The sequence below is a fragment of the Candidatus Brocadia sapporoensis genome (genome assembly GCF_001753675.2).
GTDB lineage: Bacteria > Planctomycetota > Brocadiia > Brocadiales > Brocadiaceae > Brocadia > Brocadia sapporoensis.
Window position 1 is genome coordinate 1 of the sequence record NZ_MJUW02000117.1, and the last position, 57,671, is coordinate 57,671.

General features: G+C 41.1%; 35 protein-coding genes and 1 other RNA gene (1 of these 36 running past the window's edge). 13 read left to right on the top strand and 23 right to left on the bottom strand.

All coding sequences use genetic code 11. From position 1 onward, the window contains the following. Together BIY37_RS14095 and BIY37_RS14420 are read left to right on the top strand one after the other, a co-directional pair. Positions 1–235, top strand: a 235-nt coding sequence (locus BIY37_RS14095) for a transposase (RefSeq protein ID WP_143299267.1), incomplete at its 5' end; no start/stop codon positions are given. A 70-nt stretch (positions 236–305) separates the two neighbouring features. Then, positions 306–533, top strand: coding sequence for a transposase (locus BIY37_RS14420; RefSeq protein ID WP_420886196.1), 228 nt, complete (start codon positions 306–308; stop codon positions 531–533). A 186-nt stretch (positions 534–719) separates the two neighbouring features. Here the strand turns inward: BIY37_RS14420 and ssrA are convergent. Continuing rightward, positions 720–1,075, bottom strand: a transfer-messenger RNA (tmRNA) gene (gene ssrA, locus BIY37_RS11810). 473 nt (positions 1,076–1,548) lie between these two features. Between ssrA and BIY37_RS11815 the strand changes: the two genes are divergently transcribed. Together BIY37_RS11815 and BIY37_RS11825 are read left to right on the top strand one after the other, a co-directional pair. Beyond that, the gene (locus BIY37_RS11815; protein ID WP_070068048.1) at positions 1,549–1,881 is read left to right on the top strand and encodes a hypothetical protein; all 333 of its coding nucleotides are present in this window, start codon (positions 1,549–1,551) and stop codon (positions 1,879–1,881) included. 434 nt (positions 1,882–2,315) lie between these two features. Then, positions 2,316–3,827: a trypsin-like peptidase domain-containing protein gene (locus BIY37_RS11825; RefSeq protein ID WP_070068050.1), complete on the top strand. Its 1,512-nt coding sequence runs from the start codon at positions 2,316–2,318 to the stop codon at positions 3,825–3,827. 56 nt (positions 3,828–3,883) lie between these two features. Here BIY37_RS11825 and BIY37_RS11830 read toward each other — a convergent pair whose 3' ends face one another. The 4 genes from BIY37_RS11830 to BIY37_RS11845 all read right to left on the bottom strand — a co-directional run bounded on the left by BIY37_RS11830 (position 3,884) and on the right by BIY37_RS11845 (position 11,627). Further along, positions 3,884–4,927 (bottom strand): family 8 glycosyl hydrolase, encoded by a 1,044-nt coding sequence (locus BIY37_RS11830; RefSeq protein WP_179129393.1) that lies wholly within the window; start codon positions 4,925–4,927, stop codon positions 3,884–3,886. 100 nt (positions 4,928–5,027) lie between these two features. Beyond that, on the bottom strand, positions 5,028–8,666 hold the full coding sequence (locus BIY37_RS11835; protein WP_070068052.1) for a tetratricopeptide repeat protein: 3,639 nt from the start codon (positions 8,664–8,666) through the stop codon (positions 5,028–5,030). Positions 8,667–8,926: 260 nt separating this feature from the next. After that, positions 8,927–9,337, bottom strand: coding sequence for a tetratricopeptide repeat protein (locus tag BIY37_RS11840; protein ID WP_143299268.1), 411 nt, complete (start codon positions 9,335–9,337; stop codon positions 8,927–8,929). Between the two features lie 46 nt (positions 9,338–9,383). After that, positions 9,384–11,627, bottom strand: coding sequence for a glycosyltransferase (locus BIY37_RS11845; RefSeq protein WP_070068054.1), 2,244 nt, complete (start codon positions 11,625–11,627; stop codon positions 9,384–9,386). A 156-nt stretch (positions 11,628–11,783) separates the two neighbouring features. Here BIY37_RS11845 and BIY37_RS11850 point away from each other — a divergent pair, with 156 nt between their 5' ends. Together BIY37_RS11850 and BIY37_RS11855 are read left to right on the top strand one after the other, a co-directional pair. Next, complete coding sequence (locus BIY37_RS11850; protein WP_070068055.1) at positions 11,784–12,977, top strand: NAD(P)/FAD-dependent oxidoreductase; 1,194 nt, start codon at positions 11,784–11,786, stop codon at positions 12,975–12,977. Between the two features lie 54 nt (positions 12,978–13,031). Then, entirely contained in the window at positions 13,032–13,805 is a 774-nt protein-coding gene (locus BIY37_RS11855) for an undecaprenyl-diphosphate phosphatase (RefSeq protein WP_070068056.1), read from the top strand. Between the two features lie 31 nt (positions 13,806–13,836). Here the strand turns inward: BIY37_RS11855 and BIY37_RS11860 are convergent, their stop codons facing one another. The 5 genes from BIY37_RS11860 to BIY37_RS11880 all read right to left on the bottom strand — a co-directional run bounded on the left by BIY37_RS11860 (position 13,837) and on the right by BIY37_RS11880 (position 17,721). Then, the gene (locus BIY37_RS11860) at positions 13,837–14,049 is read right to left on the bottom strand and encodes a hypothetical protein (protein ID WP_070068057.1); all 213 of its coding nucleotides are present in this window, start codon (positions 14,047–14,049) and stop codon (positions 13,837–13,839) included. Positions 14,050–14,381: 332 nt separating this feature from the next. Beyond that, a complete protein-coding gene (locus BIY37_RS11865) occupies positions 14,382–14,798 on the bottom strand; it encodes a hypothetical protein (RefSeq protein WP_070068058.1) in 417 nt (138 codons plus the stop codon). Between the two features lie 90 nt (positions 14,799–14,888). Beyond that, positions 14,889–15,914 carry a hypothetical protein gene (locus BIY37_RS11870; RefSeq protein WP_070068059.1) on the bottom strand — a complete coding sequence of 342 codons (1,026 nt, stop codon included), beginning with the start codon at positions 15,912–15,914 and terminating at the stop codon, positions 14,889–14,891. Further along, positions 15,911–16,615 carry an ABC transporter ATP-binding protein gene (locus tag BIY37_RS11875; protein ID WP_230402525.1) on the bottom strand — a complete coding sequence of 235 codons (705 nt, stop codon included), beginning with the start codon at positions 16,613–16,615 and terminating at the stop codon, positions 15,911–15,913. Before BIY37_RS11875 ends, BIY37_RS11870 begins: the two co-directional genes overlap by 4 nt. Further along, positions 16,570–17,721 (bottom strand): ABC transporter permease, encoded by a 1,152-nt coding sequence (locus tag BIY37_RS11880; protein ID WP_070068061.1) that lies wholly within the window; start codon positions 17,719–17,721, stop codon positions 16,570–16,572. Before BIY37_RS11880 ends, BIY37_RS11875 begins: the two co-directional genes overlap by 46 nt. Before the next feature lie 610 nt (positions 17,722–18,331). Here BIY37_RS11880 and BIY37_RS11885 point away from each other — a divergent pair. Next, positions 18,332–19,663 carry a DEAD/DEAH box helicase gene (locus BIY37_RS11885; RefSeq protein ID WP_070068062.1) on the top strand — a complete coding sequence of 444 codons (1,332 nt, stop codon included), beginning with the start codon at positions 18,332–18,334 and terminating at the stop codon, positions 19,661–19,663. A gap of 202 nt (positions 19,664–19,865) precedes the next feature. Here BIY37_RS11885 and BIY37_RS11890 read toward each other — a convergent pair whose 3' ends face one another. Beyond that, the gene (locus tag BIY37_RS11890; protein WP_070068063.1) at positions 19,866–20,177 is read right to left on the bottom strand and encodes a muconolactone Delta-isomerase; all 312 of its coding nucleotides are present in this window, start codon (positions 20,175–20,177) and stop codon (positions 19,866–19,868) included. 262 nt (positions 20,178–20,439) lie between these two features. Further along, positions 20,440–21,183, bottom strand: a complete 744-nt coding sequence (fabG, locus tag BIY37_RS11895; RefSeq protein ID WP_070068064.1) for a 3-oxoacyl-[acyl-carrier-protein] reductase — start codon at positions 21,181–21,183, stop codon at positions 20,440–20,442. Positions 21,184–21,418: 235 nt separating this feature from the next. Here fabG and BIY37_RS13590 point away from each other — a divergent pair, with 235 nt between their 5' ends. Continuing rightward, complete coding sequence (locus BIY37_RS13590; RefSeq protein WP_179129394.1) at positions 21,419–21,586, top strand: hypothetical protein; 168 nt, start codon at positions 21,419–21,421, stop codon at positions 21,584–21,586. A 51-nt stretch (positions 21,587–21,637) separates the two neighbouring features. Here the strand turns inward: BIY37_RS13590 and ribD are convergent, their stop codons facing one another. From ribD to BIY37_RS11940, 8 genes are all read right to left on the bottom strand, one after another. Next, positions 21,638–22,753, bottom strand: a complete 1,116-nt coding sequence (gene ribD, locus BIY37_RS11900) for a bifunctional diaminohydroxyphosphoribosylaminopyrimidine deaminase/5-amino-6-(5-phosphoribosylamino)uracil reductase RibD (RefSeq protein WP_070068065.1) — start codon at positions 22,751–22,753, stop codon at positions 21,638–21,640. 125 nt (positions 22,754–22,878) lie between these two features. Next, the gene (aroA, locus tag BIY37_RS11905) at positions 22,879–24,183 is read right to left on the bottom strand and encodes a 3-phosphoshikimate 1-carboxyvinyltransferase (RefSeq protein ID WP_070068066.1); all 1,305 of its coding nucleotides are present in this window, start codon (positions 24,181–24,183) and stop codon (positions 22,879–22,881) included. 579 nt (positions 24,184–24,762) lie between these two features. Then, positions 24,763–26,133 (bottom strand): DUF4139 domain-containing protein, encoded by a 1,371-nt coding sequence (locus BIY37_RS11910; RefSeq protein WP_070068067.1) that lies wholly within the window; start codon positions 26,131–26,133, stop codon positions 24,763–24,765. Between the two features lie 92 nt (positions 26,134–26,225). After that, positions 26,226–27,506: an AmpG family muropeptide MFS transporter gene (locus BIY37_RS11915; protein ID WP_070068068.1), complete on the bottom strand. Its 1,281-nt coding sequence runs from the start codon at positions 27,504–27,506 to the stop codon at positions 26,226–26,228. 701 nt (positions 27,507–28,207) lie between these two features. Then, complete coding sequence (locus tag BIY37_RS11920; RefSeq protein WP_070068069.1) at positions 28,208–29,719, bottom strand: amino acid permease; 1,512 nt, start codon at positions 29,717–29,719, stop codon at positions 28,208–28,210. Between the two features lie 81 nt (positions 29,720–29,800). Then, positions 29,801–31,030, bottom strand: coding sequence for a bifunctional 3,4-dihydroxy-2-butanone-4-phosphate synthase/GTP cyclohydrolase II (locus BIY37_RS11925; protein ID WP_070068070.1), 1,230 nt, complete (start codon positions 31,028–31,030; stop codon positions 29,801–29,803). A 352-nt stretch (positions 31,031–31,382) separates the two neighbouring features. Next, on the bottom strand, positions 31,383–31,931 hold the full coding sequence (locus BIY37_RS11930) for a CDP-alcohol phosphatidyltransferase family protein (protein WP_070068071.1): 549 nt from the start codon (positions 31,929–31,931) through the stop codon (positions 31,383–31,385). 301 nt (positions 31,932–32,232) lie between these two features. Beyond that, positions 32,233–33,183: a GDP-mannose 4,6-dehydratase gene (locus BIY37_RS11940; protein ID WP_070068073.1), complete on the bottom strand. Its 951-nt coding sequence runs from the start codon at positions 33,181–33,183 to the stop codon at positions 32,233–32,235. Between the two features lie 255 nt (positions 33,184–33,438). Between BIY37_RS11940 and carA the strand changes: the two genes are divergently transcribed. From carA to gcvPB, 5 genes are all read left to right on the top strand, one after another. Then, on the top strand, positions 33,439–34,566 hold the full coding sequence (gene carA / locus BIY37_RS11945; protein WP_070068074.1) for a glutamine-hydrolyzing carbamoyl-phosphate synthase small subunit: 1,128 nt from the start codon (positions 33,439–33,441) through the stop codon (positions 34,564–34,566). Between the two features lie 61 nt (positions 34,567–34,627). Next, positions 34,628–37,900, top strand: a complete 3,273-nt coding sequence (gene carB / locus BIY37_RS11950; protein WP_070068075.1) for a carbamoyl-phosphate synthase large subunit — start codon at positions 34,628–34,630, stop codon at positions 37,898–37,900. A gap of 36 nt (positions 37,901–37,936) precedes the next feature. Further along, complete coding sequence (gene gcvPA / locus BIY37_RS11955; protein WP_070068076.1) at positions 37,937–39,277, top strand: aminomethyl-transferring glycine dehydrogenase subunit GcvPA; 1,341 nt, start codon at positions 37,937–37,939, stop codon at positions 39,275–39,277. A gap of 53 nt (positions 39,278–39,330) precedes the next feature. Continuing rightward, positions 39,331–41,535, top strand: coding sequence for a diguanylate cyclase (locus tag BIY37_RS11960; protein WP_070068077.1), 2,205 nt, complete (start codon positions 39,331–39,333; stop codon positions 41,533–41,535). Between the two features lie 43 nt (positions 41,536–41,578). Further along, entirely contained in the window at positions 41,579–43,102 is a 1,524-nt protein-coding gene (gene gcvPB / locus BIY37_RS11965; protein ID WP_070068078.1) for an aminomethyl-transferring glycine dehydrogenase subunit GcvPB, read from the top strand. Between the two features lie 254 nt (positions 43,103–43,356). Here gcvPB and BIY37_RS11975 read toward each other — a convergent pair whose 3' ends face one another. The 3 genes from BIY37_RS11975 to BIY37_RS11985 form a co-directional block, all read right to left on the bottom strand. After that, positions 43,357–48,006 (bottom strand): glycosyltransferase, encoded by a 4,650-nt coding sequence (locus BIY37_RS11975; protein ID WP_070068080.1) that lies wholly within the window; start codon positions 48,004–48,006, stop codon positions 43,357–43,359. Positions 48,007–48,009: 3 nt separating this feature from the next. After that, positions 48,010–56,181, bottom strand: coding sequence for an FkbM family methyltransferase (locus BIY37_RS11980; RefSeq protein ID WP_070068081.1), 8,172 nt, complete (start codon positions 56,179–56,181; stop codon positions 48,010–48,012). A 792-nt stretch (positions 56,182–56,973) separates the two neighbouring features. Further along, on the bottom strand, positions 56,974–57,671 hold the 3' portion of the coding sequence (locus tag BIY37_RS11985) for a tetratricopeptide repeat protein (RefSeq protein ID WP_070068082.1). Its footprint extends 421 nt past the window's final position; 698 of the gene's 1,119 nt are visible here — the last part of the coding sequence; the start codon falls outside the window, past its right edge — the gene reads right to left on this strand; it ends in the stop codon at positions 56,974–56,976.

Here is a 57,671-nt window from a genome sequence, read left to right on the forward strand (position 1 = left end):
CACTCTCAAGCACATTCCCCATGCTCAAATCATCTACGACAAATTTCATATCCTTCGCCATCTCGGTGACGCTATGGACACAGTCCGTAAACAAGAATATCGTCGTGTAAGTGAGAAAGAACGAATATTTATCAAGGGACAGAAGTATACGCTTCTGTCACACAAAGCCAATTTGGATATAAAGGGCAAGCGGGCATTGAAGCTGCTTTTCAAAGCCAATGGGCTTACCTCTTGAAAGAATCCTTTGGTAATCTCTGGGATTACAAAAGCTCCGGCAACGCCGAAAGATTCTTTACCAACGGGAAATCCCAGCTTCATGGTCAAGGCTTAAACCATTTCACCAATCTGTAAAAATGATTGAACGACACGGGGACAGTATCGTGAGTTACTGTAATTCCAGCAACAAGGTCTCTCCTGGACTGGTTGAAGGTATCAATAACAAAGTCTGTGTTATTCAACGCAGAGCCTATGGTATTAAAGATCGTGAATATCTCAAACTTAAAATACTATCGTCTTTCTTACCAGAATTATGAAAATTTACCCACATAAAACTTAGAAGACCCCGGAAATAAAAAAATGCAAACTTTATTCACTCATTTCCACGATGATACAAAAAGTATATCCTCAACAAAAAAAGCCGTTAAATCCAAAAATGGAATTAACGGCCTTTTGTCATAAAGATCTCTTTTTTACGAAACAAATCAAAAGAAAGATTTATTTGGTGGAGGCGGCGGGAATTGAACCCGCGTCCCTAGACATTTCAGCATAGGCTTCTACGTACATAGTCTATTTTTTAAGTCTCGTCATCCAGAACCCCAATAGACAGGGTTTCCAATGACCAGTTAGGTTAAAGGTTTCATTCAGCCCCCACCTATCAAAAGGACTAAACTAACCTGCTAGTCGTCGTTTCATTAATCTCGCAGGTAAGAATAATGAAACGTGGCTGTTAATTAAGCAGCCAGTGCCATTGGATATTCGGCATTTAAATCATTTTGCCAGGTTTTTAATGAGGCCGCCTGACAACCTCAATACGCCACCTGTACCTCAACTTGTCCGGTCGAATCCTTTCGCCCCCTGTTTTTATAAGATTCTGTCTTTATTATTAATCTTGTCACCAATACAATTTAATTTTACACATTTTTGGAAATTATATCGACTTTTGTATGAAAATGCAATTCATCATTCTATAATTATACGATTGGTTAATTTCACAACGAATTTTGCATAGACTTGTAGGAATTCTGTTATACATGACGATTTATAACAACCTTTTTTTAAATTATTTTTATCATAATTAACAGGACAAATTTAATTTCTGTGTAAAAAAATTATTTGTTATCTGCTAAACGGTATGTCATTTTTTGTAAGATACGAATAACACAATGGTTAAAAAAACGAGATCCTCGTTTTCAAACGAATTGACGCAAAGGCCTAAAAGCAACATTATAATACAAAGTTTTTGTCTTAAGTAGTAATATTTAGGTATAGAAATAGCTTGTTCTACGTTTGCACATTAATTGTTTATAAGGTATTTATAGGAGATGTCTCATGATAAACAATGTAAATCCTAATACATCAAAACTTTTAAACCAGATAAAAAGATTGTCAATACATACAACGAAGAAAGACGAGGATCATACTGATTTCAAACTTGACGTAGTGAATAATACTCATACTACTAAAGAACTGAAAAGAACAAACTTAATAAACTCTATTGAAAGGATAAAAAAAAAAAGTAATATACCTATAGAGCCATTAGGAAATAACAAAATGAAAATTATCGCGAACAATGTTCAAACATCGGAACTGACTAAAATCGTTGATATGCAAAAAAAACATCGGAGAGAGCCCGTCGGATCACTTCTCGATGTTTATTTTTAAAGAAAAAGGGTAGCAAGCTGATTCTCGAAGAAAAGGAGGAAAGCGAAAAACCAGCTTGCTAAAAGGAGAACAATTGTACCCATTAAAACATATAGAACCTAAAAATAGTTCCCGCATCATCAAAAATATTTTTGTTTTTATTTATAATTGAATTATAATTGCAGATATGGTGAGTTGCAAAGTTACACGCGCATTGATATTGACACTTGAGTTTCTTACATGAAGACCTTCAAAAAAGTGCTTTTACTTTTTGGCATTGGTTTGACATATATTATTATGATCTACTTAACTTTTCACGCCGTCACCAATGTATACAAGACAAACAACCCTATATTTGCGAAAAAAGTTGTCATTTTAACGTTCTTTACGAATATATCAATGTTTGCTGTCAGTGGGTATTTAATTTACAAACTGAAAATTCCCGTGGAAAAAAAATGAAACGTTTACGAGGTTTAATTTTTTGGTGGTCGTTCGTTAGCGCCTTATCTCTATTTTATGTTCATTTTGTTTTTGCAACTGGAAATGATGAGATCAGCAGATTAAGACAAGAACTTCTCGATCTCGAAAAGATTACAAAACCACTGATTTTAACCTTTAGAAAAGTCGCAGAACTCGTCAGCCCGTCCGTAGTGAGTTTAAGCACAGAAAAAAAGGAATACCCGGGTAAAAGAAATGAAATAGAACCTTCACCGCCATCTCAAAATTTTCCACCCAAGCATGAACCTCACATCGACAGTATGCCCAAAAAAGGTCTCGGCTCAGGAATTATCATTGACGAACGTGGTTATATTTTAACAAATAACCATGTTATCAGCGGTTTTTCTGAGGATGAAATCTCGGTAGTCACCCACAACGGAGAACAGTATAATCACGTAAAAATCATTGGTATTGATATGAATACAGACCTTGCAGTTATTAAGATAGAGGGTGAAGGTTTTATCCCGATTACCTTTGGCGCTTCTGAAGAAGTTCAGGTGGGTGATTGGGTTATTGCTATAGGCAGCCCTTTCGGATATCAACAAACCGTTTCTACAGGTATAATTAGTGCTAAAGGGAGGACTCATGTTATTCCTTTTGAAATTCCCTTTGTTTATGAAGATTTTTTTCAAACGGACACGGCTATTAATCCCGGCAACAGCGGAGGACCGCTGGTAAATCTTCGAGGTGAGTTAATTGGGGTGAATACGGCTATAGCAACCCGATCAGGCGGATTCCAGGGAGTAGGATTTGCAATCTCTGCCAGTATTGTAAAAGAAACCGTTGAAAACATTATGGCCACAGGGGCTGTGGTGCGAGGGTATCTAGGAGTCGGAACACACGATATTAATACTGAGTTAGCAAAAATACTTGGCCTTAAGGACAAAAAAGAAATTGCCAGCCGATTTGGCTTACCGTCAGAGAAAGGAGCGTTTGTTCTTGAGGTGTGGAGTGATACCCCTGCATCAAAGGCCGGCATCTCCCCTGGTGATGTAATTTTTGAAATAGGTGGAAGAAAAATTGAGAATACTATAGACCTTCAACATGCTATCCGTCGGGCAAAGGTGGATGCGACTGTCATTGTAAGGGTTATGCGTAGCGGTGCCGAAAGTGCACTAGAAGTACTGGTAGAGCGTCAACCCCAGGACTTAGGGGGTAAAACGTATATTGCCATTCGGAAACTCGACGAACCTTCGAAATTTTCTTTAGGTCTGGTAGTCAATGATCTAACTCCTGAAATTGCAAAATCTTTAGGGATCGAGGATGATCAGGGAGTTCTGGTTGTTGATGTAGAAACAGACAGTTCTTCGGACCGAGCAGGTATTCAACCTGGTGACGTAATTACAAAAGTGGGAACAAAAGAGGTTCGATCTGTTTTAGAATTTATGACGCTTATGGAAGAGTTTTTAGAAACAAATAAACCGGTTAGTGTCTTCGTAAAGAATAAGGGTTTTATAACACTTAAATAGAACAGATAAATTTGAATTACATTGTAAATCTTTTTTGCTACGCCCGTTGGTTAAAACTATAGTTTCTTCAAAATCCCTCTTTCCAACGCAAGAGGATAAAATGCCATGCTTTGGCCATAATAGTTTTGAAGAAAAACTTTTTCATTCAGTCGTTTTTTAAAAGAGATTTTTATTGCATCTGATTTATCAACCAATATTTGTGCCATAAAATACAATATCGCATCTGAAGCTAAACCACCGTATGCCACAGACGGCTCTCCTGTATAATAATATGCTGCCTTTATTTCTCCTGTCCGAGAAAATGAGGATTGCAGGAATTGATACATCTTCGCAATAATTCTGTTTCCCTCTTCTGTCTTATACCAGAGTATGTCAAGCCCTATCCGCACGGGAATCCTAACCGACTCCCACCCGTAATCAGCTGATCTGTCTTCGACTTTTAAAATATTTCCATGAACATCTACCATACACCAGTCCGGTATCAAACCGCAACCATTTACTGTATCTAACCGGACACCTGCCTGGCTGAAAAGCCAATAGCTCGTCTCAACTAAATGCAACCAATGGTTGTCTCGCGTCGTTTCATAAAACCGACGGAAAGCTGCAGGATTATAATAAGATGGGTTTTGTATAAGGTACCCATTCGTTTCATTACCCCATAATCCCGGCAGTAAAAAAAGACGATTATCTCCCCCCCGCACCGTCTCATGCCCCATGATGTCGTTGATTATCTGCATAGCTTTTTCGCGATACCCCTGATCATTCCACTGGCGTGAAGCTAGCAATAAAGCAAAGGCATAATCACAATCGGCATCTGATGCTGGCATCCAGTCGTCGACATCCCCATTTTTCCAATGCCAGGCAAGGAGATGGTCTCCATATTTTTTACCCCTGCTCAGGTGGTCCTCTGTCCAATGAAAAATCAAATCAAACGTCTTTTTGTCATTTATAAAAACAGAGGATATCATCGCATAAGCTTGTCCTTCACTTACCGTGTCACATGCATGTTCCGGACGTTGAATGCGTCCGTCAGGAAGAAGAAAGTGTTTTTTGTATGATTTCCACCAGATTTCTAATTGCTTTTCAGCAGGTATTTTCACACCGGAGCAGCCATGAAAGAAGAGGCAAGTGATACCGATAACGAAAACAATCTTATGATAACTCGATAGCATGGAAATTCACATTTAAACAGAGTCCTTTTTAGAGACGAATGTTACAAAACAAAACAGCCTGTTCTTCATCAAAAACCGTTGACCGCACAGGCTTTATTTCAAGTCCTATATTCCATCGTCTCTGATCATCCCATCCAAATTCAAGTTTCGGTTCAGTAAAATCAACACCGCTTGAATCCACACCTTGTTTTACGGCAACCTCATAGTACATTTTTTTGGCGCCGCTGAAATGCTCCTTTCCCAGATAATGTCTCCAAATAACCCCCCCCATATACTTCCGGTAATTATGAGGAGACCAATATTCATCCTTTCGTGAATGCATGTCAAATCCATAGGTTTCTAAGACAATTTTCAGAATTTTAGGATATAACGATAGTTTATAACCGATGGCGGTATAATCCTCGATACCATTATTACCATCATTATACCAATACTTTTTAACCTGACTCAAGATATCAATGCGTTGAGATACATCCCAGGCAAAACGTCCGCCCGTGTAGTAACGTCCCCTGCTATTCTCCAGGGTATTAAAATTTTGCAGGACATCCTTCCGCCCGCCTAATAATGTAACATCAAACATGTCATAAAAACGATAGGCACCGCCAGCCTCAAACTGTGCTGTTTCATGACGCTCCTCGGAATACGTGGACAATTCTCCATTAAGATAGGTTGATATCCCTTTCTCAAAATATTTATTTAACCGTAAGGTGAGATGCTCCGCCGACGAACCACCGTGTTCTGTGAATTTAAATATCGTATGCCCAAGACCCAGAGACAAGTCCATAGCCTCAGAAATCCTTGCGGGAGCATATGCGGCATCCGTTCTGAACATGGTAATCTCATAATTCCCGTAATTATCACCACTACCTTTTTGATGGATATATGATTGTTTCAGCCATACTGACTGCCTGCGTCTCCATTGTTCCGATTCCTGAGCAAACTGTGCGCGATTGTGTTCTGGTGCAGCTACCAGTATTTTATGATATGCTTCTTCTGCCGGTGTACTCAAATTAAGCTGGGAGTACATTTGGCCTAAGTCAAACAACGCTTCGGTGTTTTCAGGATGCCATTCTGTCAGCATGCTATAAAACGATGCTGCAGTCCGTTTTCTTCCTAACCAATTATTCCTTTTTGCCTTCCATTCCACGGGTGTTTCATAATCTTCCGGGTAATCCTCGCAAAGCTTTTTGTAGGCTTCATTTGCCTCACGAAAATGCAATGCCCAGCCATATACCCTTGCTACTTCACGGCGTCGCTCAAAATCGGATGGACGTTCTCTGAGATATTCGTCGTACCACTTTATCGAATCATCATATTCTTGCCTCCAGGCTTTTACCTGTGCCAGCCATCGTATGACCCTCACATCGGTTGGGTCATTCTTTTCAAGCACCAGGAATTGATCACTGGCTAATTCATAATCATTGTGAGTGGCCAGCAATTTCGCATACTGATACCGAAGTCCTGTGTCACTGTGAAACTGTTCAACCGCCTGATATAACCAATCCTTTGCAAATTTATAGTTCTGACTTTGTCTCTCTCTATCGAAATATCCTATTCTTTCTATAATTGCTTGAAAGATGGCAAGATTTTCCTGTTGATTTGTAAGATATTGGCTTATATCTTCATCCGCAATTGCGCGATCACCAGATTGAATGTTTGCAATTGCCATGATCGCTTTGATAGGGATCTTTTGTGCAATATCATCCGGAAACATTGACAATCCGGCCATAAGCGCTGTTTTATCTTTCAACTTAACTATGGTCTCAAAGTATCGTGCTATTTCTTTTTCCGGTAAATTGTGCAATTGAATCTCATTAAATATTCTGTTTGCTTCCTCTGAATTATTCAGATTCAGATAACATTCCACTATACCAAGTTTACACGCCGGGTCTTTTTTGTTTTTATCCAGTTCCATGTATAGCTTTAACGATTGCTGAAAATTACCAGACTTAAACTCAGCCTTCGCCAATTGAGTCCCTACTTCCGGATTTTGGTGCATAGACATCTCATCAGCAATTTTCCATGCGGAAAGTGTCACTTCATCCAGGAGTTGGGGTCTTACCATTTCTGTTTCAACTGTAAGCTCCGATAATAATTTACCCAAATCCCGATTCGCTTTTTCATACGCTTCTAGTTGTCTTTCTGCAGCCAGCAATAAGGCCGTAAGAATTGCCGGACAGACATCTTTTCTACCTATTTTTGCCAACAATTCAATTTCTGCATTGGCTTCTTCATAAAGTCCCAAACGTATTTGAGAAAGAATGCACAACGTCAACACCTTAGACCTATCAACCATTTCTTCACGGGGCAATTTTTGTAAAATGGATGACGTTTTTTCCAGGAGCCTTTCGTCTTTTTCCAGAGCATAACAACATTCCAACTCCAACATTTGCAAACGTAGTCCGATTTCTTTTCCTCCTTCCAGCGTCGGGAGGATTGATAACACATGATCATATCGCCCGGTTAAAGTAAATATTTCAGCTTTTGTGGCCTCAAGAATGGATTTTGATTGAGGAGAGACGGAAATTTGGTTTAGGATTTCAAATCCCTTTCCTGGCATTTCCCGGTAGGCATACAGAATTGCCAGTTTTGCTAACAGGTAAATTTCGGGGACGGGTTTGCTGTAAGACACAATTTTTTCGAGGATATTTGTTGCTGCCGCAAGTTTTCTCTGAGAAAGGAGTTTGTCCACCATCGTTAAGGCAGAAGTTCTCCAGACATCGGATTCTCTGCTGATTGTTTTCCATACATCAATTGCCTTTTCTTCTTTCCCCACGGTTAAGTACGCATCAACTAAAAGGGCGCGGATGTCATCGGTAATTTCAATATGGTTCTTTCCCAGTTGTATAGTATTCAGGAGTAAAGGCCATTTCTTGGCCCATGACAATACTTTAATCAGTTGAGTCCACAGTTCACGATTTTCAGGAAACTGTTGAAGCAGTATTTGATATTTTTCAATTGCTTTGTCGTAATTTCCCGACCATGCATCAACATCTGCGGAAAGTTTTTGCAATTTCAGATCATTTTCTTTATCGGGAACTTTTGCAAGTATTTCCTCTGCTTCTGCATATTTCTTCAAACGTACTAATAGATTGGTTTTGAGAGCCACTACTTCCGTATTTTGTGGATCTTGAAATAAGACCTTCTCACACAATTCAAGGGCTTCTTCAAATCTTTCCAACCCAGCCAAGACCCCGGCTGCTTCCTCGACAACCTTTGAATCTCTCCCGTCATATAATAGCGTCTGCTTATAATACTCTATAGCACGGTCGTTATTCTTATTTTTTATGGCATTTCTGGCTGCACTCAGCAGAAGTTTTTTGGCAAAATCCTTTTGCCCGGGAGCCACACTTCCCATCTTTTGCACTAAAATATTATAATGAAATTCTGCCTTATCACCTTGCCCCTTCTCCTGCAGATAATCAGCAAATTCCAGCTCAACAATATGATCTTCGGGATAATTTATGAGGTAGGTTTCGTACCGCTGAATGGCTTTCTTTGTCCATCCTGCCTTCGCTGCGTTCCGTGCAGCCATCAGTAGGAGTGTTGCGGCATCTTGCTTCTCTTCCTGTGCGGAAACGGGGGCCTTAAGGTTCAAAAAAATCAAAATTCCCGCAATAAAAAACAACCGTATCTTTTTACTTATTTCTGCTTTTTGTATTTTCACAGAATATTACAAGAAGGAGGATTTTCTGATAGTATTTCATAAGGACTGATGTTATCCGTTAAACACTTTTGCTCAGGAAAACATAGAGACCAAGACAAACAGAGCGGGTAGACTACCAGAAACATTTGAGCTTTTCAAGGAATTTGTATAGTTGTTGAATTATTTTGATTATGCTTAAATATGCAAGGAAATGCAAAGAAGATGTTGTCTTCGTATGTTTGCAACAGATAGTTATTTAGAGACGGCTATTTAGAAGAGAATTACCCAGTTTTGTTTCGAAGGAGGATAACAAAATGTTTTTCCGCCTCTCTGTATCTCTGCTGGTTATAAAGTTCTATAGCGAGCCACAACCTTATCCTTTGATTTTCCGGGGTCGTTTTGATTATTTTATCTAAGACTTTTATTGCTTCTTTCCTTTTTTCCGCCTTTGTCAGAATTTTCCCAAGACGATAATATGCATTGACGTCCTGACGGCCTGGTACCTTTTTCATCATAGAATTGTATAGCATCACGACCTGGTCAGAATCAGGCGGCCCGTTACTCTTGTAAAGAGACCGCAGAAGGATCTCACTTTTATAAACCCATTGAAAAAATCCCCATAATATTCCAAAATAGAAGAAAAAGAATGTTGCAATGAACCATTTGCTGCGAATGAGTTTGGTCGAATTCATAGGTAATGTTTCAAACCGATTTGCGTCTTTCTTTGCATAATTTTCTTTAATTATTTCCCGTTGCAACTATTTTCAACCACCTTTCAAGGCTCTCCTTATCATCCTTCCTGACAGACATTGAACAAACATATTCTTGATTGCGGAAAAAGTGAGAAAATTTAATGCCAACGAAATAAGAATTCTCAGCCACAATTTCCCTCATCTGTTTTATCTCACCTTCCACAAAACATTTTCCAAATGGAGTAAAGATCTCCATACTCAGGATCGTGCCCGACTCTAATGGCACGTAACTCGTAAACGAAAGACCCACAACACTAATATCATTTGTAACCGCGGTAAGAAAAGGTTTACCATTATTGTAAATAATGAGAGGAATCGTTATTTTTTTTCTAACATGTTTCCGGAATCGCTCATGATTGCAAAACTTATAAAATATTTTTAAGAATACGGATGATTTTTTCCCAAACTTCTGAAGAAATCTGGGAATGATGGTGTCAAAGCAGTATCTGTTAATCAGATCCATTTCATCTCTGCTTAAATCTTCGAACTTCAGCCCGTAAATAAACATTTTATTGTGAAGGTAATTAGGCATATTACCTTCATGAGCTGTATAAAGAGCGGTGGCATTACATGACAAAATATTTTCGTTCAGGTAGAGAGAAAGCGAGATTTTTTTGTCCATTGGCAAGGGACTGAACGTGACCAAAGAAATACCATGTTCGTTAAGGTCTCTGCTAACTCCTACGTTGCTTATCGAATCGGAAACGGACGGTATTGAATACCGCACCGGAATGGCGCCGACGAATCGGAACTCTTTACGTTTAAAGTACGGCCTTGTTACCAGCTCAATTCCAGATATTGCCAGAAACCCATTCACAAAGCTCCAAAAGATAGCAACACCAATACCCATAAAATCCGGTGATACACCATAATAGAGTTTTAACCACCCCCAAGCTATTCCGCCAAAACAGATAAGACATACAAGAGACTGAGGAATAATTTCCACAAGATTGGCAGATGCCTGCAAACCTTTCCCGGTAACTTTAAACACCGATCTCATTCGTAAAATATTCTTCAAAGCTGCTTTAATGAAGATAAAGAAATTCATCATAAGGTAAGACTCGTCATATCGTATTTTGCCATATCCACGACAGGCGAATTTGAATCCTATGAGAATAACACCAAGGAACATCGCATATCTCCATATGAAACAAAAATCAAATGATCCGATAGGATAACCTCCGGAGAGGAGCATAATGGGCGGCAAAATAAAGTAGATGAGTTTTGGAAAACCTATAAGCCAGCCAAAAATAACGGCAAAAAAACATACTCTCTGAGAAAACGTTAAACCTTTGATAAACAAAGGATTGTTCACAAACAACAACCCGATATTCCCTTCAGCCCAGCGAAGTAACTGGGTGTGGTAGTTTTTCAGATCCTTTGCAGCAAGTCCGTTTGACAGGACCTCATTATGATAAATTCCCTTCCAGCCACGCGAATAAAGCAGGATCGTCGTGTTGATGTCCTCCGTGATGTTTCCCGTAGCAATACCGCCAATATCTTCTAAAGCCTGCCTTCTGAATACGGCAGCACTGCCAGTAAAAAAAGTAGAATTCCAATAATCTCTGCATGGCATCATGAGCTTATAAAAGATATCCTGTTCATTCCAGAACTGCTCTTTTTTCTTATTAATCCTGAATTGAAATGAATCAACATTGTAATAGTTATGAGGGGTTTGAACGAAGGCGACCTTTGGATCCCGAAAATAACCAATCGTTTTGTCGAGAAAATTCGGTTGAGGAACGAAATCAGCATCAAAGATAACAACATAGTCTGCGTTAGTACTGCGAAGCGCATTATTTAAATTCCCAGCCTTGGCATCTTTTCTCTCCTGCCTGGTAATGTATTTACAACCCCAACTTTCAGCAATCTTTGCTAATTCCGGGCGATTCCCATCATCTAAAATATACGTTGTATGTGGGTACCGCATATTAACACAACCAAGTGCCGTTTTACGCAGAATTGAAATATCTTCATTATAGGTAGGAATGTATACATCTACAGATAATCCAAAGTTGGGCGGAGGGGCCTTTCTCGCCGCAGGCTGCCATATTTGAAAGAAAAAGAGAAACAGGGCAAGAAAACCATGCGCTTCTGCATAAAGAAAACTCAGGGAAAGAATCAAAGATTCTGGATTTATCGTATATCGAATACGATAAATAAGATAATAAAGGTACACCCCTAAGGTGATAATAATAGCTGCCTGATATGGTATATGTCGAACTTTCAAACGCTGTTGTTTTCTTTTTAGACGTATTTTCGAACGAACAGTTTATCAATTGTATGAAATTGATAACAATCTACCGTTGTGTTTAATATCTATGCAAATGGAAGTCCTAACTTCTGCAGTAACCTGCAGTGGTGTATTTCTCGAATACCTATAAATATGATAGAAAAATGGTATGTTTTGTTTTATACTCGTAAGCAAATGATCCTTTTATCATTTTTGATGGGGTTATCTTACCGTGCACCGCCCTATCAGGAACTTATAAATTCTGTTCCACAAATTGGGAGACCTTCCGAGTTGACGCTTGAATACGATGTGATAATTGTCGGGGCCGGGCCATCTGGCGCTGCAGCAGCCAGGGGATTGATAAATGGAGGATTGAAAGTCCTCGTGATCGAAAAAAAGAAACTTCCCCGATATAAGATCTGTTCCGGCATTATCTTCAAAAAATCGCAAGAGATCACAAAAAAATATTTTGGTCAAATTCCACATTCCGCGTACGCGGCGCCGAATTTTTTAAAAGGGGTAAGGTTCTGGGATAATAATGAATATTTTACTGACTGGCCGTTTAGTAAAGATGGCAATGGTGCACCCAACATATGGCGATCCGAATATGATTACTGGCTTATTAAAAATTCCGGGGCGGAGGTTTTGGATTGCTGGAATGTAACGGGATTTACAGATTCAAACCATCATGTATCCCTGGAATGTTATCACACAAACAGAAATGAAAAGAAAGAAATAAAATGTAAATACTTAATAAGCGCTGAAGGCAGCCAATCGTTAATCAGGAGCAGACTAGATCCACCGTTTGAAAAAAGCCTAAAATGGTTTATCGCATATCAGAATTATTATGAAGGTTATTCCGATATAGACCCCTATTTTTATCACGGTTTCCTCAACTCTCAATACGGTGATGTATATGCATGGTTCAGCATGAAGGACGGGCTGCAGGTTTTTGGCACTGCGGTGAAAATGGGTAATAAACTCTCTTTCTGTCTGGATCACTACACAAAAATGCTGGAAAATAAATTTGGCTTACGGCTCACAAAGCTGATAAGAAAAACTGCCTGCCTGGGTAATGATATGTGCACAACAGACAGGTTTTATTTGGGAAAAGGAAATGTATTTCTGGTGGGTGAAGCAGCGGGATTTCTCAATGCCTTTGGTGAAGGGATTTCATGCGCATTATCGACCGGCCTATCTGCAGCAGAGGCTATCTGTAAAAGCGTATCATCCGGAGGTGATTCGCTTGCTTTGTATACCGAATTAACCAAGCAGGAGAGAAAGCAGGTTACCATATCATGGAAGTTGGGAGCTAAGATTGCCGGCAGAAATCTGATGCCCGTATAATGGCAAATGGCACACATTCCAATAATTGACCTACATGAATAAAGGAAATAAAAAATGACTTATATCGAAGCGTTGATTCTTGCAATTATCGAAGGGGTTACTGAGTTTTTGCCAATTTCATCCACCGGCCATATGGTCATTGCCTCTACCTTTATGGGCATCAGCAATAATGCGCTTACCAAGAATTTTGAAATCGTCATTCAGCTTGGTGCAATTGTGTCTGTAGTAGTATTATACTGGAGAAAATTTTTCACCTCCTTCCGGTTTTACCTGAAGCTCGGCTTTGCCTTTCTCCCTGCCGCAGTTGCAGGTTTTTTTCTGAAAAACCATATCGATCTTTTACTGGAAAATATCTGGGTAGTTGTTGCCGCACTGATTTTTGGGGGAATTATCCTGATCTTTACCGACCGATGGTTTCGGCATGCTGAAGGGACGGAGGAACAGGAGATATCATGGTTCCAGGGCTTACGAATCGGCTGTTTTCAATGTATTGCGATGATTCCCGGGATATCGAGGGCAGCAGCCACGATCATCGGTGGAATGGCGGTGGGGCTTAATAGGAGAACCGCTGCCGAATTTTCCTTTTTTCTCGCCGTTCCAACCATGCTGGGGGCCAGCGCAAAGGAGATGATGGATACTTACCAGACTATCGAAAAACACGATGCCGCCATCCTTGTCTTTGGGAGTTTTGTGGCATTTCTTGTGGCCATGGTTGCCATCAGAACGTTTATCGGCTTTCTAAAGCAACACGGCTTTAAATGGTTTGGATACTATCGCATTGTTTTTGGTATAGCAATAGCTTTTATTGCATTCCTCAGAAATCTTTAATTCAGAGCAAACGTACCATCCGTACCGCAAACTACAAGGATTCAATCCTGCCGTAAATGTCTGAGAGCGGAGTCGATGGTTCCGGCCCGATTATGGAAAGATTTGCCTGCGTTTCGTCTTCTCTGTGAGGAGTAAATTTATGCCGGCGAATGCCCTTTTTCTCCGCTGAGGTCCCCCCCCTCTTTTTTATCCAATCCGTAAATCTCCTTACTTCCGTAACTGCCACTGAAAATATCTCTTCCATATGTTTTATTAACTCCATTTCCCTAACAATTTATTGACACACGATCTCAATCTGGAAAATAATTGAAAATAACTATTAAAACACTAGCGACAGATGTACCTTTTACAGCTAAAAATAACAAATAATTTGTAACAAATGTTATTCTTGTGACTTATGATAAAATACAAAAAATGCCAGATATATAAATGGTAAGCATTCGACGGGGAATGTTGTTAATTTCGTTATTTCGTTGCATAATTAAACAGCAAATCATCTGCAGCAGTTAGTCTGGATTACGACAGGCATTTAATCAGGCAGGCACTACGACAATTATTCAGTAACGAAACGGTTCATTAATCATCTATGGTAAATGGATCGTCAGTTATCTCTCCACGAAATTTTTCTGCATGGGTGAGGGCATCCTGTCGCTGCTGAAAGACATGGATACGATTTTTGTTCGTCTCGTTTGTAATAAGTTCGCTCTTAACAAAATAGGCTATGTATGAATCGAGCTTTGTGCCCCTGATTTCATCAGTAACGAGAACATGATCAATCCGTTGATTATTCTTTTTAAACCATTGTACGGCGCAATAGATTGAACAAAATCTTTTTACTGAATGATCCTTAAGGACAATATCCACCTCATAAATAGGTGGCACTGCAGAACCGTCAAAGGCACAGTGAGGGTTTTTTAAAAATTTTTGATATGTTACCCCTATAAACGCAACTGCAATACTAATAACGAGTCCGACCCACAATTTATTTTTCATATGAAAACCCGGCGAGATTACTTAAGCAAATTTCCGCTATTTATATTTTACGGACAAACAAGTTTGCCCATGCCACTCAGCTAACATGAATCAGGTAAATAACAGATGTATCGTTACCATCACAAGAGAAGCCAGCAGGCAAAAGATAGACAAACCATTTATCTTCTTTATAAGATGTTCCGTAATAGATTGCGTTTCTGCTTGTATGCAGAGCATCCGTAAGATGCCCACCCATCCAATGGCAAAAGTGCCAATCACAAATAATCCAAGTATAATCGGTGCGTCAGGCACCACTCCTTTACCCATAAAGCAATATATACAATGATGATAAGGGAGTTGCATGAGTCTCGGAACGATATTTTCAATGAATGCATAAATAACTACCGGAACATTGAAAACCCCTGCTACCGTAAGACCAGAGAGGATAATCTTCCTGGTAAATGCTGTGAAGAAAAGCCATTTTTTGGAAAGCATTACAAATAGTAAAATAACTAAAAAGATATTTATCAGGTAATAGAGGACAAACAAAATCTCCTGAAAATGCTTGCCAAAGACGGCCAGCGGGATCATAGCTGAAGGTCTCAGGGGTACATCAAAAAACGTGGCGCAGCATGATACGGACATCAGGGGCTTCATCCGAAGCACATAAGAGATGTCGGTGATACTGTCGATAAGCAGTACGATACAAGCGATGAGAAGAAAATACAAGTTCCTCCTGATGAGCGGAGACGTAGGAACCGCTTTGTCAACAGAATAACACAGCAGCCAGCCACCCATGATAAAAAAAGAGATGGGCTTAATGATCTGTAAAAAGGTAACCGTAAACGGGAGAATTTGCGTAACGCCAAACATACACATTGCCCCGGGCACCTCAGGCACAAAACTCTGAAGCATGAAGTAGAACCATGGCCAGGCAAGCATCCTCACCGACAGAATTACACATGCTGTGAGAAAGACCAGATAACCAGCCTGCTCATAAGTATTTTTTGTCTCTAACGGTACCGTTGGTTTAAAACCAAGCAACATCTTTATAGTGGCGTAAAATAAAAATACGCCAAGGAAGAGAGACAAAAAGGCGACAAACAACATGATCAGGGTGTAAATATTGATAATCATTCAATCCTGCCGTTTTTCATTTTATAGACGGTATCGGCAATCTTTTCAAAAATCGCACTGTGGGTGGCAACGAGAATGGTTACACCACGGATTTTGAGTTCTTCAAAATATTGTAATATATGCGCACTGGTTTCTTCATCAATGTTTGATGTTGGTTCGTCAGCAATAATAATTTCAGGATCATTTATCATCGCCCGTGCAATAGCCACACGCTGTTGTTGCCCACCGCTGAGTTCCTCCGGAGTGTGGCTTAATCGATCACCAAGCCCCATCTTCTCTAAAAAAAATTGTGCCCTTTCAAAACGTTCCTTTAAACTGATCCCTAACGGAATAAGCGGATAAGCAACATTTTCCCAGCTCGTGAGTCTTGGAATCAGATGAAAATTTTGAAAGATGAAGCCGATCTTCTCGCGCCGCAGCCGTGCGAATGCAATATCAGAAAACGAAGTAATCTCTTTGTCATACAGGAACACCTTACCAGCAGTGGGCCTATCCAACGTACCTATAATATTCAGGAGGGTAGTTTTTCCGGAACCAGATGGACCTCTAAATACCACAAAACAATTTTTAGCAATGTTTACATTAATATCATGAATAGCCCGTACCTCGTATTGTGAATGATGGCCGTAGGATTTACAAAGATTCTCTGTCCGGATCATGATTGCAACGACACAACCGGTGATACTGTTGATGCCCTCCACGAAGAATAGATACTTCCAACCATGGTCAGGAGAAAAGCAAAGAAAAAACTGATGAAACAGGGCAGGGGTAAAAACCTTGCAGGAAGAGCAAAATTAGGCAACATGGTTATCTCTGCAATAAAAAATTGAGCGATAAACGCACCGCGAAAACCTCTGACCCAGAGAATGGCTAATACGATGGCAATCGTGGCGCCCAAAAGGCTGATGAGTAATTGTTCAAAGGAAATGAGTTCTAATACCTCCAGTGTCTGCCATCCCGTTGCCTTCATTATGCCAACCTCCTTTTTGCGTTCAGACAATCCGAAACCTGAGGTAACCAGAATGGCGGGCACACCAAGGGCAATAGCCACAATATATAAGGCACTAAAGACACCTTCTTTAAGCATAAATCCTTTTTTAACATATAATTCTATCATCTGTTTGTCTTGCAGCCTGTAGGCTTCGTTCTGAAATATATCATACAGATCGGTCGCAATCTCAGAATTGTGCCCCGGCAGGCTATAAATTTGAATATCTGTAGCAACGTTCTCTTTACCAAACAAGTCACCTGCATCGTTGAAAGGCATGAATATCATGGACGCCCCCCAGATACCGGAATCAGCAGAAAAGATGCCCACAACAGTAAAGACCTTACGCTGCTGGCAGCGCATACTAAACTGGTCACCGATATTTAGATGGAAGTACTTTGCCAATTCATGTCCAACAATCACTTCATTTGTATTCTCAAATACCCTGCCTGAAATACAGGTTACTGGTTCAGGGATATCTTCCTTATGGATACCAACAATAACTGTCAGCTTATTTTGCAAAAATCCCCGCCCGACAATCCGCGGTACTATCTTTGTTACCCCAAAGATTTTTTTAATTTCATCCAGATATTTCAGAGAAATAGCTGCATTCCTGCCAAATTCGTCAGAGGTCAGATAGAGATCTGCGCCGGCGTTTACGGAGTTGAGTGATTGTGAACGAATCCCTTCTGAAATGGCAATAGCTGTTATAAAAGGCGTGAGAATAGCAATAATGCATAGGCAAACGACAACGGTTTTTGTCCTGTGCCGTAACAAATTTTCGGTTGCAAGAAAGAGGAGATTTAAATGCTTATGCATTATTTAAGGCTAAGATGGTATTTATAAGAAATTCATATTTGCCGTAAAATTACCGAAACACGAATTCATCTCTATCAAGAGGGCTTGGGGGGTGTCTTGGTAGTTTCGAGACAAAAGTTGTCAAATTTTAAAATAATATTATATCGATAATATTCTCGTCTATTCAATGTAATTATACCTGTTTCAGCAGAAAATATATTTTAGTATTTTGTTTTATTCCCGGAACTTTTCTGTATAATAAGCTTATACTTTAATCGTTAAGCGGCATTGTTATCAGGTATTTCAGATTCAGATTACCTGCTACGCAGAAACAGCAATTCGTAACCATTCATACCTTATACTCATTGAACATTGTGTTCGGTAGTATGGGCAGAACTACGGAATAGTCGCTAACTGAAGTAGATAATTGGCTATTCGTGGTTTCCCAATATCAATCAGACCGGACAAGAGTCTCTGACCCAAAATACTGGTTTATAGCACACATTCAAATTGTCTCCCCCAACTTTTGAATAATCGCGGCTGATTCGTTCTGGGTACCACAAACAGGACTTGGGCTATCATTTATCAGAGGGCCGTGAACTGGCTCATATTTTAACTATAAGGAGTTTTCGTGAATTTTAAATCATTTCATTTCCATCCGCACATAGCGGCTGGTGTGCAGGCGGCCGGGTACACTACTCCCACGCCCGTACAACTTCAATCTATTCCGCCGATTCTTCAGGGACATGATATTATGGCCCTGGCTCAGACCGGAACCGGCAAAACCGCTGCATTTGTGTTACCGATTTTACAGCGTTTGATGCAAGGGCCACGCGGACGTCTTCGCGCCCTCATAATTGCACCCACGCGTGAGCTGGCAGAGCAAATACATGACACGATCGGAGAAATGGGCGGGCAAACAGGATTAAGCAGCGTTACTATTTATGGGGGTGTGGCTATAAACCCACAAATCCAGAAACTGCGGAGCGGTGCGGAAATTGCCGTAGCGTGCCCCGGTCGTCTCCTCGACCATATCAGACAGGGCACGATCAATACATCAACGATAGAAATTCTCGTGCTGGATGAGGCAGACCGCATGTTCGACATGGGCTTTCTGCCCGATGTACGGAAGATATTACGGCACCTGCCGGCGCAGCGGCAGACACTGTTTTTCTCGGCCACGATGCCTTCCGACATCCGGCATCTGGCACACGACATCTTGCGTACCCCGGTTACTATACAAATCGACCACACCGTACCATTAACCACCGTCTCACATGCGTTATATCCGGTCGATCAACACCTGAAAACTGCAATGCTGATGGAGATTTTGCACCACACCGATACAGAGTCTGTACTCGTTTTCACCCGTACCAAGCATCGCGCCAGACAGATAGCACGGCACTTAGGAAAAGCGGGCTACCGTGCAACCTCGCTGCAGGGTAATTTATCGCAAAACCAGCGACAAGCTGCACTCGATGGTTTCCGTGACGGGTCTTTTAAGATACTGGTGGCAACCGATATCGCTGCTCGTGGTATTGATGTTTCACAGATCTCCCATGTAATTAACTACGACATACCCGATACCGCCGAAGCTTATACCCATCGCATTGGTCGTACCGGCCGTGCAAGCAAAACCGGAGATGCTTTTACGCTCATTACTCGGGAAGACGCCTCTATGGTGCGCACCATAGAGAACGCCCTTGGCGTTAAACTGGAACGGCGGACCCTGAAGAACTTCAACTACAATGCACCTGCGCAGAAGACGGCATCTTCGCATCACCAGACACAGCAAAGCCATAAACAGACTACAGCACGGCGGACAAGACAAAAAACAACCGCTTTCGGCTCCACAACCCGATCGGCTTCAACCTCAGGGACAAAAAAACGGAGCCACCCACATTTTTTCTCTGTGACCAATTCCTCAACACGCAAGTCTCATCCTTCGCGCGGTGCACATTGACACTTGACAACGTTTAACTAATAATCTATTGCGATAAAAAGAGGAACACGTTTATAAAAACAAAAAGCCCCAATATCCTTTTACCGATATCGGGGCTTTCGTGGTGTAATTATAACGACGCGTTACATAACCACTCGATATTTTTATACATTGCATCCCTTGCCAACCTGCTTTTTTCCAGTAGATCGTGATATGCAATATTTTATTTCATGAGGGAGTGGATCCTCTGTGTGTCAAGCAGTGCCTTTTCCATCGGAACAAGGGGTGTAATTTCTATATCAGTAAAAAACGGGAAGAGGGGTAACTTTGCAACGATTTCATCCATTTCCTCGCCGGACTCAGCGTCAATAATAGCAGCAGCCCCCCGTTTGCCCGCCAGCTTTCCTCCGGCCAGAATTTTTCCCCGCCGTTGATAACGCGAAAAATATTCCCACTCTTTTATCACATAACCCAGAAAGTCCTTTACCGGCATCTGGGGCATCTGTTTTATTTCAACCTTTAAGAGAAATAACATGCTTGGCGCCTTTCATCTCGTATTCAACCATTTAATTTTAAGAGGATTTCGCGTAACTCCCCGCTTTTCCCTTCCTTTAAAAGATAATGGTGCCCTTTCATCGCAAAAATAGTATCAAATTCTTATCCCAGAACTGCCGCCCCCGGCTATACTCTGTCAGTCATCCTGGTTTCACCTCGAAGAGGAAATCTCTCCGGTTTAATTCAATAGTATTGCATCGAAAGATAGGCGAAAGCCCCCTTTTTGAGCAATTACCCTTTTTCTACATCGCTAAACCACCATCTACGCTGATGACCTGTCCTGTGATATATTTAGCATCATCCGATAGAAGAAACGCAGCTACCTTTGCAATTTCCTCTGGTTTGCCGAATCTCCTTACCGGGATCATTTCGATCATCTTGTCTTTATATTCCTGAGGCAGGCCGGACGTCATATCCGTTTCAATAAAACCGCAGGCAATGGCATTCACCGTAATATTAGCCTTCCCTACCTCTTTTGCCAGGGCTTTTGTGAAACCAACCATGCCTGCCTTTGACGAAGAATAGTTCACCTGTCCTGCCATTCCCATCAAACCACTCACCGAGGTTATATTGAGAATACTGCCAGCCTTTTGTTTAATCATCAGGGTAATAACCGATTTGGAAAAATTATAAACACTCTTGAGATTCGTACTGATGACCTCGTCCCAATCGTTCTCTCCCATAAGAGCAAGGAGTTTATCCCGGGTGATACCCGCATTATTTATCAGGAAATCGACCTTTCCGAATGTATCTTTAATCTCCTTTACCATGTTCTTTGCACCTTCAAAACTGGCTGCATTTACCTGGAACGAAACCGCCTTTCGACCCAAGGACTCTATCTCTTTTATCAATGCATTTGCCGCATCGGTATTTTTATTATAATTGAAAGCCACATGACAACCGTTCTTTGCCAGCTCCAGAACAATTGCTTTTCCAATACCACGCGTTCCTCCCGTAACTATCGCTATCTTCTCCTTGAATTGCATCCATTTTCCTCCTTCCGGGGAGTTTTTTAAAAAACTAAATTCTGTAAATTTTTAATGTACAACGCTAAAAGCGAGTTTATACTAAAGAAATAAATTTTGAAATGCAAGGTAAAAAATGTTAAATAATTTATTTAGTTTGATCTTGACATTAGGTAAGCCGAATATATAATTTTTTTGTTTTAATTATTTGCCTTTATTTTGCACTCCCAGGAAACAGGTAAGGAGAACGGAGAAAATGATTTTTGATGTAACCTATTCGACAGACAATCAACGAAAAAAAACGGAACGTCTTGCTTTTATTAAAGAGAGATACAAGAAGCTGGTGCTTGAACCAAGAAGAGAGATTGAGTTTGAAATTGAAAAAGCGTTAGATGACGAGGACGGCGATCTTGATAATTTATAACTACCGGTTACCTGGTCTCTCTTATTCCCCGACGTTCCTCTCCAGGCATTCTTAAGCATAAAAACCGTATTCCGGAACACCTTCAATAGCAGTATCATTTAAAAACCTTTTTATGCTAATCTCACGCAGTTTTACTGCTCTGCACATCATATCAACCCCTTTTCCAAGAACGGGAGGCAATGCACCTTCACCACCGATAATAACGGGGGCAATAAATACGATAATTTTATCTGCCAAATGACCTTCGATCATCGAGGTAATAATTCTGCTCCCACCCTCCACAAGGATATTGGTCAATTTCATCTCCCCGAGATAACGGAAGAAGTCGTGTAAGTCTACACGACCACTTATATCCTTCGTTTGAATTATTTTACAGCCTACTTGCTTTAACCTCTCAATGCGCTCCTGAGGTGCATTCATGGTAACAGCAACAATGATTTCGCATTCGCTGATTGTCTTAATAAGCCGGGAAGATAACGGCAGGATAGCATTGCCATCGACAATGATCCTTCTCGGATTTCTTCCCCCTTTTAAACGGCAGGTCAACAAAGGATCATCGCGAATTACGGTGTTGATTCCCACGACAATTCCGTCCATCCATCCGCGTATCTTATGCACATACGCACGCGACTCCTCAGACGTAATCCACCGGGAGTCCCCTCCGTGTGTGGCAATCTTACCATCGAGTGACATCGCCCATTTTACAATAATGTAAGGGAGTCCTGTTTGCATCAATTTAAAAAAAGGGGCATTCAGCTTTTTAGCCTGCGATTCCATAACACCCAATCTTACTTCAATCCCTGCCTCTTTCAATTTTTGCATCCCCTTGCCAGAAGTAACAGGATTGGGATCAATAATCGGTATTATTACCTTTGTAATTCCAGCCTTTATGATGGCATCAACACATGGCGCAGTCTTACCATAATGTGCACAGGGCTCCATGGAGATATAGAGTGTCGATCCCTTACAGTTTTCTCCCCCCTCATTGATCGCATGTATCTCAGCATGCGCTCCGCCAAAAATCTGGTGATACCCTTTTCCTATAATCTCACCATTTTTTATCAGCACTGCCCCCACCATGGGATTGGGCTCTACCTTTCCACGCGCTTTTTCTGCCAATTCCAAGGCAAGCATCATATATTTTTCATCGGTATCAGGCGCAGTCATAGGATTTTATGAAATATCTTTGCTTCATTATCAACGACCACAGAGTTTACAAAACACGATACCATCTGACGGATACAAAATACTATGAATTCTTTAGCAGGAGAGTCTGTTACACACCAGATGCTCTAAATATGCAGATTAACGGTGTCAGGGTTTATTTTTCCACTCCGTAAGGCTTCTAACTTCTGAAAATAATCGGGAAACGTCTTTGCAACACACTCGGGATTTTTGATGGCAATACCAGATGCGCGCAGTCCAATTAACGCAAAACTCATAGCCATCCTGTGATCATCATAGGTTTCTATCACGGCCGGACATGGTGGAGACGGTTCAATTTCAAAACCATCCTCATATTCCAACGCAGAAATCCTCAATCTTCGTAATTCATTTACCACCGCAGCAATCCGGTCGGTTTCCTTGATGCGCATATTTTTTACATTACGGACCCGTGTCTTCCCCTGTGCAAATACCGATACCGCAGCAAGGGTCTGGGCGACATCCGGCATATCACCCATGTCGACGTCTATGCCATGTAGCGTCCCGCCCTGTACCTCAGTCCAGTTGCTGCCCATCGCAACCTTGCAACCCATACTTTTTAAAACATCCACAAAATGAATGTCACCTTGCAAGGAATTGTTTCCAATGCCCTCAACTCTTACTTTACCGCCGGTAATAGCGGCAGCGGCAAAAAAATATGAAGCAGCCGATGCGTCCCCCTCTACTTCATAATGCCTCGCATGGTAATGCTGTCCGGATTTTACCACGAACATTTTATATTCATGGTTCTCCACATTTACCCCAAACTGGCGCATCAGTGCCACCGTCATATCCACATACCGTTTTGAAACCAGATTGCCCTTCACTTCAACAATTACATCCTTTTTTGCATAGGGAGATGTCATCAATAAAGCGCTGAAATATTGACTGCTCAAATCACCTTTTACCACGGCGAATCCTCCCTGCAATCCTTTCCCGTGGATCAACACCGGCGGACAACCATCATGGTTTTTTGACACGACATCCGCCCCCAATTGCCTTAAACCATCAAGCAAATCCTGTATAGGCCTTTGTCGCATGCGCACCACGCCGTCTATTTCATACTCCCCGTTGCCCAGGGTCAACATAGCTGTCAAAAATCTCATCGCAGTCCCTGCATTCCCAACGAACAAATTTGCCCGTTTTACAGGAATAATCCCTCTTTTCCCTTGTATCACAAACCTGTTGGCATTTTGTCGCTCCTCGATGGGGATCCCCAATGTATTTAAGCTGGATGCCATGTATTTGGTATCATCGCTAAAAAGAGCATTGGTAATCGTGGATTCTCCGTCAGCCAATGCCGCCGTAATAAACGCACGGTTTGTATAACTCTTCGAGCCAGGAACCGTGATAACTGCATCAATTGTTCCGACTATAGGTTTTATCTCTATCACCTTAAGACTTTCCTGCAAAAATAATAACCCATATTTTCAACAATATACATGAACCATTATTACAAGCATCGGCGAAGCAATGCTGGTATGAAATTGATTTGTTGCACTGTTCTTTGTAATGACAACTCATTTTTCAGGTGGACAGGCTGATCACTATTATTGTCGAGTCTGGTGTGCATGGCAGCGTTTTAATCACGCCCTTGGCAACTTCGTCTCCCTGTATTCTCCATTTTGCGGCTTGATTATAAGCTGGCTCATAATTTCCGTATGTTGAAATATCTGGTAATGCTGAATATTTCGACGAGTTCCCCTGTCAAAACAACATGAATCCAAACGTCAAAAAAGAGTCTGGAATCATAGACGGGAAATTTCTTGCATCAGAGCGCTCTGAAATATCAGATATCAAATCTATTTCACGAAATTCATACTTCAACTCTGTCAGGGTTTGAAACCCTGACAGAGTTTATTTTATTCATATCTTTGCTAAATCTTTACGAAGTCCTTCCCTCGTAAATTCGGAACAGATCCAACCCTCTCAGTTGAGAAATTGCAGAAGCAAGATGGTCCTGTGCAGCCCGACTACCAGCGATATAAGACTGTGTATTTTACAACGGTCTCTGCATCCTTCTTCACCGGTATTACAAATTCGATAGTGCGGGCGTCCTTTTTATTATAGGCATGAGATGATTCTCGTATTTCCCAGTCACCCCAGAGATGCTCCGTTACTAATACTTCAATGTCCTCTTTTTTATGATTGCGCAATTTGATTTCCCATGTTTCTTCCCGAGCCCGGTCGCCCAATTGTTTATTGCTCGTTTGTTTTCGTTCCCCTACCACATCAAAGGCATCTCCGACATATAAACGGATTTTTTCATCCTTCGGGGTATGGTCGATCTGATCTTCTCCAACAAAAATCTGCGATTGATCCTCGTCTGACTTATAGACTCGCACCTTCCCCGCAGGAATAGGGAGTCCCAGCCCATTTTTTTCAGAATTTTCAAATTCTAATTTTACATTAATTTTCTTTTCGTTTTTCGATCCGTCATATTCATAAATCTTTTTCACAGGTGTTGTGGCCGTGGGGAAAAGCGAGAGCTGTTTTATCTGGTTATTTTTAATTGTAGCAACACGTTGGAGCGTATAGAGATGGTATTCGAAAAATGCTTTTTCCTCAAATTGTCTGACCGATGCGGCCTTCGCCATTACCCGCTCCTCATACTCCGCGTAACGTGGTAACGGCGGAGATACCCGATGGACATCACCGGCTATCAATTTTAGCCTGGCGTTCTCGTAATCGGTACCCGATTGATTATCAACGGAAACCCATGCAGACAAATCTAGTTTTGTATCATCATGGTTTACCAGAGCAACGTATTCTGCATGCCAACCAATCCCTTCCGTTACATAGCTCGTTTCCATATGATGCTTACCGCTTTTTTCGCTCGAGAGATACCACACCAGAGTTGGGCGGGTGATTAAACCTGCAGGCAGCTTGGGAAAGTCAATATTCTGAATGTTCGCCATTGCAATGGCTTGAATTCCGCCATCCTTTTTCTCAAGAACCACGTTTCCACCGACGCTCAGTAACTTTCCCTCAAAAATCTTGCCCTCTTTGGTAAAGAGCTGAACAGCCTGATCGATATATTTCTGCAATATTTTTTCTGCACTCACCAGGTCATATTCATAGTTCTGTTCGAGAATTGCAACCTGATCAGTAGCTGTCAGTGATTTAAAATGGACTGAAGTGGGATCGATCTTTGAGGCGACGTCTGTAAAACGAATCTCTTGAGTACCAGCCTTTAACTCCATCTCACGAACGTCGCGAACGAGACCGAAATTATTCTGATAGATAGTAATGGATACTTGTTTCTCCTGCGCCGTAGAATCGGCATTCAAAACCAGAAAAAGCGCCAAACCGGATAAAAGGACACCGAGAATCTTTTTTTTCATTTTACCGCCCCTCCCTTGTTAAATACTGTAAATGCATATCACAAACTCCCCGACAAAATGACATTGTAATGCTAATTGAAACGGATAGCAAGTTAAGATTCAGCCGAAAACTCCCTGTTTGTCTGAGAAATGTTTGTTCCATGAAAAGAACGCATTCCATCCTGCCATACCCTGAACCGAAAAAGAAATGCTAGACCGGGAATCGCCGCTAACGTACAAAAGACAAAAAAATAAACCCAACCAATCCTCTCTGCTAAAAAACCTGTTGGAGCAGAAACAATCACCCGCGGAATACCCATAAGACTGCTTAAAAGTGCGTATTGCGTAGCAGTAAACTTTTTATTGCAAAGGCTTGCCATAAACGCCGTAAAAGCCGCGGTACCCATACCGCTGGTTAAATTTTCAAAGGTAACCGTAGCCGTCAATACGGAGCTATAGGCACCCAGAGAAGCAAGTGCAGAAAAGGAAAGGGTTGATACTGCCTGAAGGATTCCAAAGATCCAGAGTCCTTTACAAAGCCCAAGCCTTATCAAGAGGACACCGCCGGCGAGACCTCCTGCGATCGTGGCAAATATTCCAAAGGTCTTTACCACAGCAGCCAGTTCCGTTTTGGTAAATCCCATCTTTAAAATAAACGGGATTGTCATGCTGTTTGCCATAACATCGCCAATTTTATAAAAGAGAATGAAAGCCAAAATCTCAAAGGCCCCTGCCCGCTTAAAGTAATCAAAAAAAGGACCAACAACCGCTTCGTGAAGGGATTTTGGAGAAATCACTTGTCCTCCAGTATTCGGTGCCAAACAGGTAGTAACGATACCGATAAGAAGCGAGATAGCCAGCAGCAGATACACGTAATGCCAGGGAATATGGTCCGCAAGAAACAGGGCAAACGCCCCGGAGATGAGCATGCCTATGCGATAACCATTTACAGCCAGAGAAGAGCCTAAACCCAATTCTTCCTCCCGTAAAAGCTCACGCCGATATGCATCAACAACAATATCCTGGCTTGCACTGAAAAAAGACACGAGCGCTGCAAGAATGGCCACAATCCAAGGGGATTGAGCGGGTCTCACCAGAGAAAAGGCGCCAACGGCAAACATTAGAAGAATTTGGAAGATCAGCATCCATCCACGTCGCCTCCCCAAAAATGGAGGGAGATAGCGATCCATAAATGGCGCCCAGAGGAACTTAACCGTGTAGGGAAGCCCCACGAGAGAAAACAAGCCAATTACGGCAAGATCAACCTTTTCATCGGTCATCCATGCCTGAAGGGTGGAACCTGTAACGAGGAGGGGAATACCTGAGCTTACTCCCAAAAAGAACGTAACCAGCATCCGCCAGTTGAAGATACTCCGTAAGATAGAGACCTGCATGTTAATTATTGGATGATATTTTTGCTCGTATAATCTTTAGGTCAAGCTTTTTAGCCATGTTTTTGTTATCTTACGAGTTTTTTAATAAGCTCATGTGCAGAAAGAGTTTTCGTGCCATAGCCAGTGTAACATCTTTTATTCTTTAGCGCCGACAAGCAAGCAGTTCCACTTCCTTAAAATGGATCAAGAACTACGTCTCTTTTCAAACAAAAGCTTCTTTCGTGCTTCCTTCAATAGCTTTTTGATATGCCCTGCTGCTCAACAAACAGCTTTAGCAATAGGACAAAGAGTTCTCTGGCGTTCTAAGGATGAAAAGCAAATTGCACTGTACCGTCACAAGTCACTCTTATCCAACTCCGCCAGCAACCCATTTTGTTTTTCCATTTGGGCATATTTTCTTGCCAGTTTGTTATGATGTCTACCGTAGACGGCATGTATAATAGTGCCAGCGTCAACCATGCAACAAGTCTTCATTGCGGGTTCAGGTTTGTAATCTGAATCCCAGATTTCACCCGTTATAAAATATTCGAATTCACACTACAAATTCGATTCCGCAAAGTGTATGTCTCGTGGCGATCTTATTTTTGCGATTTGTTTTTTCATTCACCAAGCAAGGCACGGACAAACAAGTTTGTCCATATCACCCTTTAATTACTGAAATTCCTGAACGTCAAGAGCGGAGGGCATATTACCATACGATCCTACAGATAACTCTTGTTTAACTCCATAAGTGCTTCGTTTTTCTTCACCACAAGGGCGTGTTTCCTTGCCAGTTTGCTATAACGTCTTCCGTAGGCGGCATAAATAATGGCGCCGAGCGCCAGCCATATAATAAGCCTGAGCCAGGTGGAGAATTCGAGCCGTATCATCATGTATCCGCAGGAGAGAATGCCCAAAACAGGTATTACCGGCACGAAGGGACACTTAAATGCACGGGGATGATGGGGGTCCTTAATACGCAGGATAATGACCGCGGCACTGACGAGACAAAAGGCAAGGAGTGTCCCGATATTGACCAGTTTTGCAATCTCCTCTATAGGAAAGCAACTGGCGGTAAGTGCAACGCAGACTCCGACAATGATGGTAGAAACGTGGGGGGTACCAAACCTGGGATGGACGGCTGCGAAGATTCGTTCAGGCAGGAGGCCATCTCCGGCTATGGACCAGAATATCCTGGATTGACTTAAGAGTAATACCAGAAGCACACTCGTCAGCCCGGCTACGGCACCAACCGAAATAAAAAAAGATACCTTGGTCAGCCCATATCGGGTAAAGGCATCCGCCAGAGGGGCGTCAATGTTAATATTTTTGTAATAAACCATCCCGGTAAGGACGGCTGTAACGGCAATATATAACAGGGTACACAGAACTAATGATACAATGATACCTATCGGCAGATCCCTCTTCGGATTTTGTGCCTCCTGTGCAGTGGTTGAAACTGCATCAAAGCCGATATAGGCAAAAAATACGTAAGCAGCACCTTTTCCGATACCGCCAATACCGAAAGGCGCAAAGGCGCTAAAATTACTGCCCCAGTTGTCCTCCTTCACGTAAAACCATCCAACACAAATCACCAGGAGAATTACCGCCAGTTTTACTCCCACGATGATGCTGTTGAAACGGGCGCTTTCCTTTATGCCAATAACGAGCAGGGTCGTAATAGCAACGATAATTAATGCAGCAGGTAAATTGAATACAATAGGAATACCATAAAAACAGGGAACACTTTGAGTAAAGAGGTCTCCGGCCTGACGAGACAACGTCCAATAGTCATTGATAAGCCATGAAGGAATATGAAGGCCAAAGGTTTCTAATAATTTTACAAAATAGTGTGACCACCCTACAGCAACAAGGCTTGAAGCAAGCGAATATTCCAGGATGAGATCCCATCCAATAATCCAGGCAAAAATTTCCCCAAGGGCTGCATAGGAATAAGTATAAGCGCTGCCTGCCAACGGGATCATCGAAGCGAATTCAGCATAACAGAGGGCAACAAAAATACAGGCAAGACCAGAAAGAACAAAAGAAAGGACTAAACTGGGACCGGCAAATTCTTTGGCTGCCAGACCGGTTAAAACAAAGATCCCGGCGCCAATGACAGCGCCGATTCCTAAGGCAATGAGTGAGAACGGGCCTAATACTCGTTTGAAATGATGATGATTTGATTCTTCGGAGAGGTCATTCAAGGCCTTTTTCGCGAATAATTTTTTCATCGTTTTCCGGAACATCCTTTAATCACAGAGGACACAGACAAATTCATTTGTCCGCGCCACCCCGCTACCGCCATATACGGCTTATATTTTTTCTATAAAGTGTCCTAATTTTTCCTTCTTTGTACGCAGGTAATCCTTGTTTTCATCTTTTGGCTCCATAACGATGGGTATCCGTTCCACAATTTCCAGACCATAACCGGCAAGAGCAGCAAACTTTTTCGGGTTATTGGTAAGTAGCCGCATCTTTGTTACCCCCAAGTCTCTGAGAATTTGCGCACCAATGCCATAATCGCGTTTGTCTGCGGGAAAACCAAGCCTTTCATTAGCCTCAACGGTATCGAGACCCTTTTCCTGTAACAGATAAGCATGTAATTTATTTTCCAGGCCAATCCCGCGACCCTCCTGCCTCATATACAGCAGGATGCCCTTTCCTGCCTCCTGTATGATCCTGAGGGCATTGTGCAACTGTTCTCCACAATCACACCGCAAAGAGCCAAAGATGTCTCCCGTCAGACATTCATCATGTACTCTTACTAGCACCGGCTCGTTATGTAAGGGAGAAGGGGCGTTTCCACTTTCACTGCCTACCCCTAAACACAGTGCCAGATGGAGATAGTCATCAACAAAGGAACGATAAAGATGAAGCGTAAAGTTCCCATAGACCGTAGGCAATTTTACCGTAACGCGTTTTTCGATGAGGCGCTCTTGTTCATGCCGAAACTTAATGAGATCAGCAATCGTGCAAATTTTAAGATGATGTTTATCAGCAAACTTCTTGAGATCAGGAAGTTTAGCCATATTTCCGTCTTCCGTCATAATCTCACAAATAACCGCGGCAGGTTTAAGACCAGCAATACGGGTAAGATCCACTGCGCCTTCGGTGTGTCCCGTCCGAACTAACACCCCGCCTCGTTGTGCTTTGAGCGGGAATACGTGACCCGGCCTCACAAGGTCATCAGCGGTTGCATTGTCTTCAATAGCAGTCAAAATCGTTGTGGTACGGTCTTTTGAAGATACCCCTGTTGTGATACCATTTCTCGCATCAATGGATACGGTAAAAGGTGTCTGAAAGTTTGATGTATTATGAGACACCATGGGCTGCAGATCGAGCTCTTCAGCCCGTTCTGCATGAATTGCAAGACAGATAATGCCTCGTGCATGGGTAAGCATAAAATTGATTACCTCTGGGGTGATCTTTTCTGCAGCAACGGTGATATCTCCTTCGTTTTCACGATTTGCGTCATCCACTAAAATGATCATTTTGCCGTTTTTCAGATCCTCTACGGTCTCTTGTATCGTATTAAATTGCATGAAGACCTCTCATAGTTCAAATTTCATTGAGTTCTCTTTAAAGTACAATTTAGTTTTTAAAAAAATTCGTGCACTTCTATGTAGTCAGCACGAAATAAAATACGGGGCACGAATGGTTTATCCCCCCATACAGGCCAAATACAAGAGGCCGATGTTATCTTTTTCAGAAAACTAAATTGTTACCCCTTCATAAGGATTCAACAATCGGTAGTCAACCCGTTCATAACAGAGAATACAGAATGTTGCAGACCGATCGATTCCGAAAATTTTTATGCACAAATAGTATTAAAAAAAGTGGTTAATGTAAAGCCTTTTTGTATAAATATAATACAGAAGGAATTGAGCGCAACCATCATAATTGTTTTACACCTCTGTATATATACAGAAGCCCGGAAGTGAAGGTCAAAATAACAACCAGCCACCAGATTGCAACAAGTACCGTCAAAGGAATAAGATTTCCCATAATTACGGATATGATAGCAATAATTTGAAAGGCCGTCGCAGCTTTACCCAACATTGTTGGCTGGCAGTCCATTCTACCGGTGATGATAAGCAAGGCAACCGTTCCAAACATAAGCACAAGATCTCTGCTAACAATCACAGTCATGATCCAATTGGGAAATCTTGGTTCAGGCCATACTTGGTCGGAGGAAAGTATGATACAAGAAACCATCAGGACGAGTTTGTCTGCGACTGGATCCAGATACCTTCCCAAATTTGTTATTTCATTTCTCCTTCGTGCAAAGTAACCATCCAGCATATCGCTTAGACCAATCATTATCATGATAAGAAGACAAGCATATCGATAATGATTGTTATGTTGTACTTGCATTATGCAAAATACCAGGGGTGGGATAAAAAATATTCTGCTCAGACTGATTTTGTTAGAGAGGTTAAGCATGAAAAACCTCCTGAATGTGATTTTATAACGACGCATAGTCGCGCTCAAATTTATCATCCCACATTCCTCTTCAATAAAGATGGCGCTTCATGATGAATCTTCAGTGTGAAATTTTCGGCTACGTTTACGCCAAGAGCGCAGACAATCACTCCGCTGAATGACATAAGGCGGCAAAATGTGTCTGCACAAAAACGGAAAATGGGATAAAGAAAATTGCATACTGAAACACTATGATAAACCACGGTTTGCATCGTAAGAGTTCCAGCCATGATACCTTTTTTTGAAGAAGAGATCTGTCCTTTTATTTTTTACGCCCTTTATACCAAGCTATGAACAAGCAGATACCCTGCTCAATCGGTATTTCCGGTTTGTAATGTAAAAACTGCTCCGCTTTCTTTATATCTGCATAAGTCCTGTGTACATCTCCTGGCTGCTCCGGAAGTTTTTTAATCTTCGCTTTTTTGCCTAATTCCTGTTCTATGAGTTCAACAAGCCTTGCCAACCGAATGGGAATTGAATTGCCTAAATTAATAATCTCGAAAGTAAATTGTCTTTTCACGACAGACACAATCCCGCTGATAATGTCAGAAACAAAAGTATAATCCCTCTGTGTCGTTCCGTCACCATACATAGGGATCAACTGATCATGATCGATGAGTTCCGTGAATTTACGTATGGCAAGGTCCGGTCGTTGTCGCGGTCCGTAAACCGTGAAAAATCGCAGACAGACGACTGGTATTTTATAGAGGTGATGATAATTATAACAGTAAAGTTCTCCCGCCCGTTTGGTTGCTGCGTAAGGAGATATCGGCTCGTTTACCGCATCGTCTTCTGAAAACGGGATTTTTTTATTATTCCCGTAAACAGAAGAAGACGAACCAAAGATAAATTGTTTGATCTTATATATCCGGGAGAGTTCGAGCAGATTTAAAGTGCCCCTGCAATTAACTTCTTCGTAGAGCAAGGGACGTTCAATAGATGGCCTCACCCCGGCATAGGCCGCTAAATGAATAATTTTTTCAATACCGTGCTTCTCAAATATTTCCCGGCATGAAGCGGTATTACATATATCTGTTTCATATAACGTTAAATTTGGATTACCCATAACAGCAGAAAGATTTTCCCGTTTATATGCGGGTAGATAGAAATCGTTGAAGTTATCGATGATGACTACCTGTTCACCTTCAGATAACAATCTTTCTACCACATGAGAACCAATAAAACCAGCACCACCCGTAACGAGAATTGTCATTATATAATTGTCCTTTCATGCCACCAAGGTATTGTGTATTAAAATTTAATATAGCAAAGGCATTGTCTTAGTCAAGTGAAAAACAACTTTAACTTGACACGTTTAACTTTTATGTGTACGATTTATCGACTTTAAAATGGCTACCAGAATACAAAGGCAACGAAGAAACATTGGTCGCACGACCACTCGTCACCAGTCTCTGTGATTTTGTGGCATATGGTCATATATTTTCCTTTATAATTCTAAAAGTACTTTATGGATAAAAAACGGGCAATCCTTGTCCTGGCAGACGGAACAAGTTTTAAAGGATACTCCTTAGGTGCCTCTGGCGAGACGACCGGCGAAGTCGTTTTTAACACGAGCATGATGGGATATCAGGAAATCCTCACCGATCCATCATACAAAGGTCAAATGGTAGTTATGACCTATCCCATGATTGGCAATTACGGGATTAATGAAAAAGATTACGAGTCCCGTACCCCCTTTTTAGAAGGTTTTATTATTAAAGAATATAGCCCTTTCCCCAGCAATTGGCGTTCACAAACAAGTCTGGATGTCTTTCTGAAAAGTAAAAAAGTTGTCGGTATCCAGGGAATTGATACCAGGGAACTGACGAGGCGTTTACGAGATTTCGGAGCTCAGCGGGGTGTTGTTTCTACTGAGGACTTTGACGTTTCGCGACTCACCAAAAAGGCAAATTCATCTTCTGGATTAGATGGCAAAGACCTCGTAAAGGAAGTTACGTGCAATGATTTGTATGAATGGAAAGATCTTGATACAGACACGAAAAAACCAAAAAGATTCACCGTTATTGTCTACGACTGTGGCGTAAAATATAATATTCTGAGAAAACTGAGCAGCGCCCGTTGCTCGGTGATGGTAGTTCCTGCAAAAACAAAGTTCCAGGCCGTATTGGACATGAATCCCGACGGCATCGTCCTTTCCAATGGTCCCGGCGACCCCGCAGGCGTTCCTTATATGATTGAAAACATTAGAGGCTTGCTGGGAAAAAAGCCAGTATTTGGCATTTGTCTTGGTCATCAATTGCTGGCGCTTGCGTTAGGGCTGAATACCTACAAGCTGAAATTTGGTCACCACGGAGGAAACCAGCCTGTTGTGGATTTATCCACCGGAAAAGTGGAGATTACGGCACAGAATCATAATTTCGCTGTAACATCACCGCAGGAAGGAGCGGTACATAAAAGCCCGTACGGAAACGTGGAAATTACCCACATCAATCTTAATGACAAATCGGTAGAGGGATTGAAATGCCACTCGATACCAGCCTTTTCAGTCCAATATCATCCCGAAGCATCACCCGGTCCTCACGACTCTGGCTATTTGTTTGAGCGACTTATTGAGATGATGGAACACAAGAGCTAATGTTAATTAGAGAGACTGTATAACTTGGAGTTAAAAGTTATAAATTAGAATTAAATAAACTATGCCCAAGAGAAAAGATATACAAAAAATTATGATCATCGGCTCAGGTCCGATTGTCATAGGTCAAGCCTGTGAATTTGACTATTCTGGCACACAAGCATGCAAGGCACTCCGTGAAGAGGGATACGAGGTTGTTTTAGTGAACAGCAATCCCGCCACCATTATGACAGACCCGGAAATTGCTGATAAGACGTATATCGAACCGATAACGACGGAAATGGTGGCAAAGATCATTGCAAAGGAACGCCCGCAGGCAATACTCCCGACCCTGGGTGGACAGACCGGTTTAAATACCGCTGTGAGTCTTGCAGAAAAAGGGATCCTGGATGAATACCAGGTAGAGTTAATCGGTGCCAAGCTGAATGCGATCAAGAAGGCGGAGGACAGGTCGCTCTTTAAGTCCGCGATGAAGCAGATTGGCATTGCAGTCCCTGAAAGCGCTTATGTGCGTTCGTACGATGAGGCAATGAAGATCATAGAAACAATAGGCTTCCCCGCCATCATCAGGCCTTCTTTCACCCTGGCGGGCACCGGTGGCAATGCGGCATACAATATCGAAGAATACCAGGAATATATCAAGGTGGCACTGGAAGCCAGTCCTGTCCATGAGGTGCTGGTGGAGCGTTCTGTACTGGGCTGGAAAGAATATGAACTTGAGGTGATGCGCGACATAAAAGACAATGTGGTTATCATCTGCTCCATTGAAAATTTTGATCCCATGGGTGTGCATACCGGTGACAGCATAACGGTTGCTCCTGCTCAGACACTCACAGATGTCGAATATCAAATAATGCGGAATGCGGCAATAAAGGTCATCCGGGAGATTGGAGTGGAAACCGGTGGATCAAATATCCAGTTTGCTGTTAATCCGGAAAATGGGGAAATGCTGGCGATAGAAATGAATCCCAGGGTTTCAAGAAGTTCTGCACTGGCTTCAAAGGCTACAGGTTTTCCTATTGCCAAGATTGCTGCAAAATTGGCCGTTGGTTATACCCTTGACGAAATTCCAAATGACATCACTCGTTATACCCCAGCCTGTTTTGAGCCAACCATTGATTATTGTGTTGTAAAAATACCAAGATTTAATTTTGAAAAATTCCCCGATACGGATCAAACTCTTACCATCCACATGAAATCTGTTGGAGAGGTAATGGCCATCGGACGTACCTTCAAAGAGGCCATTGGCAAAGCTATCCGTTCCTTAGAATCAGGCCGTTACGGATTTGATTCCTTATGGCCATCTGGAAGTGAAAAATGGTCCACGGAACAAAAATACGAGTTCTTGAGAGGAAAACTCATAACTCCGAATCCCGACAGACTCTGGCATATTGCCGATGCGATCAGGTATGGCATAGAGCTGGAGGAAATTTTTAAATGGACTCACATCGACCGATGGTTTCTTTACAACATAAAGCAGGTGCTCGATATAGAAGCAGAAATAAAACGGTACTGTGTGAAAGATCCCCATACTTCACAAACCAATAATCTATTTGCAATGGATACGGACACGCTTGCAGTAGCCAAACAATCGGGCTATTCAGATAGATATCTTGCATCCTTGTGTGGAGTTGATGAGAAGACAATACGGACATATCGTCAAAAGAATGCGGTAAAACCTGTCTTCAAACATGTAGATACCTGCGCAGCGGAATTTAAGGCTTTTACCCCCTATTTGTATTCCACGTATGAAAGTGCTTGTGAAGCAGAATCAACCCGGAAAAAAAAGATACTTATCCTTGGAAGCGGTCCCAATCGCATTGGGCAGGGTATTGAGTTCGATTACTGTTGTGTACACGGGGTCTTTGCATTAAAAGAATTGGGCTACGAAACCATCATGGTTAATTGTAATCCTGAGACGGTAAGTACGGATTACGATACCTCAGACCGTCTTTATTTTGAACCACTCACTCTGGAAGACATCCTTGAAATTGTTACACGGGAAAAGCCAGAAGGTGTTATTGTACAATTTGGCGGACAAACTCCTTTAAAGCTGGCTATCCCCCTGGAAAAAGAAGGGGTAAAAATCCTTGGAACATCTCCGGAAAATATTGATATTGCGGAAGACCGGGAACGGTTTGCAGCTCTGTTAAACCGGTTACATTTAAGACAACCTGACAACGGATGCGCCCGTTCAGCCAGCGAGGCAAAAGGTATTGCCTCCAGAATAGGTTATCCGGTACTCCTGCGCCCTTCCTATGTACTGGGGGGAAGGGCTATGAGGATTGTTTACGATGAAGCTGGTGTGGAGGAATATATTGCTCATGCAACACATGTTTCGCCGGAACACCCTGTTTTAATTGACCGGTTTTTAGAAGACGCTATAGAAGTCGATGTAGATGCGATCTGCGACGGAAACGAAGTGTTCATCGGAGGCATCATGGAACACATAGAGGAAGCGGGCATCCATTCAGGAGATAGCGCCTGCTCGCTTCCACCGTATTCCATCAGTCCCGAGATTATGAATGAATTAAAAAAACAAACCCAAATCATCGCTCTGGCATTGAACGTCATTGGTCTCATCAATATACAATATGCGGTTAAAGATAATGTCGTATATGTTCTGGAGGTCAACCCCCGCGCATCAAGAACCGTACCTTTTGTGAGCAAAGCGATCGGTGTTCCACTGGCAAAGATTGCAACACAGGTGATCATGGGAAAAAAACTCTGCAGTTTAAACTGCTCTGAGAACTCGAGACTAAAACACATTGCCATCAAGGAAGCGGTGTTTCCTTTTATCAAGTTTAAGGGAGTAGATACTATCCTGGGGCCGGAGATGAAATCAACAGGGGAGGTCATGGGAATAGATAAAGACTTTGGCCGTGCCTATGCAAAATCCCAAATGGCTGCTGACAGCAGCCTTCCACTAAAGGGCACGGTTTTCATAAGCGTGAGAGACAGGGACAAAACGCTCATCATTCCCATCGCAAAAAAACTTTCACAAATGGGTTTCGGGCTGGTTGCTACCGGTGGCACTGCGAAAGTGTTTAATGAAAACAATATCCCCGTCACGCCCGTCTTAAAAGTAATTGAAGGGCGCCCCAATATTGTCGATCATATCAAAAGCAACGAAATCCAGCTCGTTATCAATACCACAGAAGGTAAAGCCGCCCAGGAGGCCTCTTATTCCATCCGACGTACGGCGCTTGTTCACCGCGTCCCCTATTTTACAACACTCGCCGGCGCCACGGCGGCAACAAGGGCAATCGAAGCGCTGAGAGATGGAAACCTCGACGTGAAACCCATGCAGGAGTATTATACATTCAATTCAGTTTGATATTATTTCATGGATAAATCAATCATTTAAAATGCCATGGACTACATCCCAAACACCGAAGGTGACCGGAAAAAAATGCTCCAAGAAATGGGGTTACACTCCATTGAGCCGTTTCTGGCGGACATTCCGAAAACCCTGAGAAATTTTTCATTGAAATTATCACACGGCCTTTCAGAACCACAGGTGTTCAAATTCCTAAAACATTTAAGTAAAGAAAATACGAACACAGAACAATACTCCTCATTTCTAGGTGCAGGCGCCTATGAACATTATATCCCTTCTCTGGTTGATCATCTGGCTTCAAGGAGTGAATTTTATACCTGTTACACACCCTATCAGCCGGAAGTAAGCCAAGGTACCCTTCAAGCAATTTACGAATTCCAAACATTGATGTGCGAACTTACCGAAATGGATGTGGCCAATGCCTCCATGTACGACGGTTCTACTGCATTTGCCGAAGCAGCGCTGTTATCCATACGCTTCAAGGAAAAAAACAAAATTATTTGTTCACGGGCAACCCATCCAGAATACCGGCAAGTACTCAATACCTATTTAAAAGGAATGCATACAGAAATTGTGGAAATAGACGCTTCTGAAGGAATAACCGACATAAATCAATTGGAAAAGGCTATTGACGGCAATACCGCTTCTGTCCTAATTCAGAATCCAAACTTCTTTGGCTGTGTAGAAGATATGGAAACTATTTCGCAGATCGTGCACCGGCACAATTGCCTTTTTGTAGCCTGCGTAAACCCCATTTCTCTCGGTATGCTGAAACCGCCAGGTGAATATAACGCTGATATTGCCGTTGGCGAAGCACAGATTTTAGGAAATGATCTGAATTATGGCGGCCCCTATCTTGGTTTCTTCACCGTAAAGAAGGATTTTTTACGCAAGATTCCCGGGAGGATAGCAGGAGAAACGGTTGATCATCACGGGAACAGATGTTTTGTCCTCACCCTACAAGCCCGAGAGCAGCATATCAGAAGGGAGAAGGCAACCTCTAATATTTGCACTAACCAGGCCCTCCTTGCATTGAGGGCATGCATCTACCTTTGTACCTTGGGGAAAAAAGGCCTGGCAGAACTATCCATGCTGAATATCCAAAAAAGTCATTATGCGTATGAAAAGCTTTGTGCCCTGGATATCTTTGAACCTACATTTGAACAACCATTCTTTCATGAGTTTGCCATGAAATCCAAAGGTATTCTGCCAATACGAAAAATCAATGAACATCTGTTAAGAAAAGGTATTATTGGCGGATTAGAACTCGATGAATTTTACCCTGAGTTAGCCAATAGTATGCTTTTGTGCGTAACAGAAACGAAGAGCAAAGAGTCGATTGACCAATTGATTGCTGAATTGGCCAATCTATAATTTGTTGACATCTGGAATATTGACAGACTATAAAACGCAGTGGATTTCACAAAATGTTTCAAAAAAGAAGCGTAAGAAATAAATTCATTTTATTCACTTCATTACTCACGATTTTACCAGTAGGAATCCTTGCTGGTTTCAAAACAAATTTTTTCCGACAGCGTCTCACCACGATAGAACAAACAAACACAAACCCCATGAATACTGTCACCAAGAATGAATGGGAGGAAAAAGCGCATAGCCAGGTACATCTTTCAGCCAGAGAGATTACACGCACTACGAATGAACTTGACTATTCGGAGATTAACTATCTTCCAAACCTGAACATGGAAGGAAAGGGTTTCCGTTACGTTTCCGCCCGGAACGACAAGGGGCAGACCTTAAGTGATTCATCAAAAAGGTTAGGGTTACAAAGAAATATCTCTACCGGCGAACCTGCACAATATGCATCCGGTTCAGAAGAATTAACCAGACAAAGACAGAACGATGCTGTTGATGTAGTCGCACCCATCCCCGATGGGTCCAAGGTGCCTGGTATTGTCACAATTGGCTTTTCTCTCAATGAAACGAAAACAACCCCTGATGCGCTTCATAATGGGAAGACCAATAACCTTATTAAGCAATCGGCAACGATCTTTAAACAACACACCATCCTCTTCTTACCGGCAATTACGATTCCTGTCATGGTCATAGGATGGATCTTCATACGTGGATTAAGTTTACCCATACAGAGGCTGGTGATGGAGATGGAAAAGATAGCCAAAGGAGGTTTTCGACGCAGAGTAGAGATAAATTCTGAAGACGGTGCTGACAAGATTGGTCAATCTTTTAACGAGATGACCACAGATTTGCGAAAGGTTATCATTTCAAAAGAATATGCAAATGCTATTATAAAAAGTATGGATGTCTCAATTGTGCTCACATCTCCTGACTTCACAATACTGATGGTCAATCGGGCTACCTGCGAACTCTTAGGTTATCTTGAAAAGGATCTCATCGGTAAATCTCTTGCGGTATTGTTTTCGGATGAAGACGTATTCATCCTGTCACTGTTGGATTTGATTAAAAACAACCTCGTTCATAAAATTGAAAAGACTTTTTTATCAAAAGATGGAAGAAAAATACCGGTTCTTTTTTCTGGCACCGAAATTCGACAAAATAACGATGTTCTTCTGGGTATTGTATGTGTGGCACACGACATTACCGAGCGTAAACAAATAGAGGCGGAATTGAAGAGAGCGGTGGCACAAAGGGACATGAACATCAAAGACCTGGGATATCTTATGTATTTTTCCACCCTTATGAACGAAGAGGTACGGGAGGAAATATTAATTCATCATATGGCAAATGCCTTACAGGTGCACTTTCAACCGGAACTCCTGGCCGTACTCACCATAAACAAAACAAAGAATGTGTTTGATGCAGCACTCATAACGCCGCCAATGCCTCTCAATAAACTCATCAGAGATGAAGTGATTGTTGACCCATCACTATGCCAGGTAATAAGAACTGGTCGTGAAATTATTATAGACAATAATGCAAAAGATATCCTCTGTGAATGTAATATCTACAAAATTGAAGAAGGAGGATTTGCTTGCCTTCCTTTGATAACTGGCGGTACCATCTCCGGAATGGTCATCATAGGAAAAAAGGATAAGGAATACTGGTATAACGAAGATGTTCGCAAGCTGATCTTGGTATATGTAGGGTTGACAGCGTCCGCTCTCCAACGAGTCAGATTAATCGATTTAACCAGACGTGCAGCCATAACAGATTCACTCACGGGAGCATATAACAGGCGGTTTTTTGATGAGATGCTGAAGAAGCAAATTGCATTGGCAAAAAGACGCAGCGAATCACTTGGGCTTGTCATTGCTGACCTGGATCACTTCAAAAATATAAATGACACCTACGGACATATGACAGGAGACCGGGCGTTGCAACAAATCGCTTCTATTATGAAAAATTCTATTCGATCATCAGATGTTCTGGCGCGGTATGGCGGAGAGGAATTTATTATTATCATGCCTTCTATAGACATAACGAACACCCTTAAGAAGGCAGAGAGTCTTCGCCAACAAGTGGAATCATTTCAATTTCAAATTGACTCTGTTGGGCGGTCTCCACAAATAACAATAAGTATCGGAGTGGCTTCCTTTCCGGATCATGGTATCGATTACGATTCCCTGATATCGGCTGCTGATCTTGCCCTTTATAAGGCAAAGAAGAACGGAAGAAACAGGGTCGAAACCGTATAAATATTTCGTTACAAATATCTAGCTTTTTTAAAAGAGAAAAACCATGCACCAGAATGAACCACTCATCTTTGAAAAATCGTCACCTGGCAGACGCTGCTTCGTCCCTCCCGATTGTGATATACCAGAAAAACCCGTGACCAACTTTATTCCCCTAAAGATGTTACGGAAACAGGAGTTAAAATTACCGGAGGTTTCAGAGATCGACGTTGTTCGTCATTTTACAAGACTCTCCCAAAAGAACTTCTGTGTGGATACTAATTTTTACCCCCTGGGTTCATGTACCATGAAATACAATCCCAAAATCAACGAAGACACCGCACGTCTGGAAGGTTTCACAAAACTACATCCCTATCAGCCTATCGAACAATGTCAGGGCATCATGGAACTCCTATACAATCTCGAGCAAATTCTTATAGACATTTCCGGGATGAATGCCTTTACGTTACAACCTGCAGCGGGTGCGCATGGCGAATTAACAGGGATGCTGATAATTCGAGCCTATATGGAGAAACACGGTGAAAAGAGACACAAGATTATTATTCCTGATTCTGCACATGGTACCAATCCTGCCTCTGCTTCCCTTTGTAGTTATGAGGTCGAATCTATTCAGTCAAATACAGACGGTCTTATCGACTTAAAAAAACTAAAGGCCGTCTTTACACGAGATACTGCTGCACTTATGATTACCAACCCCAATACCCTTGGATTATTTGAAAAAGATATTCTGGAAATATGCAAGATAGTTCACGATGCTGGTGGACTTGTTTATTGTGACGGGGCTAATATGAATGCCCTCCTGGGCATTGCAAGACCAGGAGATATGGGCATAGACATTTTACATTTGAATTTGCACAAGACCTTTTCAACTCCCCACGGTGGAGGAGGCCCCGGCGCAGGTCCTGTTGGTGTTACTGAAAAGCTAAAACCATTTTTGCCGGTTCCAAGAATTGAAATAGCAAAGAAATCAGTAACAGAGCGCGTTCATGACATGGAAAAAGATACTTCCATGCCTAAATTATTACCGAATGATTATATCTTAAATTATGCTTATCCTGATTCCATAGGAAGAGTAAGGGCATTTTACGGTCATATAGGCATGATGATCCGCGCGTATACCTATCTGCTGTCCCTTGGCAAAGAAGGTGTTTGTAAGGTGGGAGAATATTCCATCTTAAACGCTAACTATCTGCAACATAAACTTAAAAGATATTTTGAAATTCCCTATGGAAAAACCTGTATGCACGAATTTGTCATTTCTGCAAAAAAACAAAAGCAAAAAGGTGTCTCCGCGTTGAATATTGCCAAGAGACTACTGGATTACGGTTTCCATGCCCCCACGGTTTATTTTCCACTCATCGTAGAGGAAGCTTTAATGATCGAACCTACGGAGACTGAATCGATGGAGACACTCCATGTCTTTGCTGATGCAATGATTCAGATAGCCATAGACATAGAACAACGGCCAGAGGTAGTGTGCAACGCCCCACAAACAACTCCCATTGGCCGTCCTGATGAAGTGAAGGCAGCACGGGAGCCGAAATTGAAGTGGCAGGACTTTCAAAGATAATTCTGACATCTTTAGCAAGGATATGAACAAAATTCACTCCGTCTGGGTGTGAAACCCTGACAGAGTTGAAATATGGATTTCGTGATTCAGATATAATTGCCGGAAGCATTGCAGTGACAGAAGATACGGATAGTCACTTAGTGCATGACGTGAAAGCCAATGAATACAAGATTTTCATAGCTTTTTATTTTTTCCTCGCAGTGAACATACATTATATAATCAACATTTTCTCATTTTTCTGTGACAAGATAGTTCTATGATACCTTTTTGAGATTTCGTTGCGCTTCCTGATAATTCACATCTATAGACAATGCCTTTTCAAAACACATTCTTGCATCGAGGTGCTTATTGTTTTTGAAATACAATACCCCCAAATTATTATATACCGTGGCATCCTTGCTGTTTAATTCAACTGCCTTTTTAAGTGTAGAAATGGCATCATCCGTTTGATTCATACCCGCATACATCAGTGCAAGGCTGTAATAAACAGAAAAAACATTTGGGTTAGCTTTCAATGCCTCTTTGTATGCATCAATGGCTTCGGATGTTTTTTTCTTCGTTTCAAATGCACATCCAATTCCATATAAAGCAAATTCATCAATGGGGTTCGTAGTCAGTATTTTCGAATATAATGCAATAGCCTCATCTATGTTTCCCGAGTTTAATGCCTCTTGCCCTTGCGTCAGCAGGGAAGCGTTCAGATCAACTAAACTCTTATGTAACTCAAGCAACTCATCATAATCAACATCAGGCCACTTTTCTCTGAACCGGGACCCATTAACCGAAATACTATCCTGGTAATCGATTTGATTCTCAAGGAATGTCTTACTCCTGTAATGATGAATAAATACACTCTCATCCACCATAATAGCAAAACCTTTTTTTCTTACCTTGAGACATAAGTCATCGTCTTCATAATTTCCTGTGCCAAAGGATTCATCTAAACCTCCCACCTCCTCATAAAGCGATTTTTTCATCAGAATCGCAAAACCGGCAATGCGGTATCGAGGAGTCAGCCGCCCGTTGTATACCTTTCTTATCTTTTGAGCAAAACAATGGAATCCGTTTTCATCCGTATAGGGAATATCCTTTACCATTTGTCTGCCACTGATAGAATTGGTTATTGGTCCTACCATGCCAATTTTTTCGCTCCTTGCGAGACTTTCCACAAGATTATCCAGCCAGCCGTCAGAAACCAGGATGTCATTATTGAGCAATATTATGTAATCTCCACTTGCCGCTGATACTCCCTGGTTATTGCCGGCGGCAAAACCCTTGTTTTCTTGATTCTCAATAAGTTTGTAGCCTGCGTGACTTGGACATGAATTTGTTTGTTCTTCAAGCAATTTGCGGAGGTATCCTACGGTACCATCTGTTGATCCATTATCCACGAAAATGATCTCGTGTGGGTAGTTTGTGTGTTGCCGGATTGAACTGACGCACTGTTGAGTATATTTTAAGGCATTATAAGTAAGAATGATTATAGAGACAAGACTTCGAGGTTTACAAGCGAACGACCCGGCAGAAATCGTATTGGATATGTGATAACGCTGTATTTTATTATTTTCAGCAATTATCGTTGAGCCGTCTTCCCTGATAATAATATCCGGTTTAATCTTACTAATCCACTTGCTATGCAATCGTTGAATATTTTCTGAAACTTTTGAAAAACGCTCCGGGCCGCTTTTTGACTCATGATGAGTTACAACACTCTCAGGCTGGTAAACAAGTTTCCATCCCTTCTCCTGAAGTTTAAAGCATAAATCGACATCTTCGTATCCATTCCAATAGTTTTCATCAAATCCGCCGGTTTGAGTGAATGCAGATTTACGCATTAATAAGCAAGCGCCGGTTAAGGCCTGATACCGGCGTAATTGGTTCGCTTCTGCAGCATCTCCTGGTTCTCCGTAATAAATATGCCTGGCAACCAGCGGGTCTGGTAATTTTTGATCATCGATAATTACTACCCCTGCATGCTGAATGGTTCCGTCTGGAAACAAGAGTTTCGCCCCCACTGCCCCTACGGAACTATCTTGGGTAAGGATATTCAGAAGCGGTTCCAGCCAGTCTTTTCGTGGTTCCGTATCGTTGTTTAAAAAGAGGAGATAATCCGTAGAAGCCATTCGTGCCCCCTGATTGCAAGCCGTGGAAAATCCCAGATTCATATTATTAACGATAATTTTAATATCACCTTCTAAGCTCTTCAGAAATTCTCCGGTGCCATCCGTTGATGCGTTATCAATAATGATGACGTCGTATAATTCTCCCGGTGTATTTTTTATTATTGCCTCAAGGCATTTTTGTGTGAATTCAACTTTGTTGAAGACAGGAATAATGATAGAAACCTTCTGAAGCTGCTTAATCCATGCAGTTTGTAAATGTAAAACACGCTGCTTACCTTTTGAATACATTCCGTATCTTTCATAAATAATATTTAGTGTTCTCAGAAAATCATTCCGCTTCTCCCCCGACATACTGGTACTGTCGGCTCTCCATGTAAACTCACCAGTGATCTTTGGTATATGGACAAAATGATATTTTCTGGACATGCGGATCCATAAATCCCAGTCTTCATGGGTGGTAAGTGATTCATCAAAAAATCCCACTTCGTCCAAACATGATTTTTTATGCATAATACAGAGAACTGGAAAGAGGTTTTGTGCCAATATGAGGTCGGAATCGAAATCAAAGGAATAAGGGACATCTTTTTGCTTTACGATATACCTTCCATTCTCCGTATCCTGGCACACACGGAACGCATCGGTATAGGCTACTTTATCTTCGTGTGTTTCCAGATATGTTACAAGGGTTTCTATATGATCCTGATAAAATCTGTCGTCGTCATCGAGATAGGCAATATACTCACCCGAGGCATGCCTGATAGCAGTATTCCTTGCTGCCGCAAGCCCTTTATTCTCGGGGTGAACAAGATATTGAATACACAACCGATCATGAAACAGGTCGACAACCGCAGACACATCTTCTCCTGCATCATTCACCACAATAACCTCAAAATGTTCATACGTCTGTGAAGCAATGCTTTCCAGGGTAACTTTCAGGGTATCCGGCCTGTTAAAAGTTGGAACAATGACAGAAACAAGAGGGTTGTTTTTTAAGGGAAGCGAACAATCCTGAGATAATATTTTTTTAGCCTCTAAAAGGGATTTTGAATCGTAAAGGTTTGGGTGATTGAGAACAATTTGAGCCATTAACTCCCGATGATGTTCGAGGGCATTGGTATACATACTCCTCTCTTTCACCCGGTAGAGAAACAAAGGTTCAGGAATTCTCTTTCCATAATGTCCTTTTTCTCCGCAAGATATCCAGAAGTCCCAGTCTTCGTAACCCCAGGTCATGTTGGGATTATATCCTCCTGCAGACTCCCAGGCTTTTCGTCTATACAAGGAACCATAGTTAAGATGATTTTGAAAACGCAATCGATTAAAATCATACTCATCTGCACAAATAATCTGATTCACACTGCCAAATTGTTTTACATCAGTATAGGCAATTGCAATCTCTGACTGGGCTTCCAAGAGCGCAACCGTCTTCTTTAACATTTCAGAATGTACTAAATCATCTGCATCGAGCGGAAGAATGAATTTTCCCTTAGAAACTTTGATTCCCGCATTCCGTGCGCATGACAGACCCTGGTTAACCTGATTAATAAGCTGGATTTGATTGTCTGAATATTTTTTAATTAACGATTTGGCAACTTGTGTTGTATTGTCGGTGCTGCCATCATTAACAATAATACACTCCCAGTTTTTATAGTTTTGATTAACCACGCTTTCAACTGCTTCTGGTAAGAAGTTCGCCTGGTTGTAACAAGGAATTATTACCGAGACTAGTGGCTCGGAAGTTTGAATCGTTCGTGTCTGCTTCGCATCATTATTTTGATTCAAAATACTTTTTCCAGCCATGTTTGTGTTAATCTGCTTTAAATTCATATAATTAAATATCGTTTCAAAACGATGTTGCCAGGTATGTTCAGTTATAGTTCGTTTATATCCATTTGTTGCAATTTCGTTTCGTTCATCTTCATTTTTAAGGTAATATTTAGCCTTTTCTATTAATTCATCTACTGAATTGAATATTACTATCTCTTTTTCCTCCTCGTAGTAATCCTTGAGATTATCAGCATTGCTGGACAATTGAAAACTTCTTGTTCCCGGGATCTCAAAATTCCTTCCTTTAATCTGCTGCCCGATTAACGTTGATGAATTTGATAAATTAAGATTAATTTTACTCCGCGAAAATATCCTCACCATTTGATGAAAAGGGATGCGCGGCCGGTTTTCCCATCCAAAACCGAAGACCTCTAGCTTGTATCCATTTTGCAGTAATTTTGCCAAGACTTCTACACGATTACCATGAGGTTGTCCTACAAAACCCATCTCTATATCTTTTGGAATATCATAAGGAATATACAATTCATGGTTGCATGCCCATTGAGTCTTTATGACTTTATGGGATATACCCATATTTTTATATTTTGGAATAGCGTCATTCGCCGTTGTGCAAATAACATCAAAATGTGGAGCAACTACGGAGCTATATTTTTCAAACCTCCAGTGATCGTCACAAAACCAATGAACCGTTGCCGTACCCAATGACGATATTTGTTTAAATACCTCATAGCATGGATCACGGTTAAAATCGAATAACACGGCAAACAGACACGTTGGCCTTTCTCTCTTAGCTAATTCATACAAATCTTGCGTCATTAAATCTAACCCAAGGTTCAATCCCTGCTCCATAAAATCGAAGTGAACAAAATCCCAATGGTGTTTTTCGGAATAGCTTTTCAGTGGATGATAAAAATTCCGATGCTCAAACGAAAAGCCTCTTGCTTTATCGCCGTAATCATACCTCATTCCAACATATAACAATTTCTGCTTCATGGTCTATTTTGATAATTGCTGATATACATCATTTAGAGTAGGGTTATTACCGTCTAATTCTAACGCGTCTTCTATATATTTTTTTGCTTCAGAAACTTCACCATTTTTTAAAAGAATTTCAGCGGCATGAAGGTAGTGAGTACTGTCCGCGTAGTTAGCTTCGATTTGCCTTTGAATATCGAATAATTTGCGTTTCCATAAGTTATCTGATATATCGTTTTCTTGTGTGCCTGTCTTTCCATGATAAAGCTGTAAATAAAGATTTTCGTACTTATCTATTATAGATTCCCAGGTAAGTTTTTCCTTCCATTCTTGCCATCCTTCCCTGACAAGTTGTTTTCGAAAACATTCGTCATCCAATATTTTATTGGCATTAACAGCCATTTCATCAGGCTTACAAACGATTCCACCTTTCCATTCACGTACATTCCCACAATCTGTAGAGACAAAGGGCGTCTTCGATGCCTTAGCCTCAATAATCACCAATGGTGATGCTTCCCGATATGAACCAAATAAAAATATATCCGCCTCGTGAAAAGCTGCAAGGATATCTTCGCGCGGAACATCAACGTGAAATTGGATATTCATGCCTTGTGATTGTGCTTTAAGGTTACTTATTTGATCGCCTCCTTTACCAATAAAAACCATAGTAAAATCGTTGCGATTCATAAGCCGGACACACTCGATAACTCTATCGTGTCCTTTTTCGACATAATAATTTGCAACACATAATCCGTAAAATGGAGTATTTACCAGGTATTTTTCACGGAATTTTACCAGAGGAGGTTTCGTGAATTCTTCTTCATCAACACCGTTAGGAATGACGAGACTATTTACAAACCCATGATTCCTTGCATATTCATAATCCTGATAGCATGACGAGTGATAGATTGACGCATCATATTGAGGAAGAACTGCAGGAATCATACAATTAAAGTAATCTGCAAATTGGGGCCAGCGAATGGTACGGCTATCTGAAAGTGCAGAATAACCACACGGCGCTATGATATTAACCTTAGGTTTCCTTACTGATTGCACCGCTTCAAAAGCCAGATCGGTTGCCCATTGCTGAGCAGCATAGTTCATCATAATATCTGACGGATGGCTTCTTAAAAAATCCTTGTATCGGCCGACATCATTACCCCATATACCATTTCCAAAAGATCCTTTCACTGAAAATTCTTCAATATGAACGCCATTCAGTTCACGAGTATTGCGACAATCAAGTTTTGCAGTAGCAACGGTAACACGATATCCGCGGCTTACAAGTCGTTCTGATATTTGCTGAACCACGGTTTGAGCGCCACCCGTATGAGGATAATAAAACTCAACGGTGTGAAGGATCGAGGGTTTCTTATGCGGACGACTCACAAGAACCTGAGGTAGCGATTGTTTCGTATTTTTCTGTTCCTCTGTTATGTAATATTGTTGGATCTTTTTAGCAAGCATTTTCTGCGTCTTCATCCGTGTATTTCCAATGCTTTCCGAATGCAACCGAATCCTGTGCAGTACTTCCGGAACATTTGCTAATTCAAATCCAGCAATTAATGCACGTGCAAAAAAATCATAATCATCAACACTACGATATTCTTCACGATAGCCACCAATTTTATGAAATACCTCACGACGAATCAGCGCAGCGCTGTTGATCATTGAATTTACGTCACCGAAAGTTTCACGAATGCGCCAGGACTGCCATTCTATCGGAGGTTGACCTCTTGTATTACCTGTATCATCAAAATATTCGGCAAAGCAGCCCACAATCGCTATTTCCGGATGAGTTTCAAGACATTCAACCAATTTTTCCAGTTTTATTGGTAATGAGATGTCGTCGCTATCATGATTAAGCAAATATTTTGAATTGGGATTTGTGTGCTTTATTGCCTCATTTCTGGTTTTAACCTCACCGTTGTGCATTAATGCCAGGACTCTGATTCTCTTTTCACGGCTTGAATAAGTATTTGCAATTTCAAGTGATTTATCGGTAGAGCCATCATCAGCAATAACGATCTCAAAATCACGAAAGGTTTGTGCAAGAATTGAATCCAGGGTTTCGGTAAGGTATTTTGCACCGTTATATACCGGCATAAAAATGGATACTTTTGGCGCTGTGTCGTCGTTCGCTTTTATTAATACTTTATCTAACTTAGAACACATTACCTGCCATAGTCTTTCCTCACTTCCAGACTCATCAATCATACTATTGCGTAACAAATTCTTTGCATTCTGTTGCAGTTCCGAAAAATCAACGACTCGTTTCTTTTTAGCCTGAACTATAATGTTCCTTGTCATCTGCCATTGGGCAAAATTATACTCGATGTCATCAAACCCTAATTTGTCCAAGACCTCTTGAAATTTATCTTTGTACCATCCATCCTTGTGTACCGCCCATTCCGCTTCATGGGATCCAAAGATGTGTCGTATAACTTCTTGCTTCTGTTTGGACGAACATTGTAATGATGCCAGGAGTGCTACGCTTAACTCGAAATCAGGCGTTTCAATGAAAAGGCTTCCACCTACTTTCAACCACTGATTCCAATTACAGAGTAACGCCAGCGCCGTCGGACGGTCAAAATGTTCAAACACATGATGCAAACGAATTTCTTCAACTGTTTGATTTGGAAAGCATAAGGTAGTAATGTCGGAGTACGCCTCTGCACCCGATTGTATCTGCACCGTATGCTCAAATACCGGATAATCGATATTTATGTATCCTTTAAGGTTTCGTTCACCACACCCAAGATGTAGCCGTACCGGCTGCCCGCCAGCCAAAACACCTTCCTTTCGCAACTGATCAAGGGTATTTACACCCGGACTGAGCGCCATCCGTCGCCTTGCTTCCACTCTATCAGAGGACATATCTGTATTCGCAAGATTTATTACATCTGCATTGCTTTCTTCCAGGTACATACGTCTCGGTTCCGGAATCTTTGTAGCAACGAAATGTTTCCATTTATCTTGATACAATTTAATATCCAGCACACTATCATTCAGGTTTGATTTCTTTTGTTCATCGAGAATGTTGTTATGAATAACCAGGCTTTGTGGTAATGGAATGAGTACTTTGCCCTTTTCATAGAGCTTGAGGCATATATCACCATCGGCGCAATAAAACTTGTAATCTTCATTCAGACCACAAACACCTCTCAGATCTTCTAATCTCAATAACCCATAGTTCATGAGCAACTTTTGTCCATAGGTATAATCGATGCCATATTTTTCCCATCCTGGTTCAGCACTTATATTTTTGTAAAAGAATATCCCTCCAGCCACTTCAGGATTTTGCCTATTCAGATGCTCGACTGCTTTGGAAATACAATCCTCATGAAAGGCAATATCATCACTTGCGTACATTCCCCATATGCCCTTGGCCTTTGAAAATCCATAGTTATAGAGCTGCGGCCATGAATGCCTTCCCTCACCTAAGCATGCCTTTTCATTGTAAATTTGCCGGATATTATGTTTTCGTAATATTTCCAAGGTATTATCTGAAGAGTTGCCCTCAATGACGATTACCTCATACTGTACACCGCGAGTTGCCTTTGCCAGGCTTGTAAGCATCTCATCAAGAAGCCTGGCTCGATTTTTTGTGGCAATGATAATACTAACGTCAATTGTGCCGGTTGACTCTATTGTTTTAGAAACTGATGAGGTACCGGACTCTTGAAGTTGATCAAGATATTTAAGGTTTTCTTTTGCTATTACATTTGTATTATCAGTACTCAGCACCGTTTCTAAAAAGTATCTGGCCGAGTTAAAGTTGTTTTCAAGAATGCTGATAACCGCGAGACTGTTTAATGCATTACACTGTTTGTCATCAATCTTTAAAATATTTTCCAGTAATTCACGGGCTTGCGCATACTCTCCCAATTGGATTAAATTCTCAGCTTTTGAAAGTGATTTAGAATGAGTAACTCGGTCGCCAAGGTATTTGACATTTTGATGTGCAACCTCATTCTGTGGGTCAATATGCAGAACCTTTGCCAGAATTTCCTCCGCAGATCTCCAATTTTCTTGCATAATTTCTGTAACGGCAAGATTATTCAAGGCTTTTATATTGTTCGGTGATTGACTAAGAATCTTTGATAGAAGTTCTTTCGCCTCTTGTGTTTTTCCATTTATTAATGCTTGTTTCGCCTGATGGTTTGAAATATCTACAGACTGTTGCAAATCTCTGACTGGCATATCATGTGATGTTTCCTTACAGAATAGAATATCACTAACCATAGCGGTTTCAACGGACTCGGCATCTATAAAATTGCTAAACAACCGCCACTTTGGTTGATCTATTTGTGGATTCCACAATGTACTGTTCTGAACAAACATCCGTGGCTTTTTTGATCTGTTCATGAGAGTTTGTTCTACTGCTTTTGTCATAACTTCTGGATTTACACCCTTGATACAATATTCGGTCTGATATTTACATTTCCAATTACAACCATAGCATTCCAGTGGAAGGCATACTACAGATGTAAGTGGTGAATATGGCATAAAACGTCCAAAGTGTCCGCCTCCTAGCAATATAACATTTTTTATACCAACGGCGCACGAAATATGAGCTGTTCCGGTTTCTGCACCAACTGCCAGAATGCAACGTTTTAGCAAAGCCGCTGTCTGCCGGAGTGTAGTTTTTCCACTCAGATTTATTGTTTTGGAACCGATATCATTAAGATTCTGCTGGTTGATTGTATGATCTCTATCAGTACCAAAGGCAAGGACAGTGAATTGGTTTTCTTTACAAATTTGCGACAGGGCTTTTCCGTAATGTTGATAGAGACGTTCATCGCATTGTGCACCAGCAAAAATCGCAATTGTTTTTTCTGGCTGCAGGTCATGGTTACTAAAATAGCTATCAGCAAATTGCTCATCTGCCGATGTTAACCAGACAGTCGGCTGTAAAGTTGGCACTTCAATTCCAATACCTTTTAAAAAATCTTTATGTCGGTCAAGTTCAAGCTTAGATTCTTGGTTATCGGGTAATATATGTGTATAATACTTATTGTGTTCATCCCTGAGTTCACCTGAAATATTGCATAGATTGCCGTTAAATGCGAGTCTCTCTTTGGCTCCGCTACCTAATGTAAACACATCTGTTAACGGTTCTCGGGAATATACAGAGTTCAAGGCATGGTCTGCGTTTACTGACTTTAACTTTCGTAAAATATCGGCTCTGTATTGCTCATTTTCATATGCCAACGACTTGTTGTAACGAATGACATCAAACACAAACGGACACGACTCGTAAAGTTCTGCTATGTGTTCCTGACAGACGACAGTAATATTTGCATTATTATATTTCTCGTGAATATAAGGCAGCATTGATGAGGCAAGTACATTGTCGCCAATTGAATCAGTGCGAATCCAGAGCACATTTTGTACTTCGGTTGTGGCTGTATTATTTTTTTTAAAGTGCCATTGTCCACCAATACTCCGTTGAGCAATAGGGTGAATGTTTTGCGATTGGACAGTATTAACCTGGGCGGAGTCCTTTACCCAGGTAAAGTAATTATTCAGTGCCACCGGGAAACTAGATTCTCGCTGAAGCTCCTTCCATTGCTCTACCGCGTTTCTATAACCGTAATAAACCTCTTTGAAACGAAGTTGTTTCTCAAGCGTGTAGGCATAATGCTGAAAAATTATATTTTGCGCTTCAGTTTCTTTATGCATGAATGGGTTCTTTGTTGCCACGTCTATCAATTGGCCATCCCGTGTCTGTTGACAAAGACGGGGTGGTTCATGTGAACTCCAGCGAAAGCCTGGTTGAAATTTCCATGTACGAAGCCATTCATAACTTGTGTTGTTTCCATAGGTATCACGAGTTGTTATTACAAGGTTTTCACCGACAAAAAAGTGGCATAAAAAATAAGCAGATGTTTTATCTGGATGCTGTAAGAACAAGGAACGCATAGTACAAATTTGCTCCATTGTCCAGAGTTCATCGGCATCCACTTGCCAAAGCAGGCATTCTTCATTAATATTTAATAAAGGTGCGTTAATCATCTCAAGCTTGCCGTCCCAAAAGACGCCGTTTGGCTTGCGGTATATTGTTATATTTTCTGAATATTGTTCCTTGAGTTCGTTAAGATATTCGGTAGTACCATCATTGCTTAGACCGTTTTGGTGTATCTCGTCTGTAATGCGTCCGCCAAATTGTAAGCTCCACGCAGTGTCGTGCTTCAAGTCTGCCACACCTTCTACGATATGCCAATGCCATTTAAATGGCAATTGTCTGAAGACCTCGATATGATGGCGAATGAATGGTTCGCCATTCAGCACAATGGTAAAAAAATTGATTGACATATTTGATGAATTGTTGTGCTCCGATTCTAAGTGATTCATCGGAAAAGCAATGTAATTTTCATAAAAAGAATTTGAATCTGTTACTTTATCACCGATAGTACCGTCCTTGAAAATGGTATGGCATTCGTAACCGTTGGCAATAAGCAGATCAAACACATATTGCGCCTTAGTGCTTAGCCCCTCCAGCATTTTTTGAGAAATTTCAAACTGTAAATAGCGAATCGCCTTATTTTTGAGAAGTTCCAGAGCTCCTTCAAGCGCAAACACCTCCGCCCCCTCCACATCTAATTTTAAATAGTCAATCCTGCTGATGTGGTTTTCTTTACAAAATGAGTCCAGGGTAATGGCTTCGACTTCAACAGATTTTATGATAGGAACAAATTCTTTCTCGTTCTTCGGATCTACCATCCGTGGTTTGCCCAAACTATTCCACGAACAATACAGATCGGGAAATTCATTCAATATAACTTTCGTGTTTTTTGAATAGACTGCCTTTAGGAAAAGGTTCACGTTAGAGCACCTACTCTTATTTAATGCTGAAGAAATTATATTAAAAGAATTTTGTGATGGTTCGAATGCGTAAACCTTCCCTTTTTCCCCAACGAGAAGACTAAATAATTTCGTGTATTTACCAATATTTGCACCGACATCAAAAACTACCATCCCTTTTTTTACTATATTTCTGACGAGTATTTGTTCGCTTAGCTCAGAATCAAACTGATAATCATCATTGGAATTATCTGTCGAATTGAGTTGCTTCGAAGCAGTACAGCTCGACAAGTCGTTAGTCTTGCTATCTATTTCAATGGAATTGTCTCCCTTGATACCATTGATACCAAAGGCTTTTGAAAGGATTAAAGTATATTGCTGGAGGACCGATTTCTTAAACTCATCCGCATCCTGAGCGATCTTGTGCAGACTAATCTCTGAAATTGCATCTAATGCTTGATAGAATTTATCTATATTATTTACCCAGACTGAGTGCGGAAATCCTTCCAGTGTATGAGTATGTCTATCAGTATCATTGATAATAACTCCTGGAATCCCATGCCCGTTGGCAAAAAGGCTTGAATGAAGCCTTGTTGTTACAACAAGATCATATCTTGAATAGATCTCGAATAGATCTTGATAAAATGAAGAGAAGATAACGGGGATATCATAGCCTTTTAGCAAGTCGAGAAAATGAAAATACTCCGTTTTGTGATGGGCAATAACCTCAACCACATACTTCCGAGACAATTCACGAAGAATGCATAGCGCCAGTTCGTGCATTGACTTGTCACAGCACTGGTTTGTTATACCGATTTCGTGTGGAAGTTGAATTGAAAAAACGATCTTTTCAATTGTTTTATCAGGGGGAACAATTTTTACCTTATCAACAGACAAGATAGAGGGACAGTTTATATGATAGTACGGGAGATTTAAGTTCGAAATAAATTTAGGCGTTTTTTTTGTTCTTCCAATGATTACCTTTGCATTCTTAAAGATAGTAGCTTCTGGCTCTTCATTGATATATTTTTCCACGTAATCATTTTCATAACCACCACCTATCAGGTATACACGGTCTTGAAGACTGTTAGCAATGACCCAGTTATATAAGTCTTTAATTTCTAATCCCGCAGATAACCCAACCACAACCACGGCATCAACAGAATGACAATATTTCCCGATATCTCCCTTTGCTACAGTGTTACTAATGCCGCGGAATTTACTCGACGGGAAATAATCGGCATTGAAATTATAGAATAATAAGTTAATGATGGATTCACCAAAAAGCCTTTTTAGAATGTTTATTGTGCCGTCTCGTTCAAAATCATCTCCGGGGTTCCAAAAGCTTGTTCCGGAAATTACAATATTTTTTGTTATTTCTTTCATATCTGTCTCGCTCCAGTCCAGAACACCCGCGATATTTCTCTATCTAATTTATTAGTAGAGAATTTCTTATGTCCCGGTTCCTGTCTATTGCTCGCATCAAAAGTATTAGCTTTTTATCTGGTTGAAAAACTGAATAATTAAAATATGAACAACTACAAACATTAATGAGGACATCAGAACGCAGCAAAGTCGCAACCAGATACCTACTATCAAAGGCGGCGATGAGGATTGTAAATCTTCCAAAAATGAAAGATTTTACACGGTAACACTACACTGACTAATAAGAATGCGCAGGGTGGCGCACAACGGAGTAAGGAATTAAGTAAAATAGATAGCTACCGGAAATGAAAAGTTTGTTCTGAAATACTTCATTCACATTGTCAGTTATCATACTGAAAAGAAGGAGTCCCACATTTGTTACATCATAATAAATATGAAAATACTTTTATGAGTTGTTTTTTCCCGGACATAACCTGTTTATCGGTGGGCAATAAACCATAAATATTTCGTTGTGTTTTAAAACTACTTTATACAAATTATATTGTAAAGATACCGGGAAACACTTATTAATGTTTGTAAAAATACAATGTAACATAGAAATATCTTTAAGATTAGATAGGTTTACTTTGATAAAGAAATAATTGCAGCTATGGTTGTAAGTGAGCCGTTTGCTAAAACGGCTTTATACGTCATATAAAGGATTTTATTCTTCTCGTAACGATCATAAACCGTTTGAGGATATTTTGAATTCATGATGTCACTTCGGGAACCGGGGATTTGAAAGATCGTAATCTAATCAATAACCAGACTAATCCGTTTGTGTAATGGTTGTGGCAACTCAGCTAATGCATTTTTTATGTCCTGTTGTTGGGATTGTATGGCTAACGATTTTTCCCATATAGCGCGTGCTTTATTTGGATTTTTTATCGCCTTATAACAATACCCCAATAAATTATAGAGCGACATAACTATTTTATCGTCTATCCCGGTGTTTTCAGTCCACAGGGAGTTGATCGTATCGGATGCTTCTTTGGTTTTGATGTATTCTTCCAGAGTATAAATGGCATTCTCATATTTATTTTGTCTGTAATAAATATTTCCAAGATTGTAAAACGCTTCCGTGTAGAAGCAATCGAGTTTAATTGCCATAGAAAAAAAGGTTTCGGCCTGTTTATCCATGCCTGTTTCCACACAACATTCTCCAATTAGATTGTAAGCTTCAGTATTATTTTTATCTTTGAGTAACGTTTTTCTCAGATAATCCATTGCTCTGGTATATTTCTTTTGCAGTTTATAAATAATTCCGAGAAGAAGATTTGCTTCAGGAAGAGATGGATCACTCATGTGTGTATACAGAAGTATATTTTTTGCCTTTGAGTAGTCACCTTTTTTAATCAAGAGTTTACAAAGTTTCATTGCCGTTGATACATGTTCCGGTTTCAACCGATAAGCCTCAGATAAGAAAGCCTCAGCCTCTTCTTCCATATTAC

Excerpts from the sequence above, each read along its gene's own strand:
- BIY37_RS11815 (WP_070068048.1), top strand. The coding sequence starts at position 1,549 with ATGATAAACAATGTAAATCCTAATACATCAAAACTTTTAAACCAGATA.
- BIY37_RS11825 (WP_070068050.1), top strand. The coding sequence starts at position 2,316 with ATGAAACGTTTACGAGGTTTAATTTTTTGGTGGTCGTTCGTTAGCGCC.
- BIY37_RS11840 (WP_143299268.1), bottom strand. The coding sequence starts at position 9,337 with ATGAATTCGACCAAACTCATTCGCAGCAAATGGTTCATTGCAACATTC.
- BIY37_RS11850 (WP_070068055.1), top strand. The coding sequence starts at position 11,784 with ATGATAGAAAAATGGTATGTTTTGTTTTATACTCGTAAGCAAATGATC.
- BIY37_RS11855 (WP_070068056.1), top strand. The coding sequence starts at position 13,032 with ATGACTTATATCGAAGCGTTGATTCTTGCAATTATCGAAGGGGTTACT.
- BIY37_RS11860 (WP_070068057.1), bottom strand. The coding sequence starts at position 14,049 with ATGGAAGAGATATTTTCAGTGGCAGTTACGGAAGTAAGGAGATTTACG.
- BIY37_RS11865 (WP_070068058.1), bottom strand. The coding sequence starts at position 14,798 with ATGAAAAATAAATTGTGGGTCGGACTCGTTATTAGTATTGCAGTTGCG.
- BIY37_RS11870 (WP_070068059.1), bottom strand. The coding sequence starts at position 15,914 with ATGATTATCAATATTTACACCCTGATCATGTTGTTTGTCGCCTTTTTG.
- BIY37_RS11880 (WP_070068061.1), bottom strand. The coding sequence starts at position 17,721 with ATGCATAAGCATTTAAATCTCCTCTTTCTTGCAACCGAAAATTTGTTA.
- BIY37_RS11890 (WP_070068063.1), bottom strand. The coding sequence starts at position 20,177 with ATGTTATTTCTCTTAAAGGTTGAAATAAAACAGATGCCCCAGATGCCG.
- fabG (WP_070068064.1), bottom strand. The coding sequence starts at position 21,183 with ATGCAATTCAAGGAGAAGATAGCGATAGTTACGGGAGGAACGCGTGGT.
- BIY37_RS13590 (WP_179129394.1), top strand. The coding sequence starts at position 21,419 with ATGATTTTTGATGTAACCTATTCGACAGACAATCAACGAAAAAAAACG.
- ribD (WP_070068065.1), bottom strand. The coding sequence starts at position 22,753 with ATGACTGCGCCTGATACCGATGAAAAATATATGATGCTTGCCTTGGAA.
- BIY37_RS11910 (WP_070068067.1), bottom strand. The coding sequence starts at position 26,133 with ATGAAAAAAAAGATTCTCGGTGTCCTTTTATCCGGTTTGGCGCTTTTT.
- BIY37_RS11915 (WP_070068068.1), bottom strand. The coding sequence starts at position 27,506 with ATGCAGGTCTCTATCTTACGGAGTATCTTCAACTGGCGGATGCTGGTT.
- BIY37_RS11920 (WP_070068069.1), bottom strand. The coding sequence starts at position 29,719 with ATGAAAAAATTATTCGCGAAAAAGGCCTTGAATGACCTCTCCGAAGAA.
- BIY37_RS11925 (WP_070068070.1), bottom strand. The coding sequence starts at position 31,030 with ATGCAATTTAATACGATACAAGAGACCGTAGAGGATCTGAAAAACGGC.
- BIY37_RS11930 (WP_070068071.1), bottom strand. The coding sequence starts at position 31,931 with ATGCTTAACCTCTCTAACAAAATCAGTCTGAGCAGAATATTTTTTATC.
- BIY37_RS11940 (WP_070068073.1), bottom strand. The coding sequence starts at position 33,183 with ATGACAATTCTCGTTACGGGTGGTGCTGGTTTTATTGGTTCTCATGTG.
- carA (WP_070068074.1), top strand. The coding sequence starts at position 33,439 with ATGGATAAAAAACGGGCAATCCTTGTCCTGGCAGACGGAACAAGTTTT.
- carB (WP_070068075.1), top strand. The coding sequence starts at position 34,628 with ATGCCCAAGAGAAAAGATATACAAAAAATTATGATCATCGGCTCAGGT.
- gcvPA (WP_070068076.1), top strand. The coding sequence starts at position 37,937 with ATGGACTACATCCCAAACACCGAAGGTGACCGGAAAAAAATGCTCCAA.
- BIY37_RS11960 (WP_070068077.1), top strand. The coding sequence starts at position 39,331 with ATGTTTCAAAAAAGAAGCGTAAGAAATAAATTCATTTTATTCACTTCA.
- gcvPB (WP_070068078.1), top strand. The coding sequence starts at position 41,579 with ATGCACCAGAATGAACCACTCATCTTTGAAAAATCGTCACCTGGCAGA.
- BIY37_RS11975 (WP_070068080.1), bottom strand. The coding sequence starts at position 48,006 with ATGAAGCAGAAATTGTTATATGTTGGAATGAGGTATGATTACGGCGAT.
- BIY37_RS11980 (WP_070068081.1), bottom strand. The coding sequence starts at position 56,181 with ATGAAAGAAATAACAAAAAATATTGTAATTTCCGGAACAAGCTTTTGG.